Source organism: Bradyrhizobium septentrionale, from assembly GCF_011516645.4.
Classification (GTDB): Bacteria; Pseudomonadota; Alphaproteobacteria; order Rhizobiales; family Xanthobacteraceae; genus Bradyrhizobium; species Bradyrhizobium septentrionale.
Genome location: NZ_CP088285.1, coordinates 802,321 through 859,991, shown reverse-complemented (window position 1 = coordinate 859,991; position 57,671 = coordinate 802,321). Strand labels below are relative to the sequence as shown.

General features: G+C 59.9%; 40 protein-coding genes and 11 pseudogenes (1 of these 51 running past the window's edge). 27 read left to right on the top strand and 24 right to left on the bottom strand.

Going from position 1 to position 57,671, the window contains the following annotated elements; genetic code table 11:
- The first annotated feature begins 3,214 nt into the window (after nucleotides 1–3,214).
- Both HAP48_RS05980 and HAP48_RS50705 read left to right on the top strand, forming a co-directional pair.
- On the top strand, nucleotides 3,215–3,385 hold the full coding sequence (locus HAP48_RS05980) for a hypothetical protein (RefSeq protein ID WP_165125932.1): 171 nt from the start codon (nucleotides 3,215–3,217) through the stop codon (nucleotides 3,383–3,385).
- The gene (locus tag HAP48_RS50705) at nucleotides 3,367–3,786 is read left to right on the top strand and encodes a DUF7694 domain-containing protein (protein ID WP_084518781.1); all 420 of its coding nucleotides are present in this window, start codon (nucleotides 3,367–3,369) and stop codon (nucleotides 3,784–3,786) included. The genes HAP48_RS05980 and HAP48_RS50705 overlap by 19 nt, the downstream gene beginning before the upstream one ends.
- A 344-nt stretch (nucleotides 3,787–4,130) precedes the next feature.
- Here the strand turns inward: HAP48_RS50705 and HAP48_RS05975 are convergent.
- The 4 pseudogenes from HAP48_RS05975 to HAP48_RS05960 form a co-directional block, all read right to left on the bottom strand.
- A pseudogene (locus tag HAP48_RS05975) lies at nucleotides 4,131–5,038 on the bottom strand (DDE-type integrase/transposase/recombinase).
- 324 nt (nucleotides 5,039–5,362) lie between these two features.
- Nucleotides 5,363–6,706: pseudogene (locus tag HAP48_RS05970) on the bottom strand (IS1380 family transposase).
- A 182-nt stretch (nucleotides 6,707–6,888) separates the two neighbouring features.
- Nucleotides 6,889–8,234, bottom strand: a pseudogene (locus HAP48_RS05965) (M16 family metallopeptidase).
- 59 nt (nucleotides 8,235–8,293) lie between these two features.
- Nucleotides 8,294–8,997 (bottom strand): annotated as a pseudogene (locus HAP48_RS05960) (M16 family metallopeptidase); the annotation flags it as partial.
- A 6-nt stretch (nucleotides 8,998–9,003) separates the two neighbouring features.
- On the opposite strand from HAP48_RS05960, the pseudogene HAP48_RS05955 reads away from it, so the two are divergent.
- The 10 genes and pseudogenes from HAP48_RS05955 to HAP48_RS05910 form a co-directional block, all read left to right on the top strand.
- A pseudogene (locus tag HAP48_RS05955) lies at nucleotides 9,004–9,155 on the top strand (energy-coupling factor ABC transporter permease); the annotation flags it as partial.
- A 909-nt stretch (nucleotides 9,156–10,064) separates the two neighbouring features.
- Entirely contained in the window at nucleotides 10,065–11,726 is a 1,662-nt protein-coding gene (locus HAP48_RS05950) for a class I tRNA ligase family protein (protein WP_166214468.1), read from the top strand.
- Nucleotides 11,723–12,940: an MFS transporter gene (locus HAP48_RS05945; RefSeq protein WP_166214469.1), complete on the top strand. Its 1,218-nt coding sequence runs from the start codon at nucleotides 11,723–11,725 to the stop codon at nucleotides 12,938–12,940. Before HAP48_RS05950 ends, HAP48_RS05945 begins: the two co-directional genes overlap by 4 nt.
- 24 nt (nucleotides 12,941–12,964) lie before the next feature.
- Entirely contained in the window at nucleotides 12,965–14,275 is a 1,311-nt protein-coding gene (locus tag HAP48_RS05940) for a lysine N(6)-hydroxylase/L-ornithine N(5)-oxygenase family protein (RefSeq protein ID WP_166214470.1), read from the top strand.
- Nucleotides 14,276–14,330: 55 nt separating this feature from the next.
- Complete coding sequence (locus tag HAP48_RS05935) at nucleotides 14,331–14,675, top strand: cupin domain-containing protein (protein ID WP_165125920.1); 345 nt, start codon at nucleotides 14,331–14,333, stop codon at nucleotides 14,673–14,675.
- Nucleotides 14,672–15,736, top strand: coding sequence for an NAD(P)/FAD-dependent oxidoreductase (locus HAP48_RS05930; protein WP_166214471.1), 1,065 nt, complete (start codon nucleotides 14,672–14,674; stop codon nucleotides 15,734–15,736). Before HAP48_RS05935 ends, HAP48_RS05930 begins: the two co-directional genes overlap by 4 nt.
- A 35-nt stretch (nucleotides 15,737–15,771) precedes the next feature.
- Entirely contained in the window at nucleotides 15,772–16,926 is a 1,155-nt protein-coding gene (gene alr, locus HAP48_RS05925; protein ID WP_224496932.1) for an alanine racemase, read from the top strand.
- A gap of 12 nt (nucleotides 16,927–16,938) precedes the next feature.
- Nucleotides 16,939–17,652: a hypothetical protein gene (locus HAP48_RS05920; protein ID WP_224496931.1), complete on the top strand. Its 714-nt coding sequence runs from the start codon at nucleotides 16,939–16,941 to the stop codon at nucleotides 17,650–17,652.
- A 168-nt stretch (nucleotides 17,653–17,820) separates the two neighbouring features.
- Entirely contained in the window at nucleotides 17,821–19,167 is a 1,347-nt protein-coding gene (locus HAP48_RS05915; protein WP_166214473.1) for an IS5 family transposase, read from the top strand.
- A gap of 137 nt (nucleotides 19,168–19,304) precedes the next feature.
- Nucleotides 19,305–20,650 (top strand): annotated as a pseudogene (locus tag HAP48_RS05910) (IS1380-like element ISBdi2 family transposase).
- Between the two features lie 104 nt (nucleotides 20,651–20,754).
- Here HAP48_RS05910 and HAP48_RS05905 read toward each other — a convergent pair.
- The 3 genes from HAP48_RS05905 to HAP48_RS05895 all read right to left on the bottom strand — a co-directional run bounded on the left by HAP48_RS05905 (nucleotide 20,755) and on the right by HAP48_RS05895 (nucleotide 23,430).
- Nucleotides 20,755–21,141, bottom strand: coding sequence for a hypothetical protein (locus HAP48_RS05905; RefSeq protein ID WP_166214474.1), 387 nt, complete (start codon nucleotides 21,139–21,141; stop codon nucleotides 20,755–20,757).
- 255 nt (nucleotides 21,142–21,396) lie between these two features.
- Nucleotides 21,397–23,037, bottom strand: coding sequence for a chaperonin GroEL (groL, locus tag HAP48_RS05900; protein ID WP_029084837.1), 1,641 nt, complete (start codon nucleotides 23,035–23,037; stop codon nucleotides 21,397–21,399).
- A gap of 78 nt (nucleotides 23,038–23,115) precedes the next feature.
- On the bottom strand, nucleotides 23,116–23,430 hold the full coding sequence (locus HAP48_RS05895; RefSeq protein ID WP_029084836.1) for a co-chaperone GroES: 315 nt from the start codon (nucleotides 23,428–23,430) through the stop codon (nucleotides 23,116–23,118).
- Between the two features lie 598 nt (nucleotides 23,431–24,028).
- Between HAP48_RS05895 and HAP48_RS05890 the strand changes: the two genes are divergently transcribed.
- The 5 genes from HAP48_RS05890 (at nucleotide 24,029) to HAP48_RS05870 (ending at nucleotide 27,036) form a co-directional block, all read left to right on the top strand.
- On the top strand, nucleotides 24,029–24,340 hold the full coding sequence (locus HAP48_RS05890; RefSeq protein WP_166214475.1) for a GNAT family N-acetyltransferase: 312 nt from the start codon (nucleotides 24,029–24,031) through the stop codon (nucleotides 24,338–24,340).
- Nucleotides 24,341–24,514: 174 nt separating this feature from the next.
- Nucleotides 24,515–24,787, top strand: coding sequence for a PLP-dependent aminotransferase family protein (locus HAP48_RS05885; protein ID WP_175612358.1), 273 nt, complete (start codon nucleotides 24,515–24,517; stop codon nucleotides 24,785–24,787).
- Between the two features lie 52 nt (nucleotides 24,788–24,839).
- Nucleotides 24,840–26,191, top strand: a protein-coding gene (locus tag HAP48_RS05880; protein ID WP_166208706.1) for an IS3 family transposase whose coding sequence is annotated in 2 segments (ribosomal slippage) — nucleotides 24,840–25,176 and nucleotides 25,176–26,191 — 1,353 coding nt in all. Because the reading frame shifts where the segments join, the coding sequence is not laid out codon by codon here.
- Nucleotides 26,192–26,355: 164 nt separating this feature from the next.
- Nucleotides 26,356–26,676 (top strand): pyridoxal-dependent decarboxylase, encoded by a 321-nt coding sequence (locus tag HAP48_RS05875; protein ID WP_234583745.1) that lies wholly within the window; start codon nucleotides 26,356–26,358, stop codon nucleotides 26,674–26,676.
- A 63-nt stretch (nucleotides 26,677–26,739) separates the two neighbouring features.
- Nucleotides 26,740–27,036, top strand: coding sequence for a PLP-dependent aminotransferase family protein (locus tag HAP48_RS05870; RefSeq protein WP_224497170.1), 297 nt, complete (start codon nucleotides 26,740–26,742; stop codon nucleotides 27,034–27,036).
- On the opposite strand, the gene HAP48_RS50700 is transcribed toward HAP48_RS05870, so the two are convergent.
- Complete coding sequence (locus HAP48_RS50700; protein ID WP_166214476.1) at nucleotides 26,983–27,558, bottom strand: LuxR C-terminal-related transcriptional regulator; 576 nt, start codon at nucleotides 27,556–27,558, stop codon at nucleotides 26,983–26,985. The genes HAP48_RS05870 and HAP48_RS50700 overlap by 54 nt on opposite strands.
- Nucleotides 27,559–29,145: 1,587 nt before the next feature.
- On the opposite strand from HAP48_RS50700, the gene HAP48_RS05865 reads away from it, so the two are divergent.
- Together HAP48_RS05865 and HAP48_RS05860 are read left to right on the top strand one after the other, a co-directional pair.
- Nucleotides 29,146–29,622, top strand: a complete 477-nt coding sequence (locus HAP48_RS05865) for an Lrp/AsnC family transcriptional regulator (RefSeq protein ID WP_029084834.1) — start codon at nucleotides 29,146–29,148, stop codon at nucleotides 29,620–29,622.
- 500 nt (nucleotides 29,623–30,122) lie between these two features.
- Nucleotides 30,123–30,770: an FkbM family methyltransferase gene (locus HAP48_RS05860; protein ID WP_029084833.1), complete on the top strand. Its 648-nt coding sequence runs from the start codon at nucleotides 30,123–30,125 to the stop codon at nucleotides 30,768–30,770.
- Between the two features lie 218 nt (nucleotides 30,771–30,988).
- Here the strand turns inward: HAP48_RS05860 and HAP48_RS05855 are convergent, their stop codons facing one another.
- From HAP48_RS05855 to tnpC (HAP48_RS05825), 7 genes and pseudogenes are all read right to left on the bottom strand, one after another.
- Entirely contained in the window at nucleotides 30,989–31,171 is a 183-nt protein-coding gene (locus HAP48_RS05855; protein ID WP_166214477.1) for a hypothetical protein, read from the bottom strand.
- A 1,199-nt stretch (nucleotides 31,172–32,370) separates the two neighbouring features.
- Nucleotides 32,371–33,582, bottom strand: coding sequence for an MFS transporter (locus tag HAP48_RS05850; RefSeq protein WP_224496930.1), 1,212 nt, complete (start codon nucleotides 33,580–33,582; stop codon nucleotides 32,371–32,373).
- A 32-nt stretch (nucleotides 33,583–33,614) separates the two neighbouring features.
- A complete protein-coding gene (locus tag HAP48_RS05845) occupies nucleotides 33,615–34,058 on the bottom strand; it encodes a sulfotransferase family protein (RefSeq protein ID WP_234583949.1) in 444 nt (147 codons plus the stop codon).
- Nucleotides 34,009–34,557, bottom strand: coding sequence for a hypothetical protein (locus HAP48_RS05840; protein WP_224496929.1), 549 nt, complete (start codon nucleotides 34,555–34,557; stop codon nucleotides 34,009–34,011). The genes HAP48_RS05845 and HAP48_RS05840 overlap by 50 nt, the downstream gene beginning before the upstream one ends.
- A gap of 28 nt (nucleotides 34,558–34,585) precedes the next feature.
- Complete coding sequence (locus HAP48_RS05835; protein WP_156929062.1) at nucleotides 34,586–35,896, bottom strand: aminotransferase class III-fold pyridoxal phosphate-dependent enzyme; 1,311 nt, start codon at nucleotides 35,894–35,896, stop codon at nucleotides 34,586–34,588.
- A 30-nt stretch (nucleotides 35,897–35,926) separates the two neighbouring features.
- Nucleotides 35,927–37,441, bottom strand: coding sequence for an FAD-dependent oxidoreductase (locus HAP48_RS05830; RefSeq protein WP_176399260.1), 1,515 nt, complete (start codon nucleotides 37,439–37,441; stop codon nucleotides 35,927–35,929).
- Between the two features lie 394 nt (nucleotides 37,442–37,835).
- Nucleotides 37,836–38,399: pseudogene (tnpC, locus tag HAP48_RS05825) on the bottom strand (IS66 family transposase); the annotation flags it as partial.
- A gap of 682 nt (nucleotides 38,400–39,081) precedes the next feature.
- Between tnpC (HAP48_RS05825) and HAP48_RS05820 the strand changes: the two are divergent.
- The 3 genes from HAP48_RS05820 (at nucleotide 39,082) to HAP48_RS05810 (ending at nucleotide 41,962) form a co-directional block, all read left to right on the top strand.
- Nucleotides 39,082–39,417, top strand: a complete 336-nt coding sequence (locus tag HAP48_RS05820; RefSeq protein ID WP_224496928.1) for a hypothetical protein — start codon at nucleotides 39,082–39,084, stop codon at nucleotides 39,415–39,417.
- Nucleotides 39,418–39,488: 71 nt separating this feature from the next.
- The gene (locus HAP48_RS05815; RefSeq protein ID WP_166204320.1) at nucleotides 39,489–40,832 is read left to right on the top strand and encodes an IS1380-like element ISBdi2 family transposase; all 1,344 of its coding nucleotides are present in this window, start codon (nucleotides 39,489–39,491) and stop codon (nucleotides 40,830–40,832) included.
- Nucleotides 40,833–41,026: 194 nt separating this feature from the next.
- Nucleotides 41,027–41,962: a reverse transcriptase domain-containing protein gene (locus tag HAP48_RS05810; protein ID WP_210292796.1), complete on the top strand. Its 936-nt coding sequence runs from the start codon at nucleotides 41,027–41,029 to the stop codon at nucleotides 41,960–41,962.
- Between the two features lie 88 nt (nucleotides 41,963–42,050).
- Here HAP48_RS05810 and tnpC (HAP48_RS05805) read toward each other — a convergent pair.
- The 7 genes and pseudogenes from tnpC (HAP48_RS05805) to HAP48_RS05775 form a co-directional block, all read right to left on the bottom strand.
- A pseudogene (gene tnpC / locus HAP48_RS05805) lies at nucleotides 42,051–42,965 on the bottom strand (IS66 family transposase); the annotation flags it as partial.
- Between the two features lie 122 nt (nucleotides 42,966–43,087).
- Nucleotides 43,088–43,444, bottom strand: a complete 357-nt coding sequence (gene tnpB / locus HAP48_RS05800; protein ID WP_092304020.1) for an IS66 family insertion sequence element accessory protein TnpB — start codon at nucleotides 43,442–43,444, stop codon at nucleotides 43,088–43,090.
- Nucleotides 43,441–43,878, bottom strand: a complete 438-nt coding sequence (gene tnpA / locus HAP48_RS05795; RefSeq protein ID WP_166214480.1) for an IS66-like element accessory protein TnpA — start codon at nucleotides 43,876–43,878, stop codon at nucleotides 43,441–43,443. The genes tnpB (HAP48_RS05800) and tnpA overlap by 4 nt, the downstream gene beginning before the upstream one ends.
- Nucleotides 43,879–46,037: 2,159 nt before the next feature.
- On the bottom strand, nucleotides 46,038–46,751 hold the full coding sequence (locus HAP48_RS05790; protein ID WP_224496927.1) for a carbonic anhydrase: 714 nt from the start codon (nucleotides 46,749–46,751) through the stop codon (nucleotides 46,038–46,040).
- A gap of 34 nt (nucleotides 46,752–46,785) precedes the next feature.
- The gene (locus HAP48_RS05785) at nucleotides 46,786–47,511 is read right to left on the bottom strand and encodes a thermonuclease family protein (protein ID WP_166214481.1); all 726 of its coding nucleotides are present in this window, start codon (nucleotides 47,509–47,511) and stop codon (nucleotides 46,786–46,788) included.
- Nucleotides 47,512–48,132: 621 nt separating this feature from the next.
- Nucleotides 48,133–49,416: an IS256 family transposase gene (locus tag HAP48_RS05780; RefSeq protein ID WP_166208639.1), complete on the bottom strand. Its 1,284-nt coding sequence runs from the start codon at nucleotides 49,414–49,416 to the stop codon at nucleotides 48,133–48,135.
- Between the two features lie 847 nt (nucleotides 49,417–50,263).
- Nucleotides 50,264–51,808 (bottom strand): acyl-CoA dehydrogenase family protein, encoded by a 1,545-nt coding sequence (locus HAP48_RS05775; protein ID WP_338028997.1) that lies wholly within the window; start codon nucleotides 51,806–51,808, stop codon nucleotides 50,264–50,266.
- A 189-nt stretch (nucleotides 51,809–51,997) separates the two neighbouring features.
- Here HAP48_RS05775 and HAP48_RS05770 point away from each other — a divergent pair.
- From HAP48_RS05770 to tnpB (HAP48_RS05755), 4 genes and pseudogenes are all read left to right on the top strand, one after another.
- Nucleotides 51,998–53,080: pseudogene (locus HAP48_RS05770) on the top strand (IS5 family transposase).
- Nucleotides 53,080–53,421: a hypothetical protein gene (locus tag HAP48_RS05765; protein WP_166214483.1), complete on the top strand. Its 342-nt coding sequence runs from the start codon at nucleotides 53,080–53,082 to the stop codon at nucleotides 53,419–53,421. Before HAP48_RS05770 ends, HAP48_RS05765 begins: the two are co-directional and overlap by 1 nt.
- 514 nt (nucleotides 53,422–53,935) lie before the next feature.
- Nucleotides 53,936–54,208: a transposase gene (locus tag HAP48_RS05760; protein WP_166214484.1), complete on the top strand. Its 273-nt coding sequence runs from the start codon at nucleotides 53,936–53,938 to the stop codon at nucleotides 54,206–54,208.
- 110 nt (nucleotides 54,209–54,318) lie between these two features.
- Nucleotides 54,319–54,468 (top strand): IS66 family insertion sequence element accessory protein TnpB, encoded by a 150-nt coding sequence (tnpB, locus tag HAP48_RS05755; RefSeq protein ID WP_176399258.1) that lies wholly within the window; start codon nucleotides 54,319–54,321, stop codon nucleotides 54,466–54,468.
- A gap of 137 nt (nucleotides 54,469–54,605) precedes the next feature.
- On the opposite strand, the pseudogene HAP48_RS05750 reads toward tnpB (HAP48_RS05755), so the two are convergent.
- A pseudogene (locus HAP48_RS05750) lies at nucleotides 54,606–54,848 on the bottom strand (IS256 family transposase); the annotation flags it as partial.
- 267 nt (nucleotides 54,849–55,115) lie between these two features.
- Here HAP48_RS05750 and HAP48_RS05745 point away from each other — a divergent pair.
- Nucleotides 55,116–56,333 carry an IS110 family RNA-guided transposase gene (locus HAP48_RS05745; RefSeq protein WP_224497085.1) on the top strand — a complete coding sequence of 406 codons (1,218 nt, stop codon included), beginning with the start codon at nucleotides 55,116–55,118 and terminating at the stop codon, nucleotides 56,331–56,333.
- A gap of 273 nt (nucleotides 56,334–56,606) precedes the next feature.
- Here HAP48_RS05745 and HAP48_RS05740 read toward each other — a convergent pair.
- A pseudogene (locus HAP48_RS05740) lies at nucleotides 56,607–57,671 on the bottom strand (IS256 family transposase) (its annotated part continues 33 nt past the right edge of the window); the annotation flags it as partial.

Sequence of the window (57,671 nt, the reverse complement as noted above, 5' to 3'; positions counted from 1 at the left end):
GAAGACATGCCGGATTGTTAGGTAAGCGCCTGCGAGACCGTTCTTTTCTCTTGCGAAACCATCCGGGCCGGGAGTCGGTATTTTCGCAGCGACTTGTCAGCATCTGTCGTTGCCGGCGCCGAGCGCCGGGCTGCACTCGCAGCTGCACTGACCGAACAATTTGATCACGGTTAAGCTTTCGGTGATCGTGCGGTGGCCGCGGTCACGCCCCGATCTCGTGAGGCATTGGGAGGCTTTTGCATGAGTCTAAAGTGCGGCCGCAGCCTAATGACGAGTCAACCGACGGAGGAGGCCATCGTCGTCCCGACGCAGGATCGAACAGGACTTGTGACCGCGGGCCAGGAAAGGCGGCGAGGAGCGCCCAAGGCAGGGCTGCTCAATCCATTGACAAACGATGCACTCGACTGCGCAGGCAAAGCTGTCATCGCGCGTGCCCCTGTCACGCTCGGCGCGGTCCCGCAACGTGCGTGCCACTTCATTTGACGCAAGAGCGGGGGCAATCGAGTTGGCGTCAGTACCGGGCGTCCGTTCCCCTGCGCATGCCACGATCGAAAGGGGCCGTCCATGTCTCGAAGAGCGCAATTGTTTCTACCTCTCATTGGACCAGCCACCAATAAGGTGCAGACAAGTGTGCTTTGAATCTCGCGGGTTGAGCTTGGGTGTTTGAAACATTCGCAGTTCTTGGGATTTGGCGGGAAACGCCTGGATTGTTCGAAGTAGTCCCCACTTGTCCAGGATCGTACAATCTGACGCTACGTGCGATTCAAGCCCTATCGTCTGAATACGTCTTGGGATCTACAGGGTCCGTCAGCAGGACGAGTGTGCTCCGGCGAAACCTCGCGCTGAGTGTTTGTAAACCGCGGCGTCTCTATGGCCACGCTCAGGGCAAGTGTGAGTTTGCGCGCACCGTTGGTGTCTACTCGCTGGTAACCCCGGGCCACAAGCGTCACTGCTAGGTAATTGTACGGAGCGCCACTGTCACATTTGTTTGATCTGCAAATTGCATGTTCATCGCTATGAATCCGAAGAGTAAACTCTACGATCCCGACCTTTGGCGCGGCCGTGCGGAAGCAACGCGAGAGAAAGCGGAAACGCTGGCGTACGGCAAAGCCAGAGATAGGCTTCTCAAGATAGCCAAGGAATACGACAAGCTCGCTCGGCGCGCCCTAGAGTGGCAGACGCACAAGAACGAGCGGGGCACTTGGCCCGGCCAAGAGTCGTAGCGTCTCGCGTGTCGATGGAACCTCCATCGGCAGATCGCCACGAATGCCAACGGTGAGCAACAATCTCGCTCGGTATTCGGGCGGGCGATTCATTGCAGAGGCTGCCGTGCCGAGAATCTCCAGACGGTCCTCTCTCGCACAAATCGTTCCAATCGAATCCCAGTCAGCGTGCCGCCTCAGCGCAGCGAGCCGCTTTAACGACCTACAGGGGATTGTATAGGCGCAGGCGTATTCTTTTCGTCAGCTTCTCGAAAGCTAATCCGCCTACTATCGAGCCGGCGCGCCGATCTTAGTCCTGTTCTTGCGCGAGAACCGTAAAGCACTTGTCGGGCGTAGTACCGAATACCGGATGGGACAATAGCTGCCGTCAGGTCAAGTCAAGCTTGCAGGCATATAAGTCCGATAATCCGCGATATCCAACACTTCTGCACCTGCCTGTCTGACCTCGGAGGTTTTCATATCTAGCCACTCAACAATTGCAAGACCGCGGCCGCGGTACACGAGGGCATCGAAAGGCCCTCCTATACCAGCACCCATCCACTGAGATCTCCTCTGGTTCATCGTTTCGCTCATAAGGACGCTGCGATGATCCAACATATACTGGCCCAAAGCAGCGCATGAAGGAGAAGCCCGGCCAGCGGCAACAGGTTCCATCTCCTCTGCGTCTGCCAAGAGCGGCGGTCAGCAGCGTAATGCTTCATCATGGACTGCTTTGGTGCGCGCCAGTGCGTCATTCCTCGCATGCTCCACTGGTCCAGGGAAAAAGGTTAGCGTCCGGACGCCTCGTGTTATCCATCAGTTCGTCTTCCAAAGCTCGGAGTGTCAGAATTCGGCTTGTTGCGCGTGAGGTATGCGGCCTGTCGATTTGGTCGCGTATCATCGATCAGGGGATACCGTGCAAGTTCGAAACGTGCTTTGGCAATGCATAAAGCAAAAACAAACAACGAGTCCATTGCAAATTGATGTCGGGATAGCGTGTCCTTCCTGTTTCGACACTACAGCAATCAGCATGCCAGTAACCGAGAAGTGCCCGCACCGCTCGACAAGGGTTAGATGCGTGCCTCTAGAGTGCGGCGCTGTGGACCAATCGACGATTGTCGGAGCTGCGACATCGATGTCTGAAAGCCGACACCAGCAATGGGAGGCAAGCGTGAATGTTTGCTGACGTCATACCCGCAACGATGCGCCAGCTGTTGCATTGTATCGACGCGCCTGAAGATCCGCGGATGGTCGCAGTGATGGTCTGTCCAAAGGACTAACTCGTCATGTCTGATCATCCTCGCGAGGAGCCGTAGGATGCTATCAACTCGATCCGAAACACATTGTGCCAAGCATTCACGAGCCAGACGCGCCCGTTCGAATTTTTGGTCCGACAAGCTCTTCATGGTCACATAGATGACGTATTGGCATTGTTTCAGGCTCCGCTAGCGGCGAGAGCTGCGAATGATTCAAGTGCTGCCACGTCACAAGGCCGCATCGGGCCAAAGCCGATATTGCTCTTGCGTCGCGTCAGTCCGTGCGGCGTGACGTCGTTTCGGCGAGCCATAATCGAGTGCACAAACGGATATCGGATGCGACATCAGAACGGGAGGGATGAAGTGATACGCGTCGATTGACGGATTTCATATTGCCGAGATGCATCCTCGAGACCTGAACGGAAAGGCTAATGAACACTCGTTTTGCAAGTGCGGGAGATCGAGCGCGGATCTTACCTTGCTGAAGCGCACTCTGTCCGGCGCCGGCTGATCAGCGCCCGCGGGCATGGGTAAGTAAGATGTGTCGCCAAAAGCGCGCTTCGTGACCGAGTTGTCTGGCGGGGCTGGTTACCCCATCGGGTGTTCGTGAGTGTGGAGGTCAATTCCGCGGGTGAATCGGATCGAGCACTTCGTGCATCGCCGGCCTTCATGCAATCGGGGAGTGCAGTAAAGGCGTTCGTCGGGTGCTTGAAGAGGATGTGAGCTTCCGAGAACTAAGTAATGGGAGAACAAGTGATGATGGACATCTGCGGCTTTCTCAGCAGATGGTTCGCTGGAGAGTGGTGCTCGAACGCTACGCTGCTGACGGAGCTTGCGCCGGCTCATGAGTTGCCAAACAACGTCATCTACGTCGACTTCAAAGCGATCCGTAAAGCAAAGGAGGGTGCGTGCGAGCGCAGATCATAGAGAAGCTGGAAGCCGGCCGCGTACGATCCGGCAAGTTCGCCAGCGTACCAGGATCAGGCCCCGGTGGGCTGTTCTTGGTGCAGGGCCCTTGCGGGAGTGAACTGAAAATCAGTGGCTTCGTCCGTCCGGGCTGGGAGCAGGTCGCCGTTTCGACGCCGCGGCGTTGTCCGAACTGGCAAGAGATGTGCTTTGTCAAAGACTTGTTCTGGGATGAGGAGGAATGCGTCATGCAATTGCATCCGCCGCATTCGCAGTATGTCAATAACAGCCGGTACTGCCTTCACCTCTGGAGACCCACTGATCGGCACATCCCAAGGCCGCCGCCGAGCTTTGTAGGTATTGTTGGGCTAGGACCATCCGAAGCGGCAATGTTATTTGCTAAGATTCGCGCGACGGCATGATGGTTTAGGGGACGAGGCAGAGCGGGTGCAGAAACATAGTTCGGCGTCGCCGGAAGGCCATGCAACCAGCTCACGTCGCAAGTGTTCTTCTGTGTGCGACGGACGGGAGGCCAACCCGGGATCACTGCCGCCAAGCGAGAGGCGGCAGTGGAGAGGATGTCTCACGCGGCTGGCCTCAGGGGGAGCTTCGACGACTTCTTGGCGATAGTTCGCGCCGTCGGAGTGATTATCAGGTCCGCAAGTCGGTCATCGCGCATCTTTCGTAGTCAGCCTGACCACCCGCCTTCGCGGGGCAAGCGCGTCATGATCTATTCGCAAACGATATCGCGCGGTGAGCGGCCGCATTAGCTGTTTAGTCCCGGCATTTGCTGGAGCGGATTGAGGGTGAATCGTTCGTTCTCTTTTGTCCAGGCTTTGCAGATGTATTCGTAGGGCGTGAGGCCCTTCAGGGTCTTCAGCCGCCGAGCGTAGTTGTAAGCGTTAATGAAGTCGGCAAGGTGTGCTTCGAGCTGATTGTGTCGGTCGTAATGATAGCGTTGGACGGTCGCTTCCTTGATCGTGCGGTTCATGCGCTCGACCCTCTTGGCAGCGCATATCGAACATATGTGTCACGTATCTTGCCGTCGGGCCGTCCGCGTAGCGCGGCAAGAAGGTGAACTGGATCCCATTGTCGGTGAGAACCGTATGGATCTTGTAGGGCACAGCCGCGATCAGAGCTTCGAGGAAGGCGGAGGCGGAGGTCCTTCCCGTCTTCCTGACCAGTTGCACGAAGGTGAACTTGCTGGTGCGATCGATGGCGACGTAGAGATAGAGCTTGCCTTCAGCGGTCTGGAGCTCAGCAATGTCGATGTGGAAATAGCCGATCGGATAAGCCTTGAACTTTTTCTTCGGAGGCTTACTGCCTTCGACCTCCGGCAATCGACTGATGCCGTGGCGCTGGAGACAGCGATGCAGGGATGATCGCGTCAGATGTGGGATGGTCGGCTGAAGCGCATAGAGGCAATCGTCGAGCGGCAATAGCGTATGCCGCCGGAAAGCAACAATGATCGCCTCCTCCTCGATGGAAAGCACGGTCCATTTGGCTTCCGTTGGGCCTGTCGGGAGATCGGCGACTGCCTCGCGACCCTTCCACTTCGCGACGGTCTTTTGGTTGATCCCGTAGCGCCTGGCGAGCGCTCTCAGGCTCTCTTGACTATTTGTATTGCTCGACGGATTGCCTCCCGGTGGCGCAGCCGTGTAAAACCTGTCCCATAGCGCATCCTTCGAATCGTGCGATAAGAATGCACCATCAAAGCTTGGGACTAAACACCTAGTGCTTCAGCCCTTGGTTCAGCACTTTGAGACCGATTCTGTGCCCGCGGCAGCCGACTTCAGCTTCCCAAGCGGAAGTTGAGAGCGGAGCTTTGGCTAACCCGTCCTATTCGTGAGAGTGCTTTTTTAGTCCGCTTGATGTGGCCGCACATCTGCTCTGACGAGGCGCGCGGGATTGCCTTCGGCTTTTCACCGCCTGACGACCGGTACTTTGCAACGCGCTTGAGGTGTAGGTTGGGCGAACGGGGGGCGGACGCCCCGCCGGTCAAGGACCGAGCGGCAGCAGCGCGCCTGGCAAGCCGCGGATCAGGTCGGCTTCGGGACATGCCGCGGCAAACGCAAGGCGAATGCGGCTCGTGGTCTCAACGACACGGGCAGCGAGTTTCAAGAGCCGAAGACGCAGCGTCGCGAACTCGGCTGTGGCCAATTCCCGGGCTTTGGGAATCGCGTCGCGCACGGTCAGCATCAGCCAATAAGCGGCGGTGTGGAGAACGAGGCGGACTTGATTGGCGAGCGCCGAACGGCAGCTGGTGCGGTCGGAGGCGAGCTGTGTCTTATGCAGCTTGATCAGATTCTCGGCTTGGCCGCGCGCGCAATACAGGCTGTCGTAGATCCACTCGGCCGAGCCGACATCGAGGCTGGTGACGACGAAACGGATGTCGAGGCCGAGCATCGTCGCCTCAATACGGGCGACGGTCGTCGTTCGCGATCCCAGGACTTTGCCTTGTGGCGCGTCTCGGTATAGCCACGCAGAACCGGCAGGTTCTCGATGGCGCGTCGCGTGCGGATGTCGTCGGCGGCCTCGTCGACTTTTCTGGCGAGCGGCTTGGTGCCGGACAGACCGAAGATGTAGTCGATGCCGTTGGTCTCGCACCACGCCATTGCCTCCGGCCGAGCATAGCGCCCGTCGCCACGGAACGTAATTCGCGTGTTGTGCCACCGCGTCCGGATATGCCGTATCAGGCGGCGCAGATGGGCACGCACCTCGACGCCGCCCGGCGTCTTGCCGGGCCGCAGCACGACCGCCACGGGCCGGCTCTTCTCCGTGTCGTAGACGTGGATCGGCAGGAAGCAGCGTTCGTCATAATGAGCGTTGAACAGCGAGAGCTGCTGATGGCCGTGGACGACATCGCTGGTATCATCGATGTCAAGCGTGACGGATGCCGGCTCGCGCGGGTAGCTATCCATCCATGCGTCGACCAAAGTGTAGGTCAGTCGGATCACGTCGCGCAGGCGCGGAGCATTCTCCAGCCGCGACAGCGTCGGTTGGGAACACAGATCGCGACCCGTGTCCGGCAGCCGTCCGCAGGCCAGCTTGAATGCGGGATCGGACCGCAGATGATCGGAGGTCGTCGGCGTCCTCGTAGCCGCAGCAGATCGCGAACATGCGCGCGCGGAACATATCGACAAGGCTGTGCACGACCCGCGTCGGATCGCGCCGATCCGGGAACACCCGGGCCAAATTGTCGGCCAAGCCGAGACGCCGCTCGGCCATCGCCAGAAGCATCACGCCCCCGTTCGAGGTCAGCCGACCGCCATCGAAGGCAGCTGTGACTTTCCTGGCGTGAACGGCTGGAAACGAGAAGGGCAGAATCGTATCGTCGGTCATGGCGGGCGTGGTGTTCGCGGCTGAGTGTGATGGGGTTGGCTTTGCAACCGAATCCTACGCCGCATCAGCGCTTTACACCACGCTCGCCAGCCTCTCAGGCGCCCTCTGACGAATAAGACGGGCTAAGCGGCTTAGGTTTGCTAATGGCTAATTTGGTTTCCTCGGTATTGTGGTTGTGGTGTCTAGTCTAGCTCGGCACCTGGCGATGACGTGGTCGCTGATGGCATGGTGGTTAACTGGGCTGCGTCCCCTGGGGAGCGGCCGACGAGAATGGTGAGAAGACCTTAGCCCCACAGCCGCTGCGCGACTCTCTTGGCATCCTCCAACGTGACCGCATCGACGACGGCTTCATGCTTTTCGAAATAGTCGATCGGCAGCTTGTCAAGCTGATACTGCAACAGCGTTTGCGCCAGCTTTGATGATGTGTTGAGGGCCAGCATCTGCGAGCCCTTCAGGTAGGACTTTGCATTGTCGAGTTCCTGCTGGGTCGGGCCTTGCTCGGCGATGTGGCGGACTTGCTTCTCGATTTCTTCGACAGTCTCACGGGCGCGATCGGCGCTGGTCCCGCTATTGCCGACAAACATGGCCGAACGATCCATCCAGACGAGGTGCTCACGGACGAAATAGGCCAGCCCGCGCTTCTCTCGGACTTCGCGGAACAACCGCGACGTCAGACCGGCATCGCCGAGGATGTGGTTGACAATATAGGCGGCCATGAAATCGGGCTCGCTGCGGCGGACCGCTGGACCGCCGAAACTCACAACTGTCTGTGGCACATCGAACGGAATATTGACGCGCTGCGGTGGTCTTGCCGCGACCACGTCGGGGACCGACGCCAACTCCGCCCTGGCGGGAAGGCCTCCAAAGGTCTTGTCGAGTAGTATACAGAGAACCTCTGGATCGACATTGCCGACCACCGCGATCTTGAGCGTGTCTTTTGCCATCACGTGTCGGACATCGCGCTTGAGATCCGGGACCTCGATCTTCGACACGCTTTCGATCGAGCCTGCAGCCGGGCGAGCATAAGGATGATCGCCAAAGGCGACTTCGAGTAACTTGCGATTGGCGAGCGATGAAGGATCGGTCGATTGATGCCGAAGGCGACAGAGCACGCCGGCACGGATCCGCTCGACGTCGGCCGCGTCGAAACGGGGCGAGGTTAGCGCCATCCGTAAAAGGTCGAAGGCCTCGTCCCTGTGGTCCTCGAGCGTGCGCAGGGCACCGCGGAAGTGATCGTGGGTCGCTCCAAGCTCAGCTTAATGGCTCGACGGTCGAGCCGTTCATGAAAGGTCTTAAAGCCGAGATCGCCGGAGCCTTCATCGAGCAAGCCAGCAACCATGTTGCCGACGCCGGGCTTGCCGCTTGGGTCCTGGGTCGCGCCACCGCCGAAGGCATATTCCATCGCAATCAACGGGACAGTGGGGTCTTGCAAGAACCAGGCTTCGATACCACAAGACGAGACCAGGCGCTTGATCTTGGTCGCGGCAAGCGTCCTGGTGGTGGCAAGCGAATTTAGCGAGGCGAGCATCGCGATTGAGAGCGACGCGCCGCCGAGGAGGACCCCCCGCCGTGTGCAAAAACAGGTCACTATCGCTTCTCCTCGTGGTTTGGCGTTGGCTCTTTGATGAGATAGCCGGTCACCGAGCGTCTTTTGTCGAGCCATTTCCGCGCGGCCTCGCGCACCTGCTGGGCACCGACGGCGCGGATGCCGTCCGACCAGCCTCGAATATCGTCGATGCACAGGCCCGTGCTGAGCCCGCGGCCATACCGGTTCGCGAGCGCTTCCTGATTGTCCTGAGCGTAGATTGCTCGCGCGATCAGCCGCGTCTTGACCCGCTCGATATCCTCGATGCGCGCGGGATTGTGCGCAATGTTGGCGATCACCTCGTCGATGGCGCGCTCAATCTGGCCGAACTTCACGCAGGGGTTTGGTATGGCAGAAATCACGAACCGCGAGGAATCGAGCGCGGTAGGCTGGTAGCTCGCCGTGGCACCGATCGTAAGCTGCTTGTCGATTACCAGCGCGCGATAGAGATATGAGTTGACGCCACCTCCAATCAATTGCTCGAGCACTTCAAGCACTGGACTCTCGCCGGCGGCCGCGGTGCGAGCGGAGGGCACGAGATAATAGCGGTGCAAGGCTGACTGCTCGACGCGGGGATCGGCCAGCGTCACGGTCCGCGGCGCGGCCGGCGTCGGTTCCTGCGGCCGCAGGCGTTCCTCTGGGATCGATGGCTGCGCAGAGATGCCGCCAAATTCGTCTCGACCAGCGGGCGGATCTCATTGGCCTCCGCACTCCGGTTGGAGTGTCTGAGGTGCACTTCATTCTGGCCCGACGCTGTTCCTATTGTTCGGTGTGGGACCTGCGGCGTTTGGCCCGACGCTCGGCCTGCTGGTGCAAGGCTTATTCTTTACCCCTGCCGACCCGCCGCAATATGGCATGAACGTCATCTAATCTGGTGAAGCCTTCAAGCTCACCGAATTCGACCCGCACTTGGCACAATGGATACATCGCGCATCCGGAATTGAAGTTTGTTCTTGAGCGAACGCCAGCTCCGTTGGCAAATGCCAACTGCGAGGACGTCAAGAAGGCGCTTTTGCAATCGCTGCTGTCTCGAATGAGTTGGCGCCTACTCCACCGACAGGCAAACTGCCATTGAGCGGGGGGCCGTCCTCCCGGTGGCCAAACCAGATGAAGCGTTCCGAGCGCCAGATCTGTGATCTCGTTCCACGACAATGGGATTTCGAAAGCGCCCCCTTGGTCTCCTTGTTCAAGCGTCCTAGCCGAGCATCCAGTTTTCGTTGCTGATCAGCTGAATCAGCTTGGAGCATTCGCGGCCGACGTTGGCTGGGGTCATAACGAAGAGGAGGCGGCCCCGCATACCTGAAGCTATCTGGGAACAGCTCCCACGCGCCTCGGTCAGTACGGCAAACAAACTCTCACTTCGCTCTACTGAGCCGGTCGTCGGCTTCGCGACCAATGTTCGAAAGTTGACGGTACGCAGGTTCAGACAAGGAGAAAAATCAGCAGTCGCAGTTGGCCCGCTGCTTGCTTGTTTACGGCTTGGTCAGCGGCCGCTTGCGGGCATGTCGTTGGCTCATCGAGTCGAGCCGGGGGGAGTTCAACTATGTCGGAAGCCGAAGCCGCGCGAACAATGGAGGCGGCGAAGTCGTCCTATCGAAGAGCTCAGACCGGATGCGGCAAGTCACCTTTGACTGATTGTAGAATCCGCCTTGAAGCAACCAATCGGCCTGTATCCGTATCTGCGTCGAGCTATCGCGATCGCCATTGCCGGAGAGATGTCAGCGCACCTGGCATGCTGGCGGCGATGTATCCACGGAAGTCATTTGTGCCGACATGAAGAAAAGCCCAACTATCGCGCGGATAAATGCAGCAAACACGCATCCGATCGATGTGTATGTCTCCCCAGTGAATTTGACTGCCAATGGCAGGGCACATCTGGGGCACGCCGCTGGGCCTTATCTTCGGATGGATGTCGTGCAGAGGCACCTGAAGAGGGCGGGGCATCGAGTTCGCTCTGGGCTGACCACCGACGGCTTCGAGAATCATGTTTTGGTCCGGGCGGCTCGCGAGAACACTGATCCATCGGAACTCGCGCATGGCTTCCACGTCAAGATCGTTGAGGATCTCGCCTCGCTAGGCATTGTTTTCGACCATTTCGATGATCCTGCGCATGGCCGAAATCTGCAGCGCTTCTCGAATGTGAGTGGCGCGCTCATGGGGGCATTGTTTGCAGCCGGAAGTCTGCAATTCCGCACAATGCGTTTACCAATTGACGATACGCCCTCAGCTGTCACGCGGCCAGAACAACGTTTTTGCATTGGGGGCTGGTTTGGTGCGACCTGTCCGGTTTGTGCGGCTTCTGCCGGCAGCTTCTTCTGCGAGCAATGTGGATATCATTTCGAGCCCGAAGAGGCGCGGGATCCGATATCAAGGCGAGGGCGGATCGTGCAATGGGCGGATGACATTTCCGCCTTCCTTTCAATTTCGGAAAAAGACCGGCTTCTACGGGCGTGGGACGACACGGCTATAGAGCCAAGTTTTCGGGACATAGCGAAGCGGTATGTCGCGCGCAAAGGACAGCAGATGCGGCTGACCGTGCCGGGATTGCACGGGTTGGGTTGGAGTTCGCCGCATTTCAAGACCCGGCAAATATTGTTCAGCTACTCCTCGCTACTCTACGCTCATTCTCTCTATTGCGGCCAGAGAGACACAGAAAGCAGCGGCAGGCCTAGTCCTTTTGTTCTCGACTCCGATGCGTTCCTCATTAGTGCTACCGGTGTCGATAACACAATTCCGATGCTCGTGGGTACTACAGGGTGCGCGCTGGGCCAGGACTCGTTTCGGCCGTTCGATCGTATCTTCTTCAACTACTTTTTGCGATTGAACGGATCGAAGTTCTCCACCAGCCGAGGTCACGTGATCTGGGCGGGCGAGATCGCTCGAACTCCAAATGTATCAATCGATGTTCTTAGAGTGTACCTGTCGGAAATTTGTCCGGAGGAGGCCGAGGCCGATTTGATATCAGAGCAGCTGGTCGATCGTTACAACGTACTTTTCGATCAGATGTCTGCAGCTATCGACCGCTGCACAGGCATCGTAAACGCAGCACCGGCTCCAACCTGCTGCTACGTAGATGGCGCGATGATGACCGCGCTCGACAGGCTCTACGAGAAGCAGTGCGCGGCACTTTCGCTGGATCATCTGCTGGTATCACAAGCGTCAAAGCCAGTCATCGAATGGGTCGACTGTGTGAATGCGGCGACGAGCCATGAGACCGCTTACACTTGGCTGATGGGCTTTAGCGTACTGGGTTGGCCGCTGATGCCGAAGATCACCGAAGCGTTATGGCGCTGGCTGGGGCATAGCGGACATCCGCTTGCCGGATGCGCGTCAAGGCCATCATCTGCGCGAAACGGATCAGTACCGAAGATCGATGGGCGCAGGTTAGCGGCTAAAGACATTGATTGGTGCCTGCCCGGAAAGAGCGCAGCATGACACCGGCCAAGCATATCGTTCCTGCTGAGGACTTGCCCAATGCAATCGCGTTGCAGGTCTCAATCCCCTTCATGTTTGGCAGTATCAGCTTGGCCGCTTGCTACGGCTCGAGTTTCGTTCTTGTGGACGCGTTAACCGCCGTTCGACAAAACGACACGACCGCCGGAGCCGTTGTTTCGATCGGTACGATCGCAACAATATTGTGCTCGCTCTTGGCCGGCCGGATTGCCGACGTGCTCGGCGTGATGCGAACGATCACACTCGCTGCAGCGATCATGGCCCTGGCCATGGTATGTTTCGCATCAGCATCGCTTGCGACGCTGATAGCTTACATCGGTGGACTTCTGCTGGGCATTGGATGGTCGGTCTTTTATATACTAGCGCCGCTTCAAATCTTCTGCCACGTGCGAGCTGAGGCTCGTATCAAGTATCTTACGTTGCTTTCCGCATCTCAAATGCTTGGCATCGGGCTTGCGGCGCCCCTCGCACGTGCGCTCGCGGAAGCCGCTGGATCCTACATTGCAGTTTACTGCCTATTTGCAGCTGCCTGTCTTGCGGGCGCGGCGCTCTTGGAGTCCGCAGGCAGGGTCCTGGCGCAAGCTCCACAGATCGAAATGCCGGCTGTGCGGCTGACCTTTGGAAGTCTGGTGCGAACCTTCAAGGCGAACACGCGCTATCCAGTCATCATGATCGGCATCGCAGCCTGCGTTTTCGCCGGTCTGTCCACGTTCCAAACGCTCTACGCGACATCGCGAGCACAGTCTGCGGATACGTTCTTTCTGGTCTTCACGCTGACAGCGGTCTTCTCGCGTTTTGCGGTGGCACCGATCATTGGGCTCTGGCGGCTTGAACGCGTAGCTGCATTTCTGATCCTTTGCACTATTGCGGGGCTATTCGTCCTGTTGATGAACGTAGGTAGTCCAGCAATCTACATTCTCGGGACGATGATGTTTGCGCTCGGATACGGTCTCAGCTATTCGACTTTGAACAGCATGGTCGTTCACATTGCCGCTATTGATGGGTCATCGTTGGCCGTTGCGTCTCAGGTGTTCACTCTCTCCTACTTCATTGGCCTATTTGGATTTCCGTACATCGCTGGGCAAATCATAGGGGTCGGCAGTTTCGATTATCTATTGATGAGCATGATGTTGCTGGTCGGCGCCAATGGCGCTCTTCTTACAATTCAAGTATTCGTGAGCGGCGGGAGGCATTGAGTGGCGCCCCTCAGGGATCATGGGATGATCAAGGACGGCGTTGGCCGCGACGTAGTCGCGATCGGTGCTGGGCCTGCAAATCTAAGTCTGGCGGCGCTCGCGGTCCCGGTTTCGGAAATTTCTGTGCACATCCTGGAAAGATCGGACTCGGTTGAGTGGCATCCCGGACTGCTTCTAGGAGGTGCCCTTATGCAAACCAGCCCGCTAAAGGACCTTGTTACGCCGGCGGATCCAACCAGTGCCTACAGCTTCATCGCCTACTTGCATGATCAAGGACGGCTTTATCAAGCCATCGTCCGTGGACTTGACCACGTCAGCCGTGCTGAATTTGAAGACTATTTGCGATGGGCAGCAAAAAAGCTGGCGAACGTTCGGTTTGGCGAACGTGTCGTCGCACTCGAGCTGCGAGGCAGCTCCTTTGACGTCATAACCACTCACCGCAAATACCAAACCTGTACAGCTGTGGTAGGTGTGGGTCGCGTTCCATCTATTCCTGATTGGAGCAGGAATGCACCGCCAGACGAGGTGTTCCACGGGAGTGCCCTTCTGCTGCGACGGCGCGAGCTGTCGAGCAAGCGTGTTATGGTGGTGGGTGGCGGCCAGAGCGGGGCGGAGGTATTCCTTCATCTCCTGCGTGGTGGTTGCGGCGCGCTCAGAGCCCTGACCTGGGTGACGCGCCGCGCGAATATCTTTGCGCTCGAAAATAGCCCGTTCGTGAACGAATGGTTCTTTCCGCGGTATGGTGGGTGGTTCTTCGAGCAGAGCGAATCGGCGCGCAAAAGAATTCTGGCGCGGCAAGCATTGGCCAGCGACGGGGTGAACTGCGTGACGCTCCGCGCCATCTACGACGCCCTCTACGATCGAGAGCTTCGCCGAGGAACATACCCCGCTCAGGTCGAAATATGCGTCGACACCACAGCCGACGAGTTGCAAGGCGCGTCCCCCTTTCGCGTGGGTTTGCGTCAGCAGACGACAGGCATTTGTTCTGAACATGCCGCCGACATTATCATCTTAGCCACGGGTTATCGGACCGAGATCCCTTCGTTCCTAGATCCGATCGCGGGCCGACTGACGGTCGCGAGTGCCCCCGGTGGCTCTCGGGAAATCGTCGTCAAGAAGGACTTTTCGGCTCATTTCGATGGTCCCGAGACATGCCGTTTGTATGTGCAGAACGGCGCGCGCCTTCAACATGGTATCGCTGATACCAACCTCAGCTTGGTACCCTGGCGCGCTTCAATAATCCTCAATTCGATCATCGGCCGCGTAGCCTACGAATGCGGCGAGGAAACTGGCGCCGTCAAGTGGAGCAGCACATGCTTGGACGATCCCAGTTAAGGGACGAACAGTTGCCAGCAGCCTTGAACCAGCCTTTCCTTAATCGGGGTATACTATGAAAGATGCAGAGCTGATTACGTTAGGCGACATCACCGCTTATAGCCCCGGCGTCGTGCTGCAGGAGGTCAAAGGCATAGGCAATCAACAGACGACTTGTTGTCCCGTCGAACTCATCGAATTCCGGCTTGATCCGTTCGCGGTGTCGACGCCGCATTCCCATCCGTCCAGCGAGATCTGGCGCATTACCGGCGGCAGCGGTCGGGTGGTGACCAATGATGGTGAGTTGGCTGTGAAAGCAGGAGACCTTGTGTTTCTGCGACCTGATCGAACTCATCACCTGGAAAATAGCGGCTGCGAAGCTCTGAGCGCCCTGTCTATCTCCTGGAGGGAAACCCGATGACCGGCGGGATTTATGACCTGGCGGTTATCGGCGCGGGCGTCATGGGTCTTAGTGCCGCCTTCATCGCGGCGCGCAATGATCCGAAGCAAAGGATCGTTATCTTCGAACGAGATATCGTTGGAGCAGGTGCCAGCGGGTTTGCTCCCGGAATCCAAATCAACATTTGTCGGAATGATGGGGAAAGGAGCCTCATTGATCGCGGTTCGAAATTCTGGCGTGGGATCTATCCCCGTGGTGGCTGGCACAATGGCCGAGACTGTGACGTGTTCTGGCTGACCCGCAATCCGGACGAACTCGCGCGACTGGCTGGCATGGGCGGCACTACCCCCTCAACGTCGGTCGAGCTGACCGAGAGGCTTTCCTCGCTGCCAAATTTTCAGATTGCCGACGATATAGCTGTAGCGCTCGATCGGGGCTCGTATAGCCCGGTCGATTTAATTGTCCAGGATTTGGCCGAACGGCTCAGGGCCCTCGGTATTTCGATATTCGAGCAAACGTCTATTGAAAGGATAAGGCAGGGCCCACGTAATCTTCTTCTTCGGACCTCGGACGATAGCGAAATCTCGGCGCGGCGAGCTATCCTGGCAATTGGTCCATGGCTTCCAGAATCACCATTACGCGAGCACCTGGCAGACGAACCGCGGTTGCGGGTTAAAAAGGTCGTCGCCCTTCATCTCGCAGCGCGTCCCTCCTCGAACTGTCCGATGATCGGCCTGTTGGATGACTACGCTTTCCTCATTCCCATGATCGCGGACGGCTATTGGTTGTTCAGCTTTACCTCGCAGGAATGGGATGTCAGGCCCGACAGCGACGCGTTGCATGTCAGTTCAGACGATTTGGCGCGCGCAACAGCAATATTGGCGAAATGGTTCTCCGTGGACGTGCCGGCGATTGCGTCAGTACGGGTGTTCTGCGACTGCTATTCGGACGATGCCGTCCCGTTCGCGCGTCCAGCTCGAGCCATCGCCGGGCTTCAGGTCATTGGTGGCGGCGCAGGTAACGGGTTTCGGTTTGGGCCCGCCTGTGCGGAAGAAGCAATACGATCCTTGTATTCTCCGTAGTCGCGATGTCAGCGCCGGGACACGAGGAAGGGCATATGCCTGAATCGATTCATACCGAAGCGAAGCTTTCTATCCAAGAAGCAGACAACGGTTATTTCAATATGTCGAGATCCACCATGATTGTGGATCTCGGCGCGATCCAATCGAACTATCGGAGAGTTCAGGCGCTTGCCCCGCATAGCGCATGCGGCGCGGTTGTCAAAGCGGACGCCTATGGCCTCGGCGCGAAGCATATAGCGCCCTTCCTTGCTCAACTTGGCTGTAGGGACTTTTTCGTAGCCGATGTGGAGGAGGGGATCGCCCTGCGCGATGTGCTACCATCATCTTCGAAGATCTACATCCTCCACGGCGCTATGCCAGGTATGGAGCTGGCAGCCGAGCAGCATGATCTATTGCCAATCCTCAACAGCAGGGAACAATTGGATGCATGGCTTCAGCATTGCCGACAGCGTAATCGGGCACTACCAGCGGGTATCCATGTCGACACCGGACTGGCTCGATTGGGTTTTGCCGTTGATGAATTGCGAGCAATCGCCGAGTACGACAGTGGACTGTCGGAATTACCCGTAGCGCTATTCATGAGTCAGCTCGCCTGTGCAGAATGGCGCAACGGGGACAGTTTTCAACAATTGAGAAGGTTTCGCGAACTCACACAGTTGTTTCCGGAAGCGATCCTCTCATTGTCGAACTCGGCTGCCCTATTTGCCGGATGCGAGTTTCATTTCGACCTCATAAGAGCAGGTGGAGGAATTTTTGGCTTTTTGACGTCTGATGATCCCTGCTTCAAGCCATCGCAAGTCGTCCATCTGCGAACTCAGATCGTTCAATCTCGCAAAGTAGAGCCTGGTGAGACGATCGGATACTGCAGGTCGTACCGAGCGAGCAGGCAGATGCGTGTTGCTACCGCCTCTATCGGTTATGCGGATGGCTTTCCACGTAGTCTTGGCAATCGAGGGAATGTCTTCATATGTGGTATTCGTGTGCCTATCGTCGGCTTTGTTTCGATGGACCTTATTACAATTGATGTAACGGATCTGCCTGAGAGTTGGACGACTCCGGGCGCAATGGTTGACGTGATCTGCCCTGAACAGACTGTGACGGATCTAGCATCTGCGGCCAGGATGCTGAGCGATGAGGTGACCACAGCGATGGGGCGGCGGTGCCGTAGGCTCTATGTCTCGGCGAAATGACATGAGGCGCCGATGAACTCCTCTGCTCCTGAATTCGAGCAATTCAATCGATCGATCTATCTACATGGCGAAGCTGGGCGTCTCATGCGCCCGAATTACTTCACCGCCAAGGTGCGTCAGTTCCACGAACTTGAGCGACGCTTTTATGCCGATCTGCTGCGCGCAGCCCGATATGATTTGGTCATTGAGGTAGGTTGCAGCTGCTATCGCCTCATTGGAGTCAAGAGCGATGCGAGTGATTACCTTGGGATCGATATAAACCCGGCTCGCACGCGAAGGCTAAAAAGCGGGAAAGGAGCAGTTATTCGCTGTGAGGCTGATAAATTCTTTAAAAGAACGCGGCTGATCAGTAAAATCAGGAGCCGATATGATGGAAAGGTACTCTGCATCCTGCCATTCAATTTTCTAGGTACGATGGATGCGCCAATGGAATTTCTAACACGCGTGTGTCAAGCGCCCTTTGATCTCGCTTTGTCGCTCTTTGCAACGAACGAGGCGGCAACGCTGGCGCGCTGCGAATATTATGATCTTTGTGGCATCGGGATTGAAAGTGTGGAGCGGACCGACGATTACGTCCGCCTGAACTGCTCCAACGGCTTCCGAGCATTTGCTTTCGAGCCGTTATTTCTTCAGAACCGCATAGCGGCTTGTGGCTTCCGCTTGAGCGGCGCGCAGTATTCTCACGTCTGCAACTTCCTGCATTTCAGGAAAAGCAATATTGGTTAGTCGCCCGTTAAGAAGCTTCCAGGCGACTGATCTGGAATCGTAATTTGGCTGGAATGACGTTCTGAGATTGCAAGGTTTTGGTGTTTTGCGCATCGGAAGCTTGCAATTTCGTTTTCGAGATTCCCTCGATGGGCGAAGCATGATTCCCTGTCCGCATCGGAGGGCACGATGCGGCCGAAGAAGCACAAAACGACGGGAGCGAACGATTTTTTCCGGGCGCGGCTCGACCAGATCATCAATCTGAAGCACGAGCTGGTCCGGCTCACCGGCAAGATCGATTGGGACTGGATCGACGGCGAGATCGCGCCGCTCTACAGCGAGAACGGCCGGCCGGGGACTGAGACCCGCTTCGTGATCGGGCTGTTGTTGCTCAAGCACATTTACGGGCTGTCCGATGAGGGGGTATGCGAACGCTGGGTCCACGACCCGTATTTCCAGTACTTCACTGGCGAAGAGTTCTTCCAGCACGCATTCCCGCACGAGCGCTCGGACCTGAGCCATTGGCGCAAGCGGCTCGGCGACAGACTGGAACTGCTATTGGCCGAGAGCCTGCGGGTGGCGCACGACGTCGGCGCGTTACGCGGCAAGGACCTTGAGCGGGTCACGGTCGACACCACGGTGCAGCCGAAGGCCATCACCTTTCCGACCGATGCCAAGCTGCTGCATGCGGCGATCCAGGGGCTCAACCGCCTAGCGAGGAAGCACGGAGTGCGGCTGCGGCAATCCTATTCTCGGATCGCCAAGGCCACCGCGATGATGGCGGGACGCTACGCCCATGCCAAACAGTTCAAGCGGCACCAGCGGCAGTTGCGCATCCTGCGCAGCCGCCTGGGCCGGATCATCCGCGACATCCGCCGCAAGATCGAAGGCCAGGATGCGCTCGAAGAGGCGTTCGCACTCCCGTTGAGCCGGGCCACGCAGATCCGCTCGCAGCAGCAGCGCCAGCGCGGCTGGAAGCTGTATTCCTTCCATGCCCCCGAGGTGGAGTGCATCGGCAAGGGCAAGGCCAGCGCGCCTTACGAGTTCGGCGTGAAGGCTTCCATCGTCACCAACAACCGGCCTGCTCCCGGCGGCCAGTTCGTGCTGCACGCCAAGGCGCTGCCCGATAACCCTTACGACGGTCACACCCTGCGGGACGTCATCGACCGAACCGAGACACTCAACGGCTGCGCGATCGAGTGCGCCGTTGTCGACAAGGGATACCGCGGCCATGACGCACAGAACCCGCGCCGCGTCTTCATCTCCGGCCAGAAGCGCGGCGTCTTCGGCACTATCAAGCGCCAGCTGCGGCGCCGCTCCGCTATCGAGCCCGTGATCGGCCATTTGAAGGCTGACGGACACCTCGGCCGCTGCTACCTCAAAGGCCGCGCCGGCGATGCCGCCAACGTCATCCTCTCCGCCGTCGGTTACAACTTCCGCCGCATCCTCGCCTGGCTAAGGGCTCTTTGGTACCTCTTCCTGGCTGCCTTCTTCTCAGTCACCAGCCACCGCACACCACTCAAATCGGCTTCTTAACCGACGACTGGTTAGCCCGTCTTATTCGTCAGAGGGCGCCTGAGAGGCTGGCGAGCGTGGTGTAAAGCGCTGATGCGGCGTAGGATTCGGTTGCAAAGCCAACCCCATCACCTTCAGCCGCGAACACCACGCCCGCCATGACCGACGATACGATTCCGCCCTTCTCGTTTCCAGCCGTTCACGCCAAGAAAGTCACAGCTGCCTTCGATGGCGGTCGGCTGACCTCGAACGGGGGCGTGATGCTTCTGGCGATGGCCGAGCGGCGTCTCGGCTTGGCCGACAATTTGGCCCGGGTGTTCCCGGATCGGCGCGATCCGACGCGGGTCGTGCACAGCCTTGTCGATATGTTCCGCGCGCGCATGTTCGCGATCTGCTGCGGCTACGAGGACGCCGACGACCTCGATCATCTGCGGTCCGATCCCGCATTCAAGCTGGCCTGCGGACGGCTGCCGGAGACGGGTCGCGATCTGTGTTCCCAACCGACGCTGTCGCGGCTGGAGAATGCTCCGCGCCTGCGCGACGTGATCCGACTGACCTACACTTTGGTCGACGCATGGATGGATAGCTACCCGCGCGAGCCGGCATCCGTCACGCTTGACATCGATGATACCTGCGATGTCGTCCACGGCCATCAGCAGCTCTCGCTGTTCAACGCTCATTATGACGAACGCTGCTTCCTGCCGATCCACGTCTACGACACGGAGAAGAGCCGGCCCGTGGCGGTCGTGCTGCGGCCCGGCAAGACGCCGGGCGGCGTCGAGGTGCGTGCCCATCTGCGCCGCCTGATACGGCATATCCGGACGCGGTGGCACAACACGCGAATTACGTTCCGTGGCGACGGGCGCACTATGCTCGGCCGGAGGCAATGGCGTGGTGCGAGACCAACGGCATCGACTACATCTTCGGTCTGTCCGGCACCAAGCCGCTCGCCAGAAAAGTCGACGAGGCCGCCGACGACATCCGCACGCGACGCGCCATCGAGAACCTGCCGGTTCTGCGTGGCTATACCGAGACGCGCCACAAGGCAAAGTCCTGGGATCGCGAACGGCGTACCGTCGCCCGTATTGAGGCGACGATGCTCGGCCTCGACATCCGTTTCGTCGTCACCAGCCTCGATGTCGGCTCGGCCGAGTGGATCTACGACAGCCTGTATTGCGCGCGCGGCCAAGCCGAGAATCTGATCAAGCTGCATAAGACACAGCTCGCCTCCGACCGCACCAGCTGCCGCTCGGCGCTCGCCAATCAAGTCCGCCTCGTTCTCCACACCGCCGCTTATTGGCTGATGCTGACCGTGCGCGACGCGATTCCCAAAGCCCGGGAATTGGCCACAGCCGAGTTCGCGACGCTGCGTCTTCGTCTCTTGAAAATCGCCGCCCGTGTCGTCGAGACCACGAGCCGCATTCGCCTTGCGTTTGCCGCGGCATGTCCCGAAGCCGACCTGATCCGCGGCTTGCCAGGCGCGCTGCTGCCGCTCGGTCCTTGACCGGCGGGGCGTCCGCCCCCCGTTCGCCCAACCTACACCTCAAGCGCGTTGCAAAGTACGGGTCGTCAGGCGGTGAAAAGCCGAAGGCAATCCCGCGCGCCTTGTCAGAGCAGATGTGCGGCCACATCAAGCGGACTACAAAAAGCACTCTCACGAATAGGACGGGTTAGGACATGCAAACACGCACTGCAGATCACAGCTGATGGAGAAGTGCGATCGCCAGCACTGGCCTGTCCCAGCCAAATCGATCTTTCAATCTCCGCCATCTGCCGGCCCCTGCCGGAGCAGGAGTGATAAGAATAAGGCAGGATATTCCCATCGTGCCTTAGGCTGATGATCCAAGGAGATCGTTTGCTGCATTGCAGCTCATCTTTGTTTGCGGACACCACCGCGTCGCCCTTTTCGAGTGCGGTCTCGAAGACCTCTTTAAGCCTGGGATCCAGCAAAATCTCCTCCGCCGCGCTGAAATCCGTAACGGGATGCCAAGTCATGCCTCCGCGAGGCGGTGGCAGGGTGGCGGATTCGAAAGCGTACGCGCATCGCCCCTCGCCAGATTGGCCTTGCTCAATGAATTTTCGTAAGCGACTCAAAAGCGTCCCCAATTGATCTTGAGTATCTCGGCGCAAGCTGCCGATCCAGTTCGAAGCTCGCAAGGGCTGAGGATCATTGCAAGCCCGACCGAAGCCGCAAGAACCCCGGCATTGCTGCCAGGGTTCTGCCAGTCATGGCTGCCGAGAGAGGCTGGATCAGAAGTCCATGCCGCCCATGCCCCCGCCCGGGGGCATTGCGGGCCCGGCCGCAGCCTTCTTCGGCAGCTCGGCGACCATCGCTTCCGTGGTAATCAGGAGTGCAGCAACCGAGGCGGCGTTCTGAACTGCGATGCGCACGACCTTGGTCGGGTCGATGATGCCCTTGGAGACAAGATTGCTGTATTCGCCGGTCTGCGCATCGAAGCCGAAAGAATATTGATCCTTCTCGAGCACTTTGCCGACCACGACCGAGCCGTCTTCGCCAGCATTGATCGCGATCAGGCGGGCAGGCCAGGACAGCGCCTTGCGCACGATCTCGACGCCGGTCTTCTGGTCGTCGTTCTTGGTGCTCAGGCCCTTGAGTTGCCCGGACGCTCGGAGCAGGGCGACGCCCCCGCCAGGCAAAATACCTTCCTCGACGGCCGCGCGTGTGGCGTGCATCGCGTCATCAACGCGATCCTTGCGCTCCTTCACTTCGACTTCGGTCGCGCCGCCGACGCGGATTACTGCTACGCCGCCCGCAAGCTTGGCCAGACGCTCCTGCAGCCTCTCACGGTCATAGTCCGAGGTGGTCTCCTCGATCTGCGCTTTGATCTGGGCAATGCGGGCGTCGATGTCGGCCTTCTTGCCGGCGCCGTTGACGATCGTGGTGTTCTCCTTCTCGATCATCACCTTCTTGGCGCGGCCGAGCATCTGCAGCGTGACATTCTCGAGCTTGATGCCGAGGTCTTCCGAGATGGCCTGGCCGCCGGTCAGGATCGCGATGTCCTGCAGCATGGCCTTGCGGCGATCGCCGAAGCCCGGAGCCTTGACGGCCGCGACCTTCAGGCCGCCGCGCAGGCGGTTGACGACGAGGGTGGCGAGGGCTTCGCCTTCGACGTCTTCAGCGACGATGACCAGCGGCTTTCCGGTCTGCACCACGGCCTCGAGCAGCGGCAGCAGCTCGTTCAGCGAGGAGAGCTTCTTCTCGTTAATCAGGATGTAGGCGTCGTCCATTTCCACGCGCATCTTGTCGGCGTTGGTGACGAAGTAGGGCGAGATGTAGCCGCGATCGAACTGCATGCCCTCGACGACGTCGAGCTCGGTCTCGAGCGACTTGGCTTCCTCGACCGTGATCACGCCCTCGTTGCCGACCTTCTTCATGGCGTCGGCGAGGAACTTGCCGATCTCGGCATCGCCGTTGGCCGAGATGGTGCCGACCTGGGCGATCTCCTCGTTCGAGGTGACCTTCTTCGAGTTTTTCTGGAGGTCCGCAACGACGGCTTCGACCGCGAGGTCGATACCGCGCTTCAGGTCCATCGGGTTCATGCCGGCGGCAACCGACTTGGCGCCTTCGCGAACGATGGCAGCCGCAAGCACGGTCGCGGTCGTGGTGCCATCTCCGGCCGCGTCAGCGGCTTTGGCGGCGACCTCGCGCACCATCTGCGCGCCCATATTCTCGAACTTTTCCTCCAGCTCCACCTCCTTGGCGACCGCGACCCCATCCTTGGTGATGCGCGGAGCGCCGAACGACTTCTCGAGCACCACGTTGCGGCCCTTCGGACCGAGCGTGACCTGAACGGCGTTGGCGAGGATATCGACACCCCGAAGCATGCGATCGCGCGCTTCTACGCCGAATTTGACCTCTTTGGCTGACATAATGATTCCTTCAGTTGTATTTCGACCTTCGGGGCGCCCGGCCGGCACTCTTCGGGGATAAGCAGTGTGAACGATGAACTAGGCGGCCTTCTTTCTTGAGAACACGTCGGTAAGAACGCCCATGACATCGCTTTCCTTCATGATCAATAGCTCTTGGCTGTCGATCTTGACCTCGGTGCCCGACCACTTGCCGAACAGCACGCGGTCGCCGACCTGCACGTCGATCGGGATCAGCTTGCCGGTCTCGTCACGGCCACCCGGGCCAACGGCGATAACTTCGCCTTGCGAGGGCTTTTCCTTGGCTGTGTCGGGAAGGATGATACCGCCAGCGGTCTTCTCTTCTGCGTCGATGCGTTTGACCACGACGCGATCGTGAAGCGGACGGAAATTCATGCAGGCCTCCTGAGCATTTGAACGGGTTGGAGATAGGCACATTGCGAACAGCGCCTTTATAGCAAGAGGCAGGCCAAAGATGAGCTGATTGATCCTGCCTGCAGTTCTGCTAAATCGTACACTTGGCCTGCGCGTATGTTCGTCCGGAAGCAAACGCGCTGGCGTACCCAGCCCGTCAAGCTGTCGTGAAAGTGACATTGCATCTCGTCAAAGCACCAGCATCGATCGTCACGCCTTGGCCTAAATCATGCAGGCTTGGGTCAGCGGCAAGTCAGGCTGGTCAGAGGAGTCCGATGCATGCAGGCTCACGATTGGCAGGGCACTCGAGTGCCAACCCTCGTGATCCGCGGCTCTGCGCTGTTGGGCTTTGGCATCGAAACCGCTTGGACGGATTTGGAAGGAGCAATCATGCAGTCCGCGTCAAAAGAGAACGGGTCTATCAAGATCGTCGGCCCTGCCGACCGTCCGAAGGTCATTGCCGTTCTGACGACAGCCTTTACGACCTGCCTGCTGCTGAGATGGCTATATCCAGAACGGGAGCGCTACTTTCGCCATTTCGCCGGCTTCCTGGAATACTACGCCGGCGATCCCTACATCGATGGAAGTGGCGCGTATCTCGAAGACGGCCAGAAAGGTGCTATTCGAGGAGTTCGGCAAGTATCACCCCGCGGAGCCACACTGGTATTTCACCATGCTGGGCATCGATCCCATGCATCAAGGATCGGGCCGGGGCGGCCGTCTTTTCCAATACGGCCTTGCAATCCTGGACGAGGCGAAAGGCTTGGCATTCAACGAGGCCACCAGTCTCGGGTCGGCACGTCTGTATGAGCGGCTGGGATGGAAGATCGTGGGTGAGGTTCAGGTCGGCAGTTCGCCGCCCATTTTCCCGATGGTGCGCCGTCAGTCTTGATGGACCGTACGCGCGGGCCGGGCCGGGCAGAAGCTTTGTTCTACCCATGAATCAGGATCCGAATAGATCGCAGGGCCGCCGAGTTCGGCCCCTGCAAGACGCGCTCGTCATGTTGCAATCCCAGTATATCAAAAAAGTGGACGAACTGTTCTCCACGATGCAGGAGGCAAATGAATGCTTTCTGGGATACCCGTTCGCGAGGGGATCGACTATGAACCCTTATGGCGCTTCTTGAAGTTCACAGACAACAACCTTGGAGACCCGTTCGAACCAGGAACCTATCGCGTCAACCCGCATACCCTGGAACGGGAAGTTATCGAATTCTTCGCCGAGCTGTTTCGAGCACCGCGGGAATTTCGGGGCTACATCACCAACGGAGGGACGGAAGGTAACATCCACGGTCTTTATCTCGCCCTGTTTGCCGTCAGGGCGTGTGAGACAAATTGAAGGATTTTGCGGAGGGAGGATTTCTGGTTCATCGTAGCCACCAGGAGCGAAGATGAAGCAGAAATCCGGACCGGGCAAAGCGCCGGCAGAACAGGTACTAAGGGACATTCGGCGCCAGACCCGCCGGCAGTATTCGGCGGAAGAGAAGATCCGCATCGTGCTGGAAGGACTGCGGGGCGAGGAGAACATCTCCGAGCTCTGCCGGCGTGAGGGCATTGCCGCCTCAATGTATTACGGCTGGTCGAAGGAGTTCCTCGAAGCCGGTAAGCGCCGCCTGGCGGGCGATACGGCGCGTGCGGCGACCTCCGGCGAGGTGACGGATCTCCGTCGTGAGACGGCCGCATTGAAGGAAGTCGTGGCCGACCTCACCCTTGAGAACCGCCTACTCAAAAAAAGCATGAACGGGGATGGGGAGGACGAGGCATGAGATATCCTGCGTCCGAGAAGGCCGAGATCATCCAGTTGGTCGAGCAGTCGCACCTGCCGGCCAAGCGCACGCTGGACAAGCTCGGGATCCCACGCGCCACGTTTTATAGATGGTATGATCGCTATCGTGATGGCGGCGTCGAGGCGCTGGCTGACCACCGGTCTCGACCTGACCGGATATGGAATCGCATCCCCGACGATGTGCGGGGCCAGATCATCGACCTGGCGCTGGAGCTGCCCGAGCTGTCGCCGCGCGAGCTGGCCGTGCGGTTCACCGACGAACGGAAGTATTTTGTCTCCGAGGCATCGGTCTATCGGCTGCTGAAGGCGCATGACCTCATCACCAGCCCCGCCTATGTGGTGATCAAGGCGGCGAACGAGTTCAAGGACAAGACCACCGCCATCAACCAGCTCTGGCAGACCGACTTTACCTACCTCAAGATCACCGGCTGGGGCTGGTACTACCTGTCGACCGTGCTCGATGACTTCTCGCGTTACATCGTCGCCTGGAGGCTTGGTCCCACGATGTGTGCCTCCGACGTCACGGCCACACTCGACCAGGCACTCGCGGCCTCCGGCCTTGACCACATCACCGTCGCGCACCGGCCGAGGCTTCTCAGCGACAATGGTTCGAGTTACGTCGCGGACGATCTGGCCAGGTGGCTCGAACACAAGGGCATGCAGCACGTGCGCGGCGCTCCGTATCATCCCCAAACCCAGGGAAAGATCGAGCGCTGGCATCAGACCCTGAAGAACCGCATTCTGCTCGAGAACTATTATCTACCTCACCACCTCGAACGGCAGATCGGCGCCTTCGTCGAGCATTACAACCACGTCCGCTATCATGAGAGCATCAAAAACCTGACCCCGGCTGACGTCTACTTCGGCAGAGCCGAGACCATCCTAACCGAACGACAGCGCATCAAGCGTGAGACCATCGCAAACCGCCGCTTGCAGCACCAACTGCAGGCCGCTTAAACTCCAACAACAGATGAGCCAGAGCCTCCCTTCTCGAAAAGCCTGATTAGTCTCAAATTATCTGACGACGGACAATCTCGCCCGTGAGCTCTATCCGGATGCTGTGACGTATTTCTCGTCTGATACCCATTACAGCGTGAGCTCTGCTCGGGGTTGAGCACCGCGTGGTTCGTTCGCAGCCAAATGGAGAGATCAGCTATGACCATCTGGCGCAGGAAGCGGCTCGTGAAAGGCCCGCCGTCGTGGTGGCAAACATAGGCACCACCATGAAGGAAGGCAGGGACGATACGCTCAAGATACGCGCCGTGCTTCGCGATGTCGGTATTGACGCTATCTACGTTCACTCCGACGCGGCACTATGCGGGGCATACGCGGCTCTCTTGAGCCCGAGGCCGCATGTCGATTTCGCGGATGGAGCGGACTCGGTTACGGTCAGCGGACATGAGTTCCTTGGCGCGCCAAGGCCCTGCGGTATCGTTCTCTAGCGTAAAATTCATGCTCAGCGTATCGAGCGTTCTATCGATTACATCGGGAGCTTCGACGCGACCTTGAGTGGCTCGCGTAATGCCTATACACCGATCATCCTTTGGTATGCGATCCGTCGTCTGGGTGTCGAGGGCATCAAACAAATGTTTGTTGAATGCGAACAGCTTGCCGCCTATGCAGCCAGGGAACTCAATGCCCGAGGCGTCAGCGCCTGGCGTAATCCTAATGCGCTTACGGTCGTCTTTCCTGCTGTCGATGAGTGTATCAAGGCTAAATGGCAAATTGCGACTCAGGACGTAAGCCATTTAGTCGTTGCGCCAGGGACGACCAAGAGTCAAATCGACGCGCTGAGGCAGTGAGCAACAGCGGCTGATGATCGTCCTCGAGCTGACACCGCTGTGCTGCTTTGCACGCGGGATTTTGGTGCTCTCGGGCGAATGCGTGTTCTGCGTTGCACGGCTGCAATCTGCGGCGATGCCAAGCGGAGCTGATGGTCGGCCCGCATTGGCCCGATCCGTCGTCGACGCTCGCTCCACCCACGCCGATTCAACTGTGCTGCGGGAGTTCCTCCCTCGTGTATGGTGAAAGATGGCAACGCCTTGGCAATACGCGCCCTGGAGCAGCGTGTTCTCGCGTGTTTTGTGGGCTGAGAGAGCCATAAGCAACTTCAGCCGGCCCCCTATTTGCAAGCGGGGCGATGCAGTCGGCAAAATGCGTTTCAGGCGCGCTCGATCTGACGATCGGTCCGTGCGCGGCGAGACGAACATCTGCTGTGCGATTTGCGGATTTGACGCGCCGGTTGCAACCAGATGCAACACTTGGATCTCTCTGAGCGAGAGATCGTATGGCCACGAAATCTGCTCCTCGGTGACCACGACCATGGTATGCTGGCAGGGTATAATTGAGACGTGATGGCATTGGCCGCTGTCATCGCTCCACAGGAAGCGTCGCGGGGCCCAGTGCCTAAGCATTTCCGCGAGCAGTTTGCACCCCCTTCGCCCAGATGTCGACCCGCTGCACGTGCCAGCAAGTTGAAAGCGGCGCCACTTGAAGAAATCACCAACGCAAACGAGTTAGGAGCCACGCCTCCTGCGAGTAGAGGGGGCGTTCTCAGCCGGTCGCAGAGCTCGGCCAGAATGGGACGAAATCGCTGAGTGATGTCCTTGGGCTCATCCGTTGCCTCCGCTGATGTAGTCCACTTCATTGGAAAGCACCGACGTAGCGGCAGTCCGACAACCGCAAGCACATCGTCGAGCCCTCGTACCGATGGAATGAGAAATTCGCGCGCCGTCAGAGTCTCGGGAAACCAAAGGTTCCAGTCTCGCTCACAATCGCGCCACCTGAGCGAGCGCGGATCATCCTGATGCGCAATGGTGAAGGCAGGATTGTCTTTGACGAAATCATCATTGATGTGATCGAGCAGCTTCTCGGAGTAACCGTCACTTGCGAGTGTCTGATGCAGATGAGTCTGCGATAGCGGATCCCAAGTACTCAAAGTAAAAGCGGAACACTGCACCAAGGTCCTATCAATCAGTTGCGCGCGTGGATCGACGGATGCCGCATCCCACGGAACGATCACCGAGCTCTCTAAATGTGCTCTCACCGAGTCCCCCTTAAGATATCATTGCGGAAGGAGCCAGCCGGTCACGCTCGGTCGATGTTACGTTGCGTTTTGGGCGGCTGTCGCGCCGCCTTGTTGCTCTCAGCGCTCCTAGCGGCTCGTTGTTTTAGCCAGCTTACGACAGTTAATATTCGTTCGCACCGGCTATTGGACTGCCCGGGGCCGTCGAAGGTTAGGTCGGTTGTCCGAGATGGGCTTTCCCACTAGCTCACCAGCTGTTCGACGACGTCCTCGCCAGGCGAATAGAGCGGGCGTTACACGCGCGCATTGGGCGAGACAAGCTGTTCGCCAGCGCAGTCCGTCCTGTGCGGCGCTGCTACTGGCTTCGCAAAATCGGTCAACTGATGTATTGAAGCAAGGTGCGGCGCGTCCGAAGCTTGGTCATCGCAGCATCTTGGTCTCGCGATGTCTAAACCGGCGCTGCGGTGAAAAGGTCTGCGATAGAGCGCATCATGTACGCAATGGGTGTGAAGGGAGATCAGTCGGGCAAGGCACGAAGAGACAACAATGCGCTACTGCTCTGAAACTCTCGGAATTAGCATCGTCAAACGATGCGCCGTCTGTAATGGTCAGTTCGGACTGGTCCGGTACTACTCATGGCGGACCTCTCTTTGTTCAAGGAAGTGCCTCGATCGCCTGCGCGCCCGCCGGCAAGCCGACCGCAGCTGGCTGAGCAAGCTCGTCGCTCGAAAATCAACAAAGCGAGCGGGCGTGCGAGCCGAGCTGGTCTGACGCCCTACCGCTCCCCGCTTGAACGATCTGATCACGTATTGGAAGGGCAGGGCTCAAGCGAGGGGCCGGGTTTGGTCGTGGAAAAACCTGCTCGCCCGTTGATCCCGCCAGAACCATGAAACTTGACAGAACTGATGCCCGCCTTCTTGACTTACTGCAAAGAAACAACCGTCTGAGCAGTGAAATACTCGGCGCGAAGGTCGGGTTGTCGGCCTCTGGCGTTCAGCGCCGACTGAAGCGCCTGCGAGCACTGCGCGTAATCGAAGCGGACGTCTCAATCATTTCTCCGAAAGCAATCGGACCAAACGTGACCCTGCTGGTCCTCGTCTCACTTCACCGGAATCGAGCCGACATCGTTGATCGCTTCAAGCGCACAATCTGCAAAATGACTGAGGTGATGAGCGGATTCTATGTCACCGGTCAGGCCCACTTCGTCCTGCTCGTTACCGCAGATAATCTGGAGGAGTACGAGCAATTTACCCGCCGCCTCTCTCATGAAAATCCGGACATAGAGCGCTTCGAAACCATGGTGGTTATGGATAGGGTCAAGGCAGGCTTTACCTTGCCAATTTCTTCGATCGCATGCTGGTGATCGCCCGATACCGTTCGAACGGAGGCCGACGCTCGTTCAGTTCATCACAATTATCATCTATGCGGAGTGAACGTCGATCAGTAGCCTTTCCTGGAGCGGCCGCAGTCGCCCGTGGCCGCTCCCGGTACCTGGTGCCCGAAGGTGGTATCAAGACTGGTGACAATCAGACCACAATCCGTTCGGCGCGGGTCTTTATCGCCTTGCGAAGCCAGATCGCGATGCAGTGGTCAAAGGGCCACTCGCAAATCGCCTATGCCACCGCGAAGATCGCGTTCCAGATGGCGCCCTCGAGAGCACGCCGCGGCCCGCTTCGCAAGACAAGCCGGCAGTGGCGGCAGCATCATCCCTCGCCACGCTCGAGCGAAAGAGAGCGGCATCCGCGACTGCTCGCGCGCCGGCATATGAATTATATACGTTGATATACGTTGTGCTGGGATGTCTGACGTGTGATTGCGCGTCTAGGACAAAGTGTCAACGGAGTTCCAATGGAAAAACAACCCGTGTCTTCTGTGGACGTACATCAGCATATTCTATCACTTCTTGGGATGTCCAATCCAGTGATCTTGGATATCGGCTGCAATGACGGAACCGATACGGCACATTTTCTCACCCTGTGCCCACAAGCTCAGCTTTACTGCTTTGAGCCGGACCCCCGAGCGATCGCGCGTTTCAAGAAGAAGCTCGGTCCACATCTCGATAAGGTGAAGCTGCTTGAAATTGCGATCAGCGAACGAAACGGGACGATCGACTTCCATCCAAGCAATGCAGATGGAGATGCAAAGGAATGGGACCTCTCTGGCTCAATACGCCGCCCGAAGAACCATCTTACCGAGTATGATTGGGTTCGCTTCGACCGTCCCTTCTCGGTTGAAACTCGACGGCTCGACGATTGGTGCAGCGAAGCTGGACTGAACACGGTCGATTTCATCTGGATGGACGTTCAAGGAGCCGAGGCCGATGTCATCGCCGGTGGCGTGCAGACGTTAAGCAACACGCGCTTCATCTACACGGAATATAGCGATCGCGAGCTCTACGAGGGGCAGCTGTCCCTGCAAGCCATTCTCGACCTATTACCATCATTCGAAGTGGCGGCTCATTATCCCCGCGAAGTGGAGGGTGACGTATTGCTGAAAAATACGCAATTCTAGCTGCCATATCCGGCAGCCCCGTTCGTCGGTGAAAGAGCTTGCCCCAGATTTATGTAGCACATTGTTGTGTAACAGCGATCGATCGGGCAAGCGGGCTCGTTGCCTCGTGGCTTCGCTCGCTACATGTCCTTTGACGTTCTCGGTTGTTGCCGTTGCACGGGCTTACGGACGGGAGATGCATGAGACTCCCGTGAGAATTGCTGAGTTGCTGATAATCGCTATTTTGATATATCGGCGCTGGGAGTGACGTCGCGGATAGCCGCGCGAGCCGTTTCAGATGCTTGAATCAGCTCCATCAGCCGGCGCTCATACTGTTTAAGCGTCTGAACGGCTGCTGTATGCTCTGGGCCTCTAGGAAGCTGCTGCACGGATTCGAACAACTGCCAAAGCAGCTGCATCATGTCTCGTAGTTCCTTGAGCCGCGCCAGTGTTGTCACCCGGTCAACCTTGCTCTAATTGCTCCAATGCGAAGACGGGCTGAAGCATCGGCGTTCGATCCGGTCAACACCGCAGATAGGAAGACGTGAGATCGGTAAAAAGGGTCGTTGTTCCCCGCCGGATGCAGTTTGTCGCACGATCGTCTCCGTTGGTTAGCTTCTTTCTCGCGGTTGTTTCAGTCCTGCCGTCTCGCTCATGATCCTGGCGGGAACCATTCAGTCTGCTGTACAGAGGCAAATGTTGAGCGAGGGTTTTGCAACGACCGTGCCATCAGCTCGATCCAAATAGCCTACGGATCTGAGAATGCTAGAGCATGATGAGATTAGGTTGAGCTGGAGCGGCGTCGAAAGTTCACCGCTCCCTTGGGAGAGGTCGATTTGCGTAGCAAATCGGGTGAGGGGTTGCGGTCTACCGAGAGAGCCAAGAGCCCTCACCCGGATTGCACCGGACGATGCTTCGCATCGCCGAGCGCAATCCGACCTCTCCCCGACGGGGAGAGGTGAACCGCAACCGCGGCGATCCGATTCAACCAATACTCATCCCGCTCTAGGTTCGTGGTTGTTGCGGATCCGACATCGCCTCGGCGCCCCGGCCTGTTAGTGTCCATACAGCATCAATGGATTCCAAAGCACCGGCTTTGGCTCTGAGCGTTGTGTTGCGACGCGTGCAATACGCGCTGGTCCTTGGCGCCGGAAAGCTCGCTCACAGCTGCTCTAGGTTAGTACATTGAGAGTCGTGGCGGCCGCCATCAGGGTCGCTGATCAGATGGACCTGCGCTGCCACTTCGGCGAGATAGCGATCCATCGCCGTTCGTGCCGTGGCGGTGCCGGGGTGGGCGGAAGTTCACGCAGCTTCTGTTAGTGACTGGTCCACAGGTATGTCTCGCGGGCATCAGAATCGCGGCCAATCAAAAACCGGCGCTCCAGCGCGGCAAGCAATCCGATCGGGCGCCCCCTCGGATTGTCCATACAGGACACCATGAAACGGTCGCGAAGTGCGAGGCCGAGCAGATCGAAGGCCTCTCCAGAACAAAAGACGGACGCGCGCGTCGGCCCGCTAGCTGACAGGGGCGGGAATGTTGATCCGCCACACCGTCAGCCGACCCGGTTGCCGATCAAGATCGCCAAATTCTTTGATGTGATGCGCCGGTCCGTCGTGTCGGTTACACACGCAAGCTGCGCGTGCGGCGCAGCGGGGAGCGCCAAATCCAAACTATCGAGGCGGCGCCAAGCAGGCTGCTCGCAAGCAACGTAATGCGTAAGCCTGTTGCCGCAGCGACTGCGCCACCGGCCAGCGCACCCAATGACGCCAGTCCCCACACCACGCTGCGGATGCTCGCATTGGCCCGGCCTTGCAAGCGTTGCGCGACCAACGCGTATCGAAGGGGAACCTGCTGCACATTGTAGATCCCCTGGCCGATCCACAGAATGAATTGGGAGAGCGAAACGCATGCCACCGCGGCCCACCGGGGTTCGGTGATCAGGGTGGCCAAACTCATGCCCACGGTGCTCACGGCCAAACCGACCATTAACACCGGGCCGATGCCGATTGCCCGGCCGGCCGAGGGCGAGCTAGCCGCGCCGACCACACCACCAAGCGCGCCGGTTCCGAGCACCACGCCGACGATCCGGCTGTCGAATCCGAGATCCTTGGTCAGATGCAACAGAAAGGCTGCAGAATATGCGGTATGGCAAAAGATTAACGTGGCGGTGGCTAAAGTGACCGCCCTCAAGATCGGATTGCCGAACACGCCCGCCAGCCCCTCAGCCACTTGGCAGAGTACCGCGCACGAGGCGGCTGTTGAGCGCCCAGCGGACCGCATCGGCACCAGCAACAGCAACGCGGCGGCAAGCAGAAACGAGACAGAGTCTGCCAGGATCGCGGTCGGTGCGGAGAGCGCGTTGACGAGCCAGCCGGCCAGGAATGGACCTGCCGCCATCGCGATCGCCTGGCTGAGCTCCAATGAACTCTGCGCCCGCACCAGCCGGGAGCGGTCTACCACTATCGGTATGCACGCCAGATATGCCAGGTCGGCGATCACCGCGACACCCCCAACCAGCAGGCTGGTCGCGTACAGCTGGACCATTCCAAGATGTCCAAGGCCCACGGACAACGGAATCGTCGCCAGTGTTGCCGCCATCACGACGTTGGCGGTCAAAAGGATTCGTCGGTGCGGGAGACGGTCCACGATGACTCCGGCGAACAGGCTCAGCATCAGACACGGCGCCCGACTGCAGGCCAGCAGCACCCCCGTCTGCGCCGGTCCCGCGTCCAGGGGGGTGATTGCGGTCAGCGGTAGCGCCAGCATGGTGACGTTGGAGCCCAGCAGCGAAATGGTCTGGCCGACCAGCAGCGCAAGATAGCTGCGCGGCAACCCGCCAATCACGGCGGAACAGTTCCGGCGACTCACGCGTCGCCAGACGGGCTTGCAAGCGGCAAATAGCCGAGGCGGACCAGCTCACTTCCGGCGATCTGCTCGAACTTCGCAATCTGGGCTCGCGTCAGATCCTTGGTGTAACGACCCACCCGGCCTTGGTGCAGCGGCTTTCCCGCAGCCTCGGCCGCCGGGTGGCCGTGCGGTTGTTCGAACAATGCGTGCTCGTATTCGGCGTGACGCAGCACGGCCTCGTCCCAAGGCAAGCCGAGATGGTCCAGGATTCGGGTCAGCGTGGGCCGAGGACTGCCCACAAGATCCTCGTAACGCACCTCCAGATAGCGACCGGGCGGCACGATCTGATGCGGCCGGGATACCACGTCAAACCAGCCGCACGCGGCCTCGGCCACAGTCCGGTACCCCCAATCAGGAACGGTTTTCAGATGCGAGGCAGCAACGTCGCGCCCGTCGCGCACGATATGCACGAAATGCGCGTGCGGCCATAGCCTGGCGAAGTCGTCGATCTGGGCGATCTTGCGCTGCGGTTTTCAATCCCCAGCGCCGAGCGCCGCTGCGCGTCCTGCGCAACTCGCCCATCTCGTTGATTAGCTTGCATCGGTCGGTGAGTGAAACAATGTCGCTGCCCAAATCGAGCATGACCTTGCTGACGAGCTCGCGCAGGTCATTGACGTCCAGACCGAACCGGCGGCATTGCACCACAAAATGCACGCCGTCGTACCAGAACGGATCGATCGCGCTCTTGGTCGTGCCCGTGACCCGCGGATCTCCAGCGGCAAGCAGGTCCGTCGCATGTAGAATGTGCGGGCCGAGATTGGGCGGCTCAAGGAAGTCGATCTCCGGCCCGGCTACCAGATCAAGATGCGAGTCAAGCACCACGCTCAACAAGGTCGTGCCCGACCGGTTCTCGCCGCCGAGCAGCACGGGGGATGTGGAAAATGGATCGGGCTGCGGCATGTGAGTATCCTCTGTTGGAAATCCGTTCTCATTCATGGGCTGGTGCAGTGAACCAGCGCCGAACTGCCTCAGGGCTCGCAACGAAGTGATCACCGGCAAACCGTATGGCGGCTGCAAGTCGATCCCGCTCGCCATTGCTGCTGTCCACCCGCGACTGCGCAGCCGGCAAGGCCTCTGCAGCTGCTTCAATAGCCGCCTGCACGTCGGCGTTCGACACCGCCGCGGACGGCATGAAGCGGCCGCCATATTGCATGAGGAAGCCTCGCGCCCACATCTGCTGGAAGAACGCCTGACCAAGCTCCGCGTCGGCAAAAACGACGTCGAACATGGTCGGCCATGCGAACGACCATGCTGCGACTTGCCGGCTCGCGAAGACCGCATTGAGTCCCTTGATCAGTTGCTCGCCAACCTCGCGCATCCGGGCCAGCGCGGTCCCGTCGCGTAGCGCGTCCAACGTACTCAGCGCGGCCGCGAATGGAGTGACCTCGCGCTGATAGGTGTTGCCCATGTAGGTCTTTTCGCCGGAACTGAGGACATCCGCCCGACCCGCGACCGCGGACAATGCCATTCCGTTCGCCAGTCCTTTGCTCAGCGTAATCAGATCAGGCGTGAGGCCGACCGCCATGTGGTAGCCTCCGAAGGCGTAGCGGAATCCGGTCATCACTTCATCGACAATGAGCAAGGCGCCATGCCGATGCACCTGCCTCTGCAGCTCCTTATGGTATTCGGGCGGGAAGAAGTTGACCTCCGGCGTGATGATCACTGCCGCAACGCGCTCGACGCTGGCGAGCTCGTCGAGCAAGTCGAGGTCATAGCGGAAGTCCACGCTGTCCCGGTCGCGGTTAGGCAGCCCCATATCCGGTCGGTCCTGCAACTGCCAGTCGTGCCAGCCGTGATATCCGCTGGTGAGCACACGGTTCACGCCCGTGAACGCGCGGGCAAGGCGAACCGCAGCACTGGTAGCGCATGAGCCGGTGCGGAAGAACACCGCGCGTTCCGCGATCGGGAATATCTCAGCCAGCCGTTCGGCCAGTTCGATCCGGTGCACAGATAGCGGCCCGGGGAGGATGCCGCCGGTCCGGCGCATCTCAGCGGCGGCGTGCGCAACGACCGGCTCGTATCCGGCTCCTAGCGGCGCGGCCCCGCTACAGGACGTGAAATCGACATATTGCTTTTCATTGATATCCCACGCATGCGCGCCGGACGCGCGGGCCATCACGACCGGAAAGCGCCTGTTGAGATCCCATCTTTCCGAGGCGGTGACGCGGAGGGCGCGGCGCAGTGCGGATTTCGGCCCGTCGGTCGCGGCCACGGTACGACTAGGTATGTTGGTCGACAAGACCGGTCTCCGTTTGATGATCCACGCTCGTTAGATCAGCTGCGTGACTATTCTTCGAGCGATCCGCAGCGCGTTCGCCTGGATCGTGAAGGTCGGGTTGACGCCTCCCGCATAGGGGAAGAAGCCCCCATCCGCGACGTAGAGGTTGTCAATGTCGTGTACCCGGCCCCAGCGGTCGACCACCGATTGTGCCGGGTCGATCCCGGCCCGACAGCCGCCATGCAGATGCCCGCTGCCGAACTGATAGCCGGAATCTTGGTAATCGACCTTTTCCACGCCGGCCTCGGCCAGCAAGCTCGACGCGCGTCGTGACAGATAGCCTAATCGGCGTTTGTCCAGCGGATGGGTCGAGTAATCGAGAATGATCTTCTCTAAACCCAGCCGGTCCCGACTGGCGGCCAATCGGACGGCATTGTTGCGCATGGGCTGGTCGGCCGCCAGGAAATGCAGCCGTACGTTTGTCTCTCCGTGGTGGCCCGTGTGCTGAGCTCCACTGGCTTCGTAGATCATTCCGCCCAGTCCCGACGGCACCTCGTCGTCCAGGTAGTGATCGGATATCGCGACGGTGGAAAATGGGCCGCCAGAGGGGGGCGTGGAGAGCTGATCTATCCTGGTGCTGCCCGACACGTAGCCGCTGATCTTAAACGAGATGCCACCGCCGACCATACCAGAGGCATTGCCGATGCCGTTCGGCGCTGCCCGCTGCCTCGAACGGAGCAGCAGGGCCGCGGACTGCACTGCGTTGCCGGCGAGCACCACGCAGCGGGCGCGAACCCGGGCGCGTCGTCTGCTTAGCGTGTCGAGCCATTCTACCGAGTCCGCGCGGCTGACACTGGCCAGATCGATACTTACTGCCCTGCTGCCCGGAGCGACCGTCAGTGCGCCAGGCGGCAGGGTGACATCTGTGAATGGCGAGCGCGCATCGGCTCGCGCGCCGGTTGGGCACAGATGTTCGTTACAGGGACGGTCGCAATGACAGGCTGGCCGGTTGCGATATGGCAGTGAGTTGATTGCCAATGGGGTGGGGAACGGCAGCCGGCCCAGGCGCTTGGCCGCATCGGCAATCAACCGCCCCTGCGTGCTGTACTCATGGGGCGGCAGAATGGGAGGATCGCTCGGCGGCTCGAGCCGGTCCGCGCCGGCCAGACGGGCCACTCCCATCCGCCGTTCGAGTTCCTCATAGAAGGGGCGCAGTTCGGCGTAGTCGATCGGCCAGGCCGGGTCGAGTGCATCTCCAGCGGTATGCGCTCGTGCGTCAAAATCGATGATGCGATAACGGAAGGCTATTCCGGCATACAAAGTCATTCCACCGCCGAGCGCACAGACGGTCCACGGACGACCGAACGGAGTCAACGTACCTGCCGCAGACCGAACCAAGGCGGTATCCATGCGACTTTGGACGCTCGCCAGCGAGGCGTCGGGAGGAAGCGCCTGACCTGCCTCAAGGAGGAGCACTCGCAAACCGCTTTGGGCGATCTCGTAGGCGACCATCGAGCCGCTGGCGCCGCTCCCGATCACGCATACATCAACGGCATCGGCCGTCATTGTCTCACCCTCTGCCAATAGGCCGGCGATACGCAATCCCGACCTATTCAATATTCGGCAACTGCCGTGACAGCTGCCATCGTCAGCGTTGAACGTACGCTAGGTCTCCGCGACCGCCACAGACTACCGGTGTGGCTTCGCCCGTTTGCCAAAGGATCGTCGCGAACACCTCGGCATCGTACAATGTGACGCTACGTTCGATTCAAGCCTCTTCGCTGGTAAACGCATGAATATGATCACGAGGCCCTTCCAGGAGCTACGAGAATATCGAAGAGAACGAGCATGCTTGAAGTCGTGATCCACCAGCAACCTGTACGCCTGGTGCGGGCGAGCGCACGCGCTTTGCGCGAGCGAACGAAAAGTGGCCAGGATTGGTCAAAGGTAAGCGCTGTTTTCAGGCCACAGCTTTGAGGTCGTGACGGCAATAGGCCCACGGCAGCAGGTGATCGATCTCGTTATTCGGATGACCGTTGACGATCCTGGTGAGCGCGTCGGTCAAGTAGGCAAGCGGATCGACATCGTTCAGCTTACAGGTTTCGACCAGGGAGGCGATGATAGCCCAGTGCTCGGCACCACCGTCGGAGCCTGCGAACAGCGCATTTTTCCGGTTGAGCGTGATCGGACGGATCGAGCGCTCTACGGCGTTGTTGTCGAGCTCGATACGGCCATCATCGATAAAGCGCGTCAGGCCCTCCCAGCGTGAGAGCGCATAGCGGATGGCGTCGGCCAGCTTGCCCTTTTGGCTGATCAACGCGAGCTTTGCGCGGAGCCACTGCTCGAAGGCTTCCGCCAGCGGTCGGCTTTTCTGTTGCCGAACGAGACAGCGCTCCTCGGCGCTACGGCCACGGATGTCCTTCTCGATGGCATAGAACTCGGCGATATGCTTGAGCGCCTCGCCCGCAATGGGCGCGGGACCGGGGGCGGCGAGTTCGTAGAAGTTACGCCGCATGTGGGACCAGCTTGCGTCAGGATAAGTCCTGGAAAGGAGGAAGAATGTGACCTGAAACCTTTCAACGTGACCCAGAGGGTTCGACGCCCTCGCGGCAAAGGCGGAGCCCGCCAGCCGGAAGCGAGTCTTGCATGGGTGACGGCAACGTCATTCGTGAAGCGTAGACAGCGGGTACTGAAGCCCTGTGGCAGCCTCGAAATCATGGTCGTGCTGAAGCCTTCGCCGTGTTGGATCCGGGGGCAGCACTGGGAAAGCCGCTATGGTCAGGCTTACCGGTTCGGCCGGGGTCTCAGAGCAGGGCAAAGGTACGGGATGGGCCACCAGGAAACCTGAGAGGTCCCGTTTGTGTCCACATGAATCGGCCGGACAGGAGCACCGGCCTGAACAATGCTCCGGGCCCGATGACCGACTTGGCGAACATCGGGAGCGCAGACGCGAACACGAAACACCAAGGCATGTGGAATCCCGAGGCGAAGACATAAGCTGACGGACATGCGCGGCGGGAAGTCGTAGCGGCTTCGTAGTACCGAGGAAGGCGGGGAACTGGGCTCACCGGGACCCGCTGGAGGGAAGGGAGCCGTCACGCGTTAAGACCCATTGACGAGAAACACGGGAGGGAACCCTGAGTCCCGCAAACCTGTCCACGAAACGACAATGGATAGCCGATCTGGCGAGGCAACATCCCGAGCGGGTGCTGACCGCGCTGCATCACCTGATCGACCGTGAATGGATGCTCGAGGCTTATCGTCTGACGCGCAAGGATGGCGCGCCCGGCGTCGACGGCATGATGGCGACGGACTATGAGGCGAACTTGGAGGTCAATCTTGATGATCTCCTGGCGCGCATCAAATCCGGCCGTTACATCGCGCCGCCGGTGCGACGGCACTACATCCCCAAGGCGGATGGCACGGAACGGCCGCTGGGCATCCCGACACTGGAAGACAAGGTGGCGCAGCGGGCGATTCTCCTGCTGCTAGCCCGTCTTATTCGTCAGAGTGCGCCTGAGAGGCTGGCGAGCGTGGTGTAAAGCGCTGATGCGGCGTAGGATTCGGTTGCAAAGCCAACCCCATCACCTCAACCGCGAACGCCAGGCCCGCCATGACCGATGATACGATTCTGCCCTTCTCGTTTCCAGCCGTTCACGCCAAGAAAGTCACAGCTGCCTTCGATGGCGGTCGGCTGACCTCGAACGGGGGCGTGATGCTTCTGGCGATGGCCGAGCGGCGTCTCGGCTTGGCCGACAATTTGGCCCGGGTGTTCCCGGATCGGCGCGATCCGACGCGGGTCGTGCACAGCCTTGTCGATATGTTCCGCGCGCGCATGTTCGCGATCTGCTGCGGCTACGAGGACGCCGACGACCTCGATCATCTGCGGTCCGATCCCGCATTCAAGCTGGCCTGCGGACGGCTGCCGGACACGGGTCGCGATCTGTGTTCCCAACCGACGCTGTCGCGGCTGGAGAATGCTCCGCGCCTGCGCGACGTGATCCGACTGACCTACACTTTGGTCGACGCATGGATGGATAGCTACCCGCGCGAGCCGGCATCCGTCACGCTCGACATCGATGATACCTGCGATGTCGTCCACGGCCATCAGCAGCTCTCGCTGTTCAACGCTCATTATGACGAACGCTGCTTCCTGCCGATCCACGTCTACGACACGGAGAAGAGCCGGCCCGTGGCGGTCGTGCTGCGGCCCGGCAAGACGCCGGGCGGCGTCGAGGTGCGTGCCCACCTGCGCCGCCTGATCCGGCATATCCGGACGCGGTGGCACAACACGCGAATTACGTTCCGTGGCGACGGGCACTATGCCCGGCCGGAGGCAATGGCGTGGTGCGAGACCAACGGCATCGACTACATCTTCGGTCTGTCCGGCACCAAGCCGCTCGCCAGAAAACTCGACGAGGCCGCCGACGACATCCGCACGCGACGCGCCATCGAGAACCTGCCGGTTCTGCGTGGCTATACCGAGACGCGCCACAAGGCAAAGTCCTGGGATCGCGAACGGCGTACCGTCGCCCGTATTGAGGCGACGATGCTCGGCCTCGACATCCGTTTCGTCGTCACCAGCCTCGATGTCGGCTCGGCCGAGTGGATCTACGACAGCCTGTATTGCGCGCGCGGCCAAGCCGAGAATCTGATCAAGCTGCATAAGACACAGCTCGCCTCCGATCGCACCAGCTGCCGTTCGGCGCTCGCCAATCAAGTCCGCCTCGTTCTCCACACCGCCGCTTATTGGCTGATGCTGACCGTGCGCGACGCGATTCCCAAAGCCCGGGAATTGGCCACAGCCGAGTTCGCGACGCTGCGTCTTCGTCTCTTGAAACTCGCTGCCCGTGTGGTCGAGACCACGAGCCGCATTCGCCTTGCGTTTGCCGCGGCATGTCCCGAAGCCGACCTGATCCGCGGCTTGCCAGGCGCGCTGCTGCCTCTCGGTCCTTGACCGGCGGGGCGTCCGCCCCCCGTTCGCCCAACCTACACCTCAAGCGCGTTGCAAAGTACGGGTCGGTCAGGCGGTGAAAAGCCGAAGGCAATCCCGCGCGCCTCGTCAGAGCAGATGTGCGGCCACATCAATCGGACTAAAAAAAGCACTCTCACGAATAGGACGGGCTAGAGCCGATCTACGAGACGGACTTCTTGCCGTGCTCGTACGGGTTCCGATCGGGACGATCGGCCCATGACGCCCTGCACGCTCTACGTACCGGGTTCATGGAACAAGGGCTGCGCTGGGTGGTGGACGTCGATATCTCGAAATACTTCGACACCATCGACCACGCACACTTGCGCCGATTCCTCGACCAGCGAGTCACGGACGGTGTCGTCCGGAGGATGATTGATAAATGGCTGAAGGCGGGGGTGCTCGAAAAGGGCATCCTGCGCCGCACGACTGTTGGAACGCCCCAAGGCGGCGTGATCTCGCCACTGCTTGCAAACATCTACCTGCATTATGTGCTGGACGAATGGTTCGAGCAGGTGGCGCGACCGCGGCTCAAGGGGCGGTGCCAACTGGTTCGATACGCTGATGATGCGGTGATTGCCTTTGAGGACCACCTGTCCGGCAAGCGATTGCTGAACGTGTTGGCCAAGCGGCTTGATCGGTATGGGCTTCAACTCCATCCGACCAAGACTCGCTTCGTAGACTTCCGGTTCAAACGCCCAGGCGGGCGTCATCCTGCGACGGCGGGGACCACGTTCAACTTCCCTGGCTTCACCCACGTGTGGGGTCTGTCGAGGCAAGGCAAGAATGTCGTCCGTCAGATAACGGCAAAAGACCGTTACGCACGCGCGCTGGCTTCTGTGATGGAATGGTGTCGGCAAAACCTGCACTGTTCGTTCAGGGAGCAGCACGCCCATCTGTCACGGGTAATCCGGGGGCACTGCGCCTACTACGGCATCTCCGGAAACGGCCGACGCATCAGATGGTACCACCACCAAGTCACGCGGATATGGAGGAAATGGCTCGCACGGCGTGGCCGCCACAGCAATCTGCCGTGGACGCGCTTCCGGGCCATGCTCGCGCGATACCCACTGCCAACAGCCAAGATCGTCCACCAATATGCTGCCGTCTCGTGAGCGAAGCTTGCGCGTGAAGAACCGGATGCGGGTAATCCGCTCGTCCGGGTCTGTGAGGGGCGGGGATGGCAACACCCCCGCCTACTCGGCAGAATGCAAGCTGAACGTCGCCACGCTCGGCCAGCTTGCCATAGCCAGCATAGCCATCGACCTGCAGGATCCCCTTGAAGCCTGCCAGATGCGCGATTGGTCGGTCGGCTTTGCGATCGGGAGCATAGACATAGGCGACGCCCGGCGGATCGGCGCCGCCCCATGGCTGGTCGTCCGCTGCATAGGCCCAGAGCTGACCGGTCTTGGTGCGCCCTCGGCCGGGATCGAGCACCGGCATCGTCGTCTCGTCGGCGAACAGCTTTGGCCGTCGCCTGAGCTTGCCGAGGAGGCGCTCATGCAACGGACGCAGGTGGAAGGCTGCTTGTCCCACCCAGTCCGCCAGCGTCGAACGATCGAGCTCAATGCCCTGGCGGGCGTAAATCTGAGCCTGCCGATAGAGCGGCAGGTGATCGGCATATTTGGACACCAGAACCTGGGCGATGGTTGCTTCGGTCGGCAGTCCGCCCTCGATCAACCGGGCCGGGGCCGGCGCCTGCATGACACCGTCCTCGCAAGCGCGGCAGGCGTATTTGGGACGCCGGGTAACGAGGATCCGGAACTGCGCCGGGACCAGGTCCAGCCGCTCGCTTCTATCCTCGCCGATCCGATGTAACTCGCCCTGGCAGCAGGGACAGGTCTTGTCCTCGATGTCGACGACGACTTCGATCCGCGGCAGGTGCGCCGGCAAGGCGCCACGGTTGACGCGGCGCCTACCGGCTTGCACCTCACGGCCTTCAGGTGCGCTGACGTCCTGCGCCGTCTCGCCGTACGCTGCCACCTGCTCGACGTCTTCTAGGCCCAGCAGCATCTGATCTTCAGGCAGCGTCTCTGCCCGCCGGCCAAACCGATGCCGCTGCAATTCCTTGATGATCTGACGCAGCCGTTCGCTCTCGCACCGCTCCGCAAGCAGCATCGCTTTCAGCGTCTCGGGATCGTCAGGCAGGGCGTCGCTCACACCCAATTCAGAGCATATTCGCCGCCAACTGGCGACGCGTCCGACGCTCCTGATTCACTTCGCCGCAGCACCGCCAACAACTATCCCGCTTGTGTTGGCGCCGGCGTCGCCCGTGCTTCATGCACAAGCCGCCAGTCGAGCCCCTCCAGCAGCGCCGACAATTGCGCCGCCGACAGACGCATCACACCGTCCTCGATCTTCGGCCAGCGGAAGATTCCATCCTCCAGCCTCTTGGCGAACAGACACAAACCCGTTCCGTCCCAGAACACCAGCTTGATCCGATCCGCCCGCTTGGCCCTGAACACATAGACAGCTCCCGAGAATGGGTCAGCCCCCATGCTCTCGCGCACCAGGGTAGCAAGCCCCTCCATTCCCTTGCGGAAGTCTACCGGTTTAGTCGCCACCATCACCCGGACCGCACCCGACGGACCGATCACTGGCTCGCCTTCAGCGCCTGGACGATCGACGCAATCATTGTTGGGTCGGCACCACGACCGGCCCGGATCGTGATGCCGTCAACTTCGATCTCGATGATCCCGGAATCCGTCTTGGCCTTGCAGCGCACCGCTTTGCGCTCACGGCCAAGAGCGGGCGCCGGCACTACGGCATCCACCACCGCCGGCACAAACTGTACTTCTTCCACTTCGGAATGACCGCCCGCAGCTTCTCGCAACTGACGGCGCCAGCCAAACAACTGCTGCGGCGACAATCCATGCCGTCGCGCTACCGAACAGACCGAGTCGCCGCTCGCAACGATCTCCGCAACAATCCGCGCCTTGTCCTCGTCGCTCCACTTCCGCCGACGGCCGGCTCCAGTGAAGACCTCAAGCCGCCTCACCGGCTCCGTGATAGCACTATGCCCTGTGTCCATTCTAAGCCTAACGGTTCAAACAAACCGCAGACTCGCAGATCGCCCCGTCAACCGGTAGGTGGCCGCTGAACAGCGCTTACGGTCAAAGCACACCAGGCGATTTGCCTCCCGCGTGCCCGATCTGAGCATCTTCACGATGGGGCTTGTGGAACGTGATCCATTCGGCTGGCGCATTACACCGAAAGGCCGAGCCGTGCTGGCTCACATCGAGAGCCACTCCTTGTCCGAGAGCTCCTCAACACGTCATGCTGATGCTCTGGAGCTTGCTGGCGCTGTTCGCGAACCCTCACCGATGACGCCGAATGTGCCTCGGCGAACAAAAGCAAGATCACGTTTGCGTCGTGATCGGCGCGTTCGAATTGCCCAGCCTGTGTACCCTTAACCCCGGTGTGCAACGATGAGTGTGTCAGGGTCAATCGTGTCGATTGGCCGTGTCTCTGGCATGTCAGGTCTGGCGTTGACTGCTGACGCACCGGACACCATGCTGCCCTACAGGCCGCTAGCGGCGCTACGACGGGCTTGCCGCCAACTTACTTGTCTTCATTCAACTCGACGGTGTCGGCCCAGTCGGCATGTTGCATCGCTTTTGTCGATAGCTTGTTGCGAACAGCCCCTCCGAGCGTCATTAGAGCACGTCGCCTGACCTGCGTTTGTCCGTTTCGTACGGATTTGTGCGTCGATAGCTACATCGTCCGTCAATAGCCCTTGCGCGATCCTTTTCGCGCTTCAGAAAAACGGATCGTAAGGGTAGGTCTTCAATGAGCCTCCTCGGCCGCTCTCGGTTGCATCGCCCGGCCGGGGGTACGCATGCGAAGGCGCGCGTCTGTCTGGTTGCAGGCTGATCGGGGTAGCAGCTCGGCGCTCCCTTGGTTGGCCGTAGTGATGGGCGCGCACTGCTCACAATTCAATTGTGCTTGCTTCTCGAAGGACAGCTGGAGCACGCCGCCTGCCGGGCGACAAACATCACCGATCTGGAGCATTTCCGCGGCAGGCGGGAGTTCACCGCTGGTGGAGGTATAGTGAGTTAGATCTGCGGGGAACATCAGTCTCAGATCTCGGTATGAGATCGGCATCGGCAAACAGTCCGGGCAATCTGAGCGAGCATGATGCGCACTGGCCGCCTCTCGTCGACGCAACTTGGGTGCAGCAAATGATGCCGACAAGCTTGTTCGGTTCGATACCCTTCGTGCGATCCCGCTGCATTGCGCGAACGCAGATGCTTAGCAGATTGAGGACATGATCGATTCAAAAGGGCGCAGGATCCTTGGATAATTCGAGTGAAGGTAGCTGGAGCAAAGTGCATGGAAGAACGCATGCTATGTTTTTAGAGTTGAGAGCAGTTCAGGCGGCAGAGAGTACGAGGTCATGCAGTTCGAGAGGACGACAAAGTGCGCATGAGTTGTGAGTGGGAGGCTGGGCAGAGCGGGATGCATTGCAAGCACCGCATCAATCTTCTTGTAGGGACAAGCGCCGAAGGGCTCGGCAATGTCTTGCCGTGTGAACGGGACATGAAGGCGACCCTTGCCGACGAGGTCGACGCGCTCGAGCCGCGCGGCAGCGCCTCTCGCGAACCAAGGTTTTCGATCCGCTGCCGATAAATGGCAGAGCTGGACAGATCCAAGGAGGCTGCTCCGAAGTCGGCGGTTCGTTCGTTGCCTGATGCAGGAGAAACCCTCAAGATGCCGACGCGAGTAACGCTATTCCTCAGATCAGCTGCCTGGGTGACCGTCGTGGCCGCAGTCGTGCTCTATTTGATCTTCAGTCCTGCGTGAGCTAGATCCTCAACGGACGATTTGTATCGATGCCATGGCGGATCGCCAGCGGCGAGAAAATTCTGCTGGGCTCGCTGGTGCGGAGGCCGAGCTCAAATCCCAGCGCGATCTTCCGCTCGAGCCAACTCTGTGAGCCAGGACGAACTAACGAGACATCCAGGTTGTCGGCCGGGCCAAGAATCTCTCTTGGTGCTGGCCGCGTGTCGCCAGAATAAGTACAAGGATTACAACGAGAATTAAGAGCCCGCGCATGAGCTATCCGAAGCTGTACTAGAATTGTTGACGATATCCAGGGCACTTGCTGCGGCGGATGAATGAGCGAACGTCGTCCGAGGTCGCTGTTGAGCCAGTAAGGACGAGGCCGCCGCGCATGGCGGCCGCCATCCATTAGCTCAGCAGATCGACTCTGCCCGTATCAAGCCTGTAAAGGCCCCCGACAACCATCAGTCTGTTCTGCTCAACTGCCCGGTTTAGAACCGGTCCCGCCAATCTGAGTTTATTGACGTTATCGATTACATTTTGCCGGGTCGCATTGGCGAACGTGTCGCCGCCTTGCTGTCGAGATTCCTTAACCGCAGGTGCAAGTGCGGCGACGAGCGATGGAATATGTCCCAGCGGCGGCTTGTCGTCGTTGAGCGCCTTGATCGTGGCGTCTACTGCGCCGCAATGATCGTGACCAAGTACCACAATCAATGGCGTGTTCAGCACGGCCACGGCATACTCCATGCTGGCGAGCGTGTCCTCGTTGACGAAATTTCCGGCGAGTCGGCAGACGAACAGATCACCAAGTCCGCTGTCGAAGGCCAGTTCTGGCGCAATACGAGAATCAGCGCAGCCCAGAACCGCGGCATATGGATTTTGCCCACCGACCAAAACCCGGCGCTCGCGTTTGAAATCGTGGCCTTGGGAAGCGCCCTGGACGTAGCGATCATTACCTTCCATTAGCCGCTTCAGCGCAGCATCTGGAGAGAGCAGATTATCCGGCTTCGGCCGCGGTTTTGATTCCTTCGCCTCGACGATATGGTCGGCAAGCAGCATGCCGACAGCCGACATAGTGAACAGCAACAGAGAACGGCGCGAAGGTTCGATCGAATGGCTCATGCTCGAAGAATCTGCTTGCATGTGTGGTGGCACCCTATCGCGCGGCTTTACGCCATCCCAAGGCGGTCGCTTCCGATTCGCTGCAGAGCCAACGTTCACCTAAGTTCTTCGTCATATCGATTTGTTCGTAACCGTTTTGCCCGGGCAAGTGGTAAATGCGCTCGCCCTTACGGCCCACGGCGCCCTTTATCAGACACTCCTGTGAGGGCGGGTCGGTCAGCAAAGCGGATCCGAGCAAGAGTTCTTGAGCGTCTGAGGGCACCGAGCTTACGCCAATAATGATCGTCGACTGGTTGCGATGGCGCCAATCCCAAGGTGCGATGAACGCCCCGGACCAGATGCCCGCATAGGCATTGCTCGCAACAACCTCATAGATGGCATAGCTTGCTGCGGAGCGTGCCGATAATAGCGCCCATCCCGAGCGTACCATCCACGCGTTCACATCCTCGCCTGCGATGAAGCAGTTGCCAAGCGACCTCCTGTACACATCTACCCCTGTGGTATGGCAATCCCAGGTTCGCCCGTTCGAATGCTTGATGAGCTCATCGCGAGCAGCTATGCCACAAGCCCATTTCTGGCCATGAGCGTCGAGGCAGATCTGATCAGTCTCTGGCGCCTCGATGCCCGAGAGCCGGATTTTGGTCTGCTCGATTTCGATCGTGTTGCCGTCGAGAATGCGGGGAGCGCCGCTGAGTGTCGCCGCGCAAACCGGAGATGCGATGATAGCGAGCAATGCGGCCATCATCATGCGTTGTTTCATATCTGACAACCTTTCGCTCTTGGTCCATGGGCCCAGACACACGTGCAATCGGTCACCGCTACATTCGACCGCTTGATCACACATCTCTGCCATCTGGCCTGTGCATCGTACGAGGTTTGCTTTGTCGTTCGTGATTCTCACCCTGCGTCCTGACGCAACGTGAGGTTCAAGCAATTTCGTCTGGTGTGGGCGTTGCGATATGCTTGCGACCTGGCTTACCCCGTCCAGCCTCGGCCGTAACGGTGATGCTCGGGCTTCAAACGTCTCGTTGGATATTCAACAGCTGATCCAGCCTCTGTTCAGGCCGATCAGATCAGCTGCCAAAATTGCAGCGGGAACGGCGGCTTCCCGCCGTGCGGCATACTATTGATCGCGAATAGCGCCATTGCGGGGTCTGCGACTAGTCACAATTTGACCAGCGCGTTGGGAGGCCACTGGATAACCTCCAGTTCGAGCGGCGCGCTGCCTGGTTCATTCGAGCGCCGTTATCGATGCGAGCCAAAGGCGCTCGGTTGAGAGTCTGGAAAGCGCCCTGGAGTATTAATGCGATCTGGAGTTCGTTTTTTGGGAGCTACGGCAGCTGCGCGAGCTATCGCCAAATTTTGGTGACGGCGCGGCCGGTCAGGCGGCGGCGGTTATGGGCTGACGGTCAGTCGGTTGGGCGATGACCTCGATCCCGTCGTTGAATGTCACACCGAGAACGAGTTTTGGCAACTGGTTGTGGCCATCGAGACGACGCCAGCTTTTCTGCGCGGCCTCAAGCAGTTTGAAGACCATCGCGAGCGCCGTTCTGTTGGACAGGCAGCCCTTCGATCGGATCGTGCGGTGGCGCACGGTAGCGAAGGTGCTTTCAATGGGATTGGTGGTCCGCAGGTGTTTCCAGTGTTCGGCCGGGAAGTCGTAGAACGCCAGTAGCGTGTCCCGATCCTTGCTCAGGCAGTCGGCCGCCTTCTCGTATTTGGGCGTGTAGCTCTCGATGAAGGCGTCGAACGCCAGCTCGGCGGCGGCCTTGGTTTCGGCCATCCAGATCTCCTGCAACGCGCGTTTGGCTTTAGGCTGCTGGCTCTTCGGCAACTTGGCGATCACGTTGGCGGTCTTGTGTACCCAGCAGCGCTGCTCGCGCGTTTTCGGCCAGACCTCGCCGGCGGCCTTCCAGAACCCGAGCGCGCCGTCGGCGATGGTGAGCCGCGGCGGCACGCCGAGCCCGCGCCGCTTCAGGTCGAGCAGCAGATCGCGCCAGTCCTGCGCGCTCTCGCGGGCGCCATCGGTGAAGCCGACCAGTTCCTTGCGGCCCTCCGGCGTCGCGCCGATCAGCACCAGGATGCACTGCTTTTCGTCTTCGAGGCGTGCTTGGAGATGGATGCCATCGGCCCAGATGTAGACGTAGCGCTTCGCCGACAGATCGCGCCTCTGCCACGCGGTGTGTTCGTCAAGCCAACCGTCCTTCAGACGGCCGATGGCGGATGCCGACAACCCGGCAGCATTCTTGCCGAGCAGCGCCGCCAGAGCCTCGGAGAAGTCGCCGGTGGAGATACCCTTCAGGTAAAGGATCGGCAGCAGCGTCTCGATCGATTTCGAGCGGCGCATGTAGGGCGGCAGGATCGACGGAGAGAACCGGATGCGGTCGGGATCGGTAGCCTCCGCCTCGCGATCGCGGACACGCGGCTGGCGGACGCCGACCGGACCGATACCGGTCATCACCTCGCGTTCCGGCAGGTGACCGTGGCGCACGACGCGCTGGTGGCCGTCCGCAGTCTTCAAATCGGCATGCTTGCCGAGAAAGTCCGCGACCTCGGCCTCGACCGCCTGGGCCAACAGAGCACGCGCCCCATTGCGCAAGATTTCGGTGAGTTGATCGTCGACGTTTCCTGGCTGAATCAACTTGATGATGTTATCTTTGGACACGGCATATCGCTCCTTCGGTCGAGAAGTGGAGGCGTCAAGCACCCCCACGATATGCCGCCTTCCCGATTCCCGCCGTCACCAACTTTCAGCGATAGCTCCAGCTGCGCTTGTCCCAAGTGGTAAGACGATTCGGCAGAACTTGAGCCGGCGGTGCAGCGGTGCTGGTCCGGAGGGTGCATGGCGAACACGTCGGCGGTAATTGCTGCCGGACATGCTGAAATAATTCCTATAGTCCGTCGATCTACGGCGACGCCGTCGATATCCCTGTGTTCGCGGCGGTTCGCCACACCGGCTACTCATCACGGCAGGTCCGGCGTGTTGTCCTACTTTGTCACGGATGATTTCAGCGTCGGCGTACGCGGTCGCTATTGGCGATGCGGACCAAAAAGGACAGCGACTTGACACGCACAGGCCGTGGTGGCCGGGGAAGCAACGTTTTCGAAGTTCAGCATGAAACCCTGGCGGGCGGTTCTCTCAGGCCTGCTTTGGGTTCAAATAGAAAGGGGAACTGTGGTCAACCTCCAACCTTCAGAGCAGCGACCGTACGACTGACTTGCGCAGTATCGGGGATAGGGGCGCGGAGGCTCAAGACGACTGCGTTATTTCCACCACGCATCATTGCCACCACGCATCGCAATGTGTTTTCAACGAGAAGCCTTAAGCACCATGAGTGAGGCTACCGTGGCGCCGTCCTCTCCCCGCCGGGACGCAAGCTGAGGCGCTCAGCGTTTTCTTCGAACAGGCTTTCGGACGCCAAGCGTTCGCTGAGGAGCGAGCGTGAATCGGGGCGTTCGCAATGCCAGCAGTTATAAGACGGGCCTCCTCGCTCCCCTTGTTAGCTACGGGATCAGACATACTGCTCCAGCTTGAGGTAATCGCTCGTGAGGACAGGTGAGCGGATAGAAGAAGCTGCGTCTTGAAGGAAGGTATTCAGTGTCCGACTAGCGCGAACGCGGCCTTCGAAAGATAGCCGTGCCGGTGCGCGAGTACGGAGAGTTGCTAGTTCGGAACCAACAAGGTCAGCCGCGGCAGCGGCGCAATCTGCGGCGGAGAAGCAACCAGCAGACATGACAGCTTGTGCCAGTCCTAGTGTGGTGAGCCAACCTGCATAGATTAGCACGGCACCGTCTGTCTCATTGAGCCCAGAGAGTTTCTCAATTGCAGCAGCATGGACCGGCGCCGCACCAAGAGACAGAAAAAGATCGGCTATTTCGTCACGTGTGGCTCTAGAGAGAAGGCAGCGGCCGAGATGTGATAGGAGCGCCTCAGTCGGACCTTCGAAGATGCGGAGAATGCGAGCGTCTCGATAAATTTTAGCTACAGGCGTTCCCTCATCGTAACCACGGCCACCTAACAGTTGTAAGCATTGATCTGCGACGACGCCGCACCACTCCGACGACAAAACCTTCGTTGCCGACGCAAGGTGGACGTTGGGCGCGCTCTGCGCTGAGACAAGTCGGCAGGATGCAGCTAGCATTGCCTTCACTACTTCCCGCCGGAGTACCATCTGCTCAAATAACTGCTCGATATAGCTGTTCTCGATCATGCGCAGCTTACCCAGTCGACGATGGCTTGCATATGAGGCTGCGACCTGGATAGCGCGCTCAAGGGCTCCAAGACCCATAGCAGCCACACCGATGCGCCCGCGGTTCATACTAGATGCTGCTGCTCCCCAGCCGTCTTGATCGCGAGAGAGCACGTAAGCACTCGGCACCTCGACATTCTGGAACTCCAGAGTATTTTGAATGATGCCACGTAGACCGAGTGTGCGATGCTCGTGCGTGACCTTTAGGCCCGGAGCCTGCCTATCAACGAGCACACCAACGAGCCGACCTTTCGCATCGGGACCAGAGGCTCGCGCAAAGCAAACGATCCAACGAGCCCAGTCAGCGAGGCCGATCCAGATTTTGCGGCCAGAGATGCGAACTCTATCTTCGTGCATGAAAGCCGAAGCCTCTATATGCCGCGGAGCAGAGCCAGCGCCAGGCTCCGTCAAAGCGAAGGCGCAAAGGTCGCCGCGTGTTGCACCCCACATGACATGTCTTTGTTCAGGGATGTGCGGTGCCGCTTCGATGCAGGGCAACGCCAGGAAGTTATGGATCACGAGGGTCGAGGCAGCCGAGACATCGAAGGATGCAGTGGCGGAGATGAGGTCGATGGCCTCTTGCAAGGGAAGAGCTAATCCGCCGTGCTCTGCTGGTGTAGTGAGCCCGAACAGTCCATGCCTTGCCAATATGCTGTGTAGGGTCGGAGGGAATGCTCGGCGGTCATCCGCGTCTGCGAAATTCAACTGATTCAGGTCATCGATCAAGCTGGAATATAGGGCAGGTGCACCACCGTCAGCTGTGCGTTCCTGCGCCTCCCCGAATGGAGAGTAAACTTGAGAGTACATAGCCATTAGTGCAGAATGGATGAGCCCGCGCTTCGTGCCAATCATCCCCGGGGCTAGCTCGATCACACAATGGTATATGTGGATGGGAGCGTAGCATGAGCAGGCTGCCCTAGCAGGCTGTTGAAAAAGGTGCTCGCCGCCGACCAGCGACCGTGATTCATTGGCTCTGACGAGATTCGGAGATGGTGCGTGCGCGGCGGCGACAATCGAACGGGCGAGCTGTTCAGCTACGTCGATCTGGAGGCGCGGGTGCGGCGTGACCATCCGCTGCGAGCGATCCGGACGATCGTGAACGAGGCGCTGTCGACGCTGGAGCGCGAGTTTGCCGCGCTCTATTCGCCGATTGGGCGGCCGTCGATCCCGCCGGAGAAGCTGCTGCGGGCGATGCTGTTGCAAGCGTTTATTCGATCCGCTCGGAGCGGCTTTTGATCGAACGGCTGGAATACGACCTGCTGTTCCGCTGGTTCGTCGGAATTGGCGTCGACGACGGAGCCTGGGACCATTTGGTGTTCTCGAAAAACCGCGACCGGTTGCTGGAAGGCGACATCGCGGCCGAGTTCCTCGCGGCGGTGCTGGCGCAGCCCAAGGTGAAGAAGCTGCTGTCGAGCGATCACTTCTCGGTCGATGGTACGCTGATCGAGGCCTGGGCCTCGATGAAGAGCGTGAAGAGGCTCTGGCGCGCCGCCGGCGCAAGGCGGCGGGCGCAATGCCGAAGCGGACTTCCATGGCCAGAAGCGCTCGAACGACACCCATGCTTCGACCACCGATCGGGATGCCAGGCTTTACCGCAAGGGAAAGGACAAGGAAACGAAGCTGTGCTTCATCGGGCATGGGCTGATGGAGAACCGCCACGGCCTGCTGGTCGACGCCTGCCTGACGCGGGCCGACGGGCATGCCGAACGGGTGGCCGCGCTGCACCTGATCGAACCGCGTGCCGACCGGCCGACAGCGATCACGCTTGGCGCCGACAAAGCCTACGACGCAGAAGACTTCGTCAACGAGCTGCGCTCGATGAACGTGACGCCGCATGTTGCGCAGAACACCAGCGGCCGCAGCTCTGCGATCGACGGGCGAACGACCCGGCACGGCGGCTATGCCGCCAGCCAGCGCATCCGCAAGCGGATCGAGGAGGCATTCGGCTGGATCAAGACGGTCGCCGGGCAAGAGAAGACCCGCTTCCGTGGCCATGAACGCGTCGGATGGGCCTTTACCTTCGCTGCCGCCGCCTACAATCTGGTGCGGCTGCCAAAGCTGATCGCGGAGGCCGGCTGATGGCCAAGGTGCCCGGCTTCGCCAAGGCCTTTGCTGGCCGTTGGCGCATCGTCGAAATGGCCAACTGGGACGGCGACTTCCTCGACCTCGTCGAACAGGCGCATCTCACCTTCACGGGCAAGTCCGACGGTGAAATTGCCTTCGGTGCGCTGAAGGGCTTCCTCGATGTCCGCTACGGCGCGCGAGACGGTTCGGCCTGCGCGGAGTTCTCATGGGAAGGGCACGATGAGAATGACCCCGCCTGCGGTCGCGGATGGGCTATGATCGGCACTGCGGGCAGGCTCGCCGGTCACTTCATACACAATGGCGACGATTCAGCCTTCGTTTGCGAACGCGGCTGAGTTCTTCAACAGCCTGCTAGGTCTGGATTTGTCGCGAGTGCTGCGCGGGCGTCAGTGACCTCCATTCTCCCCGAGAGTCACGCATTGAGTGGTCATCCGTCCCAAAGAGAGAGCAGGGAGAGCTCCGTCATGCGGCTATGGCCAGCAGAGTGAGGCGATGCTCGCTTGAGAGGAGAGTCGCGCGTCCCTAGACTCATATCCACTACTCTCTCAATCAATCCAACATTCACCGTTCCAAAGACCGCAAACAGCCTTTTGCCGATCGATCCCTTAACGTCAGCCCCATAGAGCACCTCCGCGCGAATTAGGTGCTCAGAAAGGAATCACAAGCGATTCGTTCGATTCAAGATTCTGGCCGATCAGCGGATCAGCCCGTGTGGTCAAAGTTATGGGTAATTGAAAGCAAAGAGACCCGTTTGGCGGAGTGGGTGAGCGATCGGCTATCGGATGTTGAGTTTGGAAGCCGATGTGAGCTTCTATGTCTGCGCCTAGTTCTGGAACTAGAACCTTGCATATGATCGAAGTGGTCGCCGACCGTCTTGAGGGAGCGCCGCGTCAGCTTCGCCGACGCTGGTCGGACGAGTTCAAGGAGCAAGTTGTGACAGAGGCGCTGGAGCCTGGCGCGAGCGTCTCGACGATCGCCCGCCGGATCGTCATTCACCCGTCGCAGTTGTTCGCCTGGCGCCGTGATGCTCGGGCCGAGCGGCATTGTCGCTCGCGGCACTCGGGTTGCGAGGGTGTGGTGGCGTCTGTGACAGGTGCATCGAAATTGCGATGGGCGAGGTAGTCGTGCGCGCCGGCGTCGATGTTGACGAGGCGCACTTGCAGCGGGTGATCCGGGCGGTCCGTTCGGCATGATCCCCTCTCGTGTGAAGGTGTTCCTCGCCAGCCATCCAGTTGACTTCCGCAAGGGTATCGACGGTCTTGTTGCGCTTGTGCGGGGATGCCGGTTCAGATCCGTTCGACGGTGCGCTTTATGTATTCCGGGCCAAAAGAGCCGATAGAATCAAGATCGTATGGTGGGATGGCTCCGGCGTGTGCCTCTAAAACGTCTTGAAAAGGCGACGTTCTGTTGGCCGCAGATCGGGCATCATCGGGTGCAGATGAATCCTGCGCAGTTGATGGCACTGGTGGATTGAATGGACTGGAGAGCTATCGCCAAATTTTGGTGACGGCGCGGCCGGTCAGGCGGCGGCGGTTATGGGCTGACGGTCAGTCGGTTTGGCGATGACCTCGATCCCATCGTTGAATGTCACACCGAGAACGAGTTTTGGCAACTGGTTGTGGCCATCGAGACGACGCCAGCTTTTCTGCGCGGCCTCAAGCAGTTTGAAGACCATCGCGAGCGCCGTTCTGTTGGACAGGCAGCCCTTCGATCGGATCGTGCGGTGGCGCACGGTAGCGAAGGTGCTTTCAATGGGATTGGTAACCGGTATGAGATTTCTCGGTGCCGATGTTCCGCTGCGATATTCAAGATCGTAGCGTATGGTGCGACCATCGGGACAGAGGCACCGGGAGCACGAAGGTGCGGGCAGGCCGATGCATACGATGAGCCGCGAGCTCGAGTTAGTAGCTGGCCGCCTCTGCGACTCGCCCGGTTGCGCTGAGAGCGCGAATCCGTAGTTGTCGTGTCGCCCGTAGCTCCCGTCATGTATTCTGATTGGCAGGAGGTGCGAATGCGACGGGTGATTGGCATCGACGTCCACCGAACTTTCGGGGAGGTGGTGGTTTGGGAGGACGGCAGGCTCAGACATGCGGGCCGCATTGATATGACGCGGACTGCGTTGGAGGGATTTGGCAAGACCCTGCTGGCCAGTGATGAGGTGGTGGTCGAAGCGACCGCCAACAGCATGGCGGTGTCGCGGGTTCTGGCGCCGTTCGTGGCACGGGTGATTATCGCCAATCCGCTGCAGGTGAAGGCGATCGCCCAGGCTCACGTCAAGACCGACAAGATCGATGCCGGCACGCTCGCCAGTCTGCAGGCGGCCGGGTACCTGCCGCAGATCTGGACGCCTGACGCGGAGACCGAACGCAAGCGTCGGCTGGTGGCGCGGCGCTACCAGCTCGTGCGGCATCGCACGCGGCTCAAGAACGAGGTGCATTCGATCCTGCACGCGCACCTGATCCCGAAGTGCCCGCATGCCGATCTTTTCAACGGCCGCGGCCGGGCGTGGTTGGCCGCTCAACCGTTGCCAGACGATGAGCGCGCGGCGATCGATCGGCACGTCCGCGAGCTTGACCGGCTGGCGGAAGATCTGGCCCTGCTCGACCGCGAGATCGCGCAGGACGCCATCGACGATTCCGCGGTCAACAGATTGATGACGATCACCGGCGTCAACTTGGCGGTCGCCGCCGGCATCGTGGCGGCGATCGGCGACATCAGCCGGTTCAACAGCCCGCAGAAGCTGGTGAGCTATTTCGGGCTGAACCCGCGGGTGCGGCAGTCCGGACTGGGCGCCGCCCATCACGGCCGCATCAGCAAGATCGGCCGCAGTCACGCGCGCGCCATGCTGGTCGAGGCGGCCTGGGCAGCGGCCAAGGCGCCCGGTCCACTGCATGCGTTTTTCCTGCGCATCCGCGCCCGGCGCGGCCATCAGATCGCCGCGGTGGCCGTGGCCCGGAAGCTCACCGTGCTTTGCTGGCATTTGTTGACGAAGGGCGAGGATTACCTGTGGGCGCGCCCGGCACTGGTCGCCATCAAGACCCGCGCGATGCAGCTTCAAGCCGGACATCCGCAACAGAAAGGCAGCCGGCGTGGGCCAGCGTATGCCTACAACATCAAGGCATTGCGCGACCGCGAGATGTTGATTGCCGCCCAGGCAGAGCAAAGCTACGAGCGCTTGGTGACGCAATGGAAACCACGGCGGCCAAAAACCGGCGCGCGGGCGCCTCAGCTCGGCAGGACAAAATAGGGCAGCCCGGTGACGCTTGCAGCCGATGCGCCACGCTTCGCCACGAGGTCGCCCGCGCCCACCAAGGATAATCCCGCCTGACGGCAAGGGCCAGCCAGGAATGCAGTCCCGTTCCACGCCAGCATGCCGCCGTGCTCGGGCCGGTCAAGGCCAAGCCTTGCGGTGGCCGCAAACGCGGCCAGCCTTGACCGCCCCTGCGCGCGGCGGCTGCGAGATCGGTGGCCGGGACGGAAGAATGGCCCGCGGCGCAGCCGAACAAAAGAATGGACGTACGCGATTTCTGCAATCGTCATCTCGGTCATGAAAAAATCGCTTGTCCATCTCATCCGTGGTCCGCAGGTGTTTCCAGTGTTCGGCCGGGAAGTCGTAGAACGCCAGTAGCGTGTCCCGATCCTTGCTCAGGCAGTCGGCCGCCTTCTCGTATTTGGGCGTGTAGCTCTCGATGAAGGCGTCGAACGCCAGCTCGGCGGCGGCCTTGGTTTCGGCCATCCAGATCTCCTGCAACGCGCGTTTGGCTTTAGGCTGCTGGCTCTTCGGCAACTTGGCGATCACGTTGGCGGTCTTGTGTACCCAGCAGCGCTGCTCGCGCGTTTTCGGCCAGACCTCGCCGGCGGCCTTCCAGAACCCGAGCGCGCCGTCGGCGATGGTGAGCCGCGGCGGCACGCCGAGCCCGCGCCGCTTCAGGTCGAGCAGCAGATCGCGCCAGTCCTGCGCGCTCTCGCGGGCGCCATCGGTGAAGCCGACCAGTTCCTTGCGGCCTTCCGGCGTCGCGCCGATCAGCACCAGGATGCACTGCTTTTCGTCTTCGAGGCGTGCTTGGAGATGGATGCCATCGGCCCAGATGTAGACGTAGCGCTTCGCCGACAGATCGCGCCTCTGCCACGCGGTGTGTTCGTCAAGCCAACCGTCCTTCAGACGGCCGATGGCGGATGCCGACAACCCGGCAGCATCCTTGCCGAGCAGCGCCGCCAGAGCCTCGGAGAAGTCGCCGGTGGAGATACCCTTCAGGTAAAGGATCGGCAGCAGCGTCTCGATCGATTTCGAGCGGCGCATGTAGGGCGGCAGGATCGACGGAGAGAACCGGATGCGGTCGGGGCAGGTCACCTCCGCCTCGCGATCGCGTACACGCGGCTGGCGGACGCCGACCGGACCGATACCGGTCATAACCTCGCGTTCCGGCAGGTGACCGTGGCGCACGACGCGCTGGTGGCCGTCCGCAGTCTTCAAATCGGCATGCTTGCCGAGAAAGTCCGCGACCTCGGCCTCGACCGCCTGGGCCAACAGAGCACGCGCCCCATTGCGCAAGATTTCGGTGAGTTGATCGTCGACGTTTCCTGG

Excerpts from the sequence above, each read along its gene's own strand:
- tnpA (WP_166214480.1), bottom strand. The coding sequence starts at position 43,878 with ATGGACACAGGGCATAGTGCTATCACGGAGCCGGTGAGGCGGCTTGAG.
- HAP48_RS05815 (WP_166204320.1), top strand. The coding sequence starts at position 39,489 with ATGACCGATGATACGATTCTGCCCTTCTCGTTTCCAGCCGTTCACGCC.
- HAP48_RS05840 (WP_224496929.1), bottom strand. The coding sequence starts at position 34,557 with ATGCCGCAGCCCGATCCATTTTCCACATCCCCCGTGCTGCTCGGCGGC.
- HAP48_RS05775 (WP_338028997.1), bottom strand. The coding sequence starts at position 51,808 with ATGTACTCTCAAGTTTACTCTCCATTCGGGGAGGCGCAGGAACGCACA.
- HAP48_RS05830 (WP_176399260.1), bottom strand. The coding sequence starts at position 37,441 with ATGACGGCCGATGCCGTTGATGTATGCGTGATCGGGAGCGGCGCCAGC.
- HAP48_RS05885 (WP_175612358.1), top strand. The coding sequence starts at position 24,515 with ATGCTTTCTGGGATACCCGTTCGCGAGGGGATCGACTATGAACCCTTA.
- HAP48_RS05940 (WP_166214470.1), top strand. The coding sequence starts at position 12,965 with ATGATCAAGGACGGCGTTGGCCGCGACGTAGTCGCGATCGGTGCTGGG.
- HAP48_RS05950 (WP_166214468.1), top strand. The coding sequence starts at position 10,065 with ATGAAGAAAAGCCCAACTATCGCGCGGATAAATGCAGCAAACACGCAT.
- HAP48_RS50700 (WP_166214476.1), bottom strand. The coding sequence starts at position 27,558 with ATGGTCGTGGTCACCGAGGAGCAGATTTCGTGGCCATACGATCTCTCG.
- HAP48_RS05920 (WP_224496931.1), top strand. The coding sequence starts at position 16,939 with ATGAACTCCTCTGCTCCTGAATTCGAGCAATTCAATCGATCGATCTAT.
- HAP48_RS05935 (WP_165125920.1), top strand. The coding sequence starts at position 14,331 with ATGAAAGATGCAGAGCTGATTACGTTAGGCGACATCACCGCTTATAGC.
- HAP48_RS05945 (WP_166214469.1), top strand. The coding sequence starts at position 11,723 with ATGACACCGGCCAAGCATATCGTTCCTGCTGAGGACTTGCCCAATGCA.
- HAP48_RS05980 (WP_165125932.1), top strand. The coding sequence starts at position 3,215 with ATGATGGACATCTGCGGCTTTCTCAGCAGATGGTTCGCTGGAGAGTGG.
- HAP48_RS05895 (WP_029084836.1), bottom strand. The coding sequence starts at position 23,430 with ATGAATTTCCGTCCGCTTCACGATCGCGTCGTGGTCAAACGCATCGAC.
- HAP48_RS05765 (WP_166214483.1), top strand. The coding sequence starts at position 53,080 with ATGGCCAAGGTGCCCGGCTTCGCCAAGGCCTTTGCTGGCCGTTGGCGC.
- HAP48_RS05905 (WP_166214474.1), bottom strand. The coding sequence starts at position 21,141 with ATGACTTGGCATCCCGTTACGGATTTCAGCGCGGCGGAGGAGATTTTG.
- HAP48_RS05865 (WP_029084834.1), top strand. The coding sequence starts at position 29,146 with ATGAAACTTGACAGAACTGATGCCCGCCTTCTTGACTTACTGCAAAGA.
- groL (WP_029084837.1), bottom strand. The coding sequence starts at position 23,037 with ATGTCAGCCAAAGAGGTCAAATTCGGCGTAGAAGCGCGCGATCGCATG.
- HAP48_RS05790 (WP_224496927.1), bottom strand. The coding sequence starts at position 46,751 with ATGAGCCATTCGATCGAACCTTCGCGCCGTTCTCTGTTGCTGTTCACT.
- HAP48_RS05855 (WP_166214477.1), bottom strand. The coding sequence starts at position 31,171 with ATGATGCAGCTGCTTTGGCAGTTGTTCGAATCCGTGCAGCAGCTTCCT.
- HAP48_RS05890 (WP_166214475.1), top strand. The coding sequence starts at position 24,029 with ATGGAAGTGGCGCGTATCTCGAAGACGGCCAGAAAGGTGCTATTCGAG.
- HAP48_RS05915 (WP_166214473.1), top strand. The coding sequence starts at position 17,821 with ATGCGGCCGAAGAAGCACAAAACGACGGGAGCGAACGATTTTTTCCGG.
- alr (WP_224496932.1), top strand. The coding sequence starts at position 15,772 with ATGCCTGAATCGATTCATACCGAAGCGAAGCTTTCTATCCAAGAAGCA.
- HAP48_RS05930 (WP_166214471.1), top strand. The coding sequence starts at position 14,672 with ATGACCGGCGGGATTTATGACCTGGCGGTTATCGGCGCGGGCGTCATG.
- HAP48_RS05760 (WP_166214484.1), top strand. The coding sequence starts at position 53,936 with ATGATCGAAGTGGTCGCCGACCGTCTTGAGGGAGCGCCGCGTCAGCTT.
- HAP48_RS05785 (WP_166214481.1), bottom strand. The coding sequence starts at position 47,511 with ATGAAACAACGCATGATGATGGCCGCATTGCTCGCTATCATCGCATCT.